The sequence below is a fragment of the Pseudomonas sp. LPH60 genome, assembly GCF_030718165.1.
Classification (GTDB): domain Bacteria; phylum Pseudomonadota; class Gammaproteobacteria; order Pseudomonadales; family Pseudomonadaceae; genus Aquipseudomonas; species Aquipseudomonas danubii.
Genome location: NZ_JAVAJH010000002.1, coordinates 54,970 through 110,166 on the forward strand (window position 1 = coordinate 54,970; position 55,197 = coordinate 110,166).

Annotated in this window: 56 protein-coding genes and 2 tRNA genes (1 of these 58 only partly in view); 18 read left to right on the forward strand and 40 right to left on the reverse strand. The window is 62.9% G+C overall.

The window, feature by feature from the left end:
• Window positions 1-156 precede the first annotated feature (156 nt).
• The 3 genes from Q8O96_RS05765 to ggt all read right to left on the reverse strand — a co-directional run bounded on the left by Q8O96_RS05765 (window position 157) and on the right by ggt (window position 3,493).
• Complete coding sequence (locus Q8O96_RS05765; protein ID WP_053153790.1) at window positions 157-474, reverse strand: DNA-binding transcriptional regulator; 318 nt, start codon at window positions 472-474, stop codon at window positions 157-159.
• Window positions 475-1,008: 534 nt separating this feature from the next.
• Entirely contained in the window at window positions 1,009-1,503 is a 495-nt protein-coding gene (locus tag Q8O96_RS05770) for a GNAT family N-acetyltransferase (RefSeq protein WP_207815948.1), read from the reverse strand.
• A gap of 154 nt (window positions 1,504-1,657) precedes the next feature.
• Window positions 1,658-3,493, reverse strand: coding sequence for a gamma-glutamyltransferase (gene ggt / locus Q8O96_RS05775; RefSeq protein WP_305948535.1), 1,836 nt, complete (start codon window positions 3,491-3,493; stop codon window positions 1,658-1,660).
• A 247-nt stretch (window positions 3,494-3,740) separates the two neighbouring features.
• On the opposite strand from ggt, the gene Q8O96_RS05780 reads away from it, so the two are divergent.
• Complete coding sequence (locus Q8O96_RS05780; protein WP_305948536.1) at window positions 3,741-4,733, forward strand: cytochrome-c peroxidase; 993 nt, start codon at window positions 3,741-3,743, stop codon at window positions 4,731-4,733.
• A 281-nt stretch (window positions 4,734-5,014) separates the two neighbouring features.
• Here Q8O96_RS05780 and Q8O96_RS05785 read toward each other — a convergent pair.
• The 6 genes from Q8O96_RS05785 to Q8O96_RS05810 form a co-directional block, all read right to left on the reverse strand.
• Window positions 5,015-5,091: transfer RNA gene (locus tag Q8O96_RS05785), tRNA-Met, on the reverse strand.
• A gap of 77 nt (window positions 5,092-5,168) precedes the next feature.
• Entirely contained in the window at window positions 5,169-6,632 is a 1,464-nt protein-coding gene (locus tag Q8O96_RS05790) for an amidase (protein WP_305948537.1), read from the reverse strand.
• Window positions 6,633-6,703: 71 nt separating this feature from the next.
• Window positions 6,704-7,738 (reverse strand): extracellular solute-binding protein, encoded by a 1,035-nt coding sequence (locus Q8O96_RS05795; RefSeq protein ID WP_115580915.1) that lies wholly within the window; start codon window positions 7,736-7,738, stop codon window positions 6,704-6,706.
• A gap of 27 nt (window positions 7,739-7,765) precedes the next feature.
• Window positions 7,766-8,575 (reverse strand): ABC transporter permease, encoded by an 810-nt coding sequence (locus Q8O96_RS05800; protein WP_305948538.1) that lies wholly within the window; start codon window positions 8,573-8,575, stop codon window positions 7,766-7,768.
• On the reverse strand, window positions 8,572-9,492 hold the full coding sequence (locus Q8O96_RS05805) for an ABC transporter permease (protein ID WP_102880929.1): 921 nt from the start codon (window positions 9,490-9,492) through the stop codon (window positions 8,572-8,574). The genes Q8O96_RS05800 and Q8O96_RS05805 overlap by 4 nt, the downstream gene beginning before the upstream one ends.
• 15 nt (window positions 9,493-9,507) lie before the next feature.
• Entirely contained in the window at window positions 9,508-10,626 is a 1,119-nt protein-coding gene (locus Q8O96_RS05810; RefSeq protein ID WP_305948539.1) for an ABC transporter ATP-binding protein, read from the reverse strand.
• A 227-nt stretch (window positions 10,627-10,853) separates the two neighbouring features.
• Here Q8O96_RS05810 and Q8O96_RS05815 point away from each other — a divergent pair, with 227 nt between their 5' ends.
• Window positions 10,854-11,771 carry a LysR substrate-binding domain-containing protein gene (locus Q8O96_RS05815; RefSeq protein WP_305948540.1) on the forward strand — a complete coding sequence of 306 codons (918 nt, stop codon included), beginning with the start codon at window positions 10,854-10,856 and terminating at the stop codon, window positions 11,769-11,771.
• 79 nt (window positions 11,772-11,850) lie between these two features.
• A complete protein-coding gene (locus tag Q8O96_RS05820) occupies window positions 11,851-13,068 on the forward strand; it encodes an MFS transporter (RefSeq protein ID WP_102860240.1) in 1,218 nt (405 codons plus the stop codon).
• Between the two features lie 96 nt (window positions 13,069-13,164).
• On the opposite strand, the gene Q8O96_RS05825 is transcribed toward Q8O96_RS05820, so the two are convergent.
• The 6 genes from Q8O96_RS05825 to Q8O96_RS05850 form a co-directional block, all read right to left on the reverse strand.
• A complete protein-coding gene (locus Q8O96_RS05825) occupies window positions 13,165-13,536 on the reverse strand; it encodes a cytochrome c family protein (RefSeq protein ID WP_305948541.1) in 372 nt (123 codons plus the stop codon).
• A gap of 59 nt (window positions 13,537-13,595) precedes the next feature.
• Window positions 13,596-15,164, reverse strand: coding sequence for an FAD-binding oxidoreductase (locus Q8O96_RS05830; RefSeq protein ID WP_305948542.1), 1,569 nt, complete (start codon window positions 15,162-15,164; stop codon window positions 13,596-13,598).
• 13 nt (window positions 15,165-15,177) lie between these two features.
• Window positions 15,178-15,867: a hypothetical protein gene (locus Q8O96_RS05835; RefSeq protein WP_305948543.1), complete on the reverse strand. Its 690-nt coding sequence runs from the start codon at window positions 15,865-15,867 to the stop codon at window positions 15,178-15,180.
• Window positions 15,868-15,877: 10 nt separating this feature from the next.
• Complete coding sequence (locus Q8O96_RS05840; protein ID WP_102860244.1) at window positions 15,878-16,213, reverse strand: cytochrome c; 336 nt, start codon at window positions 16,211-16,213, stop codon at window positions 15,878-15,880.
• 48 nt (window positions 16,214-16,261) lie between these two features.
• Window positions 16,262-17,737 (reverse strand): aldehyde dehydrogenase family protein, encoded by a 1,476-nt coding sequence (locus tag Q8O96_RS05845; RefSeq protein ID WP_305948544.1) that lies wholly within the window; start codon window positions 17,735-17,737, stop codon window positions 16,262-16,264.
• Window positions 17,738-17,830: 93 nt separating this feature from the next.
• On the reverse strand, window positions 17,831-18,058 hold the full coding sequence (locus Q8O96_RS05850) for a hypothetical protein (RefSeq protein ID WP_305948545.1): 228 nt from the start codon (window positions 18,056-18,058) through the stop codon (window positions 17,831-17,833).
• Window positions 18,059-18,258: 200 nt separating this feature from the next.
• On the opposite strand from Q8O96_RS05850, the gene Q8O96_RS05855 reads away from it, so the two are divergent.
• Window positions 18,259-20,094 carry a sigma-54-dependent Fis family transcriptional regulator gene (locus Q8O96_RS05855; protein ID WP_102860246.1) on the forward strand — a complete coding sequence of 612 codons (1,836 nt, stop codon included), beginning with the start codon at window positions 18,259-18,261 and terminating at the stop codon, window positions 20,092-20,094.
• Between the two features lie 49 nt (window positions 20,095-20,143).
• Here Q8O96_RS05855 and Q8O96_RS05860 read toward each other — a convergent pair whose 3' ends face one another.
• On the reverse strand, window positions 20,144-21,079 hold the full coding sequence (locus Q8O96_RS05860; RefSeq protein WP_250329629.1) for a transporter: 936 nt from the start codon (window positions 21,077-21,079) through the stop codon (window positions 20,144-20,146).
• Window positions 21,080-21,298: 219 nt separating this feature from the next.
• Window positions 21,299-22,189 carry a helix-turn-helix domain-containing protein gene (locus Q8O96_RS05865; RefSeq protein ID WP_102860248.1) on the reverse strand — a complete coding sequence of 297 codons (891 nt, stop codon included), beginning with the start codon at window positions 22,187-22,189 and terminating at the stop codon, window positions 21,299-21,301.
• A 191-nt stretch (window positions 22,190-22,380) separates the two neighbouring features.
• On the opposite strand from Q8O96_RS05865, the gene pobA reads away from it, so the two are divergent.
• Window positions 22,381-23,568: a 4-hydroxybenzoate 3-monooxygenase gene (gene pobA / locus Q8O96_RS05870; RefSeq protein ID WP_305948546.1), complete on the forward strand. Its 1,188-nt coding sequence runs from the start codon at window positions 22,381-22,383 to the stop codon at window positions 23,566-23,568.
• Between the two features lie 201 nt (window positions 23,569-23,769).
• Complete coding sequence (locus Q8O96_RS05875) at window positions 23,770-25,824, forward strand: TonB-dependent receptor domain-containing protein (RefSeq protein ID WP_250329626.1); 2,055 nt, start codon at window positions 23,770-23,772, stop codon at window positions 25,822-25,824.
• A 58-nt stretch (window positions 25,825-25,882) separates the two neighbouring features.
• Here the strand turns inward: Q8O96_RS05875 and ychF are convergent, their stop codons facing one another.
• The 8 genes from ychF to Q8O96_RS05915 all read right to left on the reverse strand — a co-directional run bounded on the left by ychF (window position 25,883) and on the right by Q8O96_RS05915 (window position 32,799).
• Window positions 25,883-26,983, reverse strand: a complete 1,101-nt coding sequence (gene ychF, locus Q8O96_RS05880) for a redox-regulated ATPase YchF (RefSeq protein ID WP_053153762.1) — start codon at window positions 26,981-26,983, stop codon at window positions 25,883-25,885.
• A gap of 23 nt (window positions 26,984-27,006) precedes the next feature.
• Entirely contained in the window at window positions 27,007-27,591 is a 585-nt protein-coding gene (gene pth, locus Q8O96_RS05885; protein WP_060841030.1) for an aminoacyl-tRNA hydrolase, read from the reverse strand.
• 168 nt (window positions 27,592-27,759) lie between these two features.
• Window positions 27,760-28,359, reverse strand: a complete 600-nt coding sequence (locus Q8O96_RS05890; RefSeq protein ID WP_060841029.1) for a 50S ribosomal protein L25/general stress protein Ctc — start codon at window positions 28,357-28,359, stop codon at window positions 27,760-27,762.
• A 139-nt stretch (window positions 28,360-28,498) separates the two neighbouring features.
• Window positions 28,499-29,440, reverse strand: a complete 942-nt coding sequence (locus Q8O96_RS05895) for a ribose-phosphate pyrophosphokinase (protein WP_003171603.1) — start codon at window positions 29,438-29,440, stop codon at window positions 28,499-28,501.
• A gap of 48 nt (window positions 29,441-29,488) precedes the next feature.
• Window positions 29,489-29,563: transfer RNA gene (locus tag Q8O96_RS05900), tRNA-Gln, on the reverse strand.
• 36 nt (window positions 29,564-29,599) lie between these two features.
• Window positions 29,600-30,451 (reverse strand): 4-(cytidine 5'-diphospho)-2-C-methyl-D-erythritol kinase, encoded by an 852-nt coding sequence (gene ispE / locus Q8O96_RS05905; protein ID WP_102860252.1) that lies wholly within the window; start codon window positions 30,449-30,451, stop codon window positions 29,600-29,602.
• Window position 30,452: 1 nt separating this feature from the next.
• Window positions 30,453-31,070 (reverse strand): lipoprotein insertase outer membrane protein LolB, encoded by a 618-nt coding sequence (gene lolB / locus Q8O96_RS05910; RefSeq protein WP_102860253.1) that lies wholly within the window; start codon window positions 31,068-31,070, stop codon window positions 30,453-30,455.
• Between the two features lie 4 nt (window positions 31,071-31,074).
• Complete coding sequence (locus Q8O96_RS05915; protein ID WP_305948547.1) at window positions 31,075-32,799, reverse strand: tetratricopeptide repeat protein; 1,725 nt, start codon at window positions 32,797-32,799, stop codon at window positions 31,075-31,077.
• A 325-nt stretch (window positions 32,800-33,124) separates the two neighbouring features.
• Here Q8O96_RS05915 and hemA point away from each other — a divergent pair, with 325 nt between their 5' ends.
• The 6 genes from hemA (at window position 33,125) to Q8O96_RS05945 (ending at window position 38,478) form a co-directional block, all read left to right on the forward strand.
• Complete coding sequence (gene hemA, locus Q8O96_RS05920; RefSeq protein ID WP_102880910.1) at window positions 33,125-34,399, forward strand: glutamyl-tRNA reductase; 1,275 nt, start codon at window positions 33,125-33,127, stop codon at window positions 34,397-34,399.
• Entirely contained in the window at window positions 34,399-35,481 is a 1,083-nt protein-coding gene (gene prfA, locus Q8O96_RS05925) for a peptide chain release factor 1 (RefSeq protein ID WP_102860257.1), read from the forward strand. Before hemA ends, prfA begins: the two co-directional genes overlap by 1 nt.
• Entirely contained in the window at window positions 35,482-36,312 is an 831-nt protein-coding gene (prmC, locus tag Q8O96_RS05930) for a peptide chain release factor N(5)-glutamine methyltransferase (protein WP_102860258.1), read from the forward strand.
• Window positions 36,306-37,061, forward strand: coding sequence for a molybdopterin-synthase adenylyltransferase MoeB (locus Q8O96_RS05935; protein WP_060842014.1), 756 nt, complete (start codon window positions 36,306-36,308; stop codon window positions 37,059-37,061). Before prmC ends, Q8O96_RS05935 begins: the two co-directional genes overlap by 7 nt.
• Complete coding sequence (gene murI / locus Q8O96_RS05940) at window positions 37,054-37,845, forward strand: glutamate racemase (RefSeq protein WP_115580902.1); 792 nt, start codon at window positions 37,054-37,056, stop codon at window positions 37,843-37,845. The genes Q8O96_RS05935 and murI overlap by 8 nt, the downstream gene beginning before the upstream one ends.
• Window positions 37,846-37,959: 114 nt before the next feature.
• Window positions 37,960-38,478: an acyloxyacyl hydrolase gene (locus tag Q8O96_RS05945; RefSeq protein ID WP_060844598.1), complete on the forward strand. Its 519-nt coding sequence runs from the start codon at window positions 37,960-37,962 to the stop codon at window positions 38,476-38,478.
• A gap of 8 nt (window positions 38,479-38,486) precedes the next feature.
• Here the strand turns inward: Q8O96_RS05945 and Q8O96_RS05950 are convergent, their stop codons facing one another.
• The 12 genes from Q8O96_RS05950 to Q8O96_RS06005 form a co-directional block, all read right to left on the reverse strand.
• Entirely contained in the window at window positions 38,487-38,792 is a 306-nt protein-coding gene (locus Q8O96_RS05950; RefSeq protein ID WP_102860260.1) for a YkgJ family cysteine cluster protein, read from the reverse strand.
• 54 nt (window positions 38,793-38,846) lie between these two features.
• Window positions 38,847-39,362, reverse strand: a complete 516-nt coding sequence (locus Q8O96_RS05955) for a DUF2878 domain-containing protein (protein ID WP_102860261.1) — start codon at window positions 39,360-39,362, stop codon at window positions 38,847-38,849.
• Entirely contained in the window at window positions 39,355-40,626 is a 1,272-nt protein-coding gene (locus Q8O96_RS05960; protein ID WP_102860262.1) for a cyclopropane-fatty-acyl-phospholipid synthase family protein, read from the reverse strand. The genes Q8O96_RS05955 and Q8O96_RS05960 overlap by 8 nt, the downstream gene beginning before the upstream one ends.
• Entirely contained in the window at window positions 40,613-41,428 is an 816-nt protein-coding gene (locus Q8O96_RS05965) for a DUF1365 domain-containing protein (protein ID WP_102860263.1), read from the reverse strand. Before Q8O96_RS05965 ends, Q8O96_RS05960 begins: the two co-directional genes overlap by 14 nt.
• Window positions 41,425-42,672 (reverse strand): NAD(P)/FAD-dependent oxidoreductase, encoded by a 1,248-nt coding sequence (locus Q8O96_RS05970; RefSeq protein WP_207166530.1) that lies wholly within the window; start codon window positions 42,670-42,672, stop codon window positions 41,425-41,427. The genes Q8O96_RS05965 and Q8O96_RS05970 overlap by 4 nt, the downstream gene beginning before the upstream one ends.
• Window positions 42,669-43,439, reverse strand: a complete 771-nt coding sequence (locus Q8O96_RS05975; protein ID WP_305948548.1) for an SDR family oxidoreductase — start codon at window positions 43,437-43,439, stop codon at window positions 42,669-42,671. Before Q8O96_RS05975 ends, Q8O96_RS05970 begins: the two co-directional genes overlap by 4 nt.
• A complete protein-coding gene (locus Q8O96_RS05980; RefSeq protein WP_102860266.1) occupies window positions 43,436-43,861 on the reverse strand; it encodes a nuclear transport factor 2 family protein in 426 nt (141 codons plus the stop codon). Before Q8O96_RS05980 ends, Q8O96_RS05975 begins: the two co-directional genes overlap by 4 nt.
• Window positions 43,854-45,299 (reverse strand): deoxyribodipyrimidine photo-lyase, encoded by a 1,446-nt coding sequence (gene phrB / locus Q8O96_RS05985; RefSeq protein ID WP_305948549.1) that lies wholly within the window; start codon window positions 45,297-45,299, stop codon window positions 43,854-43,856. Before phrB ends, Q8O96_RS05980 begins: the two co-directional genes overlap by 8 nt.
• Window positions 45,300-45,312: 13 nt before the next feature.
• Window positions 45,313-46,245 (reverse strand): MerR family transcriptional regulator, encoded by a 933-nt coding sequence (locus tag Q8O96_RS05990; protein ID WP_305948550.1) that lies wholly within the window; start codon window positions 46,243-46,245, stop codon window positions 45,313-45,315.
• A 3-nt stretch (window positions 46,246-46,248) separates the two neighbouring features.
• Window positions 46,249-47,199, reverse strand: coding sequence for a DUF523 and DUF1722 domain-containing protein (locus Q8O96_RS05995; RefSeq protein WP_115580898.1), 951 nt, complete (start codon window positions 47,197-47,199; stop codon window positions 46,249-46,251).
• A gap of 120 nt (window positions 47,200-47,319) precedes the next feature.
• On the reverse strand, window positions 47,320-47,535 hold the full coding sequence (locus Q8O96_RS06000; RefSeq protein WP_102860270.1) for a TIGR02450 family Trp-rich protein: 216 nt from the start codon (window positions 47,533-47,535) through the stop codon (window positions 47,320-47,322).
• On the reverse strand, window positions 47,532-48,518 hold the full coding sequence (locus tag Q8O96_RS06005) for an NAD(P)/FAD-dependent oxidoreductase (protein WP_102860271.1): 987 nt from the start codon (window positions 48,516-48,518) through the stop codon (window positions 47,532-47,534). The genes Q8O96_RS06000 and Q8O96_RS06005 overlap by 4 nt, the downstream gene beginning before the upstream one ends.
• 194 nt (window positions 48,519-48,712) lie before the next feature.
• Here Q8O96_RS06005 and Q8O96_RS06010 point away from each other — a divergent pair, with 194 nt between their 5' ends.
• Window positions 48,713-49,615 carry a TIGR01777 family oxidoreductase gene (locus tag Q8O96_RS06010; RefSeq protein ID WP_110596339.1) on the forward strand — a complete coding sequence of 301 codons (903 nt, stop codon included), beginning with the start codon at window positions 48,713-48,715 and terminating at the stop codon, window positions 49,613-49,615.
• 13 nt (window positions 49,616-49,628) lie between these two features.
• Window positions 49,629-50,654, forward strand: a complete 1,026-nt coding sequence (gene hemH / locus Q8O96_RS06015; protein WP_102860273.1) for a ferrochelatase — start codon at window positions 49,629-49,631, stop codon at window positions 50,652-50,654.
• Between the two features lie 55 nt (window positions 50,655-50,709).
• Here the strand turns inward: hemH and Q8O96_RS06020 are convergent, their stop codons facing one another.
• The gene (locus Q8O96_RS06020; RefSeq protein WP_016965962.1) at window positions 50,710-51,984 is read right to left on the reverse strand and encodes a uracil-xanthine permease family protein; all 1,275 of its coding nucleotides are present in this window, start codon (window positions 51,982-51,984) and stop codon (window positions 50,710-50,712) included.
• Between the two features lie 2 nt (window positions 51,985-51,986).
• The gene (gene upp, locus Q8O96_RS06025; RefSeq protein ID WP_011063386.1) at window positions 51,987-52,625 is read right to left on the reverse strand and encodes a uracil phosphoribosyltransferase; all 639 of its coding nucleotides are present in this window, start codon (window positions 52,623-52,625) and stop codon (window positions 51,987-51,989) included.
• Between the two features lie 165 nt (window positions 52,626-52,790).
• Between upp and Q8O96_RS06030 the strand changes: the two genes are divergently transcribed.
• From Q8O96_RS06030 to Q8O96_RS06045, 4 genes are all read left to right on the forward strand, one after another.
• On the forward strand, window positions 52,791-53,348 hold the full coding sequence (locus Q8O96_RS06030; RefSeq protein ID WP_042941423.1) for a hypoxanthine-guanine phosphoribosyltransferase: 558 nt from the start codon (window positions 52,791-52,793) through the stop codon (window positions 53,346-53,348).
• A 3-nt stretch (window positions 53,349-53,351) separates the two neighbouring features.
• A complete protein-coding gene (locus Q8O96_RS06035; RefSeq protein WP_115580896.1) occupies window positions 53,352-53,825 on the forward strand; it encodes a WbuC family cupin fold metalloprotein in 474 nt (157 codons plus the stop codon).
• Window positions 53,826-53,938: 113 nt separating this feature from the next.
• Window positions 53,939-54,424 carry a hypothetical protein gene (locus Q8O96_RS06040; protein ID WP_305948551.1) on the forward strand — a complete coding sequence of 162 codons (486 nt, stop codon included), beginning with the start codon at window positions 53,939-53,941 and terminating at the stop codon, window positions 54,422-54,424.
• Window positions 54,425-54,487: 63 nt separating this feature from the next.
• The gene (locus tag Q8O96_RS06045) at window positions 54,488-54,775 is read left to right on the forward strand and encodes a PA4642 family protein (RefSeq protein WP_102860277.1); all 288 of its coding nucleotides are present in this window, start codon (window positions 54,488-54,490) and stop codon (window positions 54,773-54,775) included.
• A gap of 67 nt (window positions 54,776-54,842) precedes the next feature.
• Here the strand turns inward: Q8O96_RS06045 and mqo are convergent, their stop codons facing one another.
• On the reverse strand, window positions 54,843-55,197 hold the final stretch of the coding sequence (gene mqo / locus Q8O96_RS06050; protein ID WP_102860278.1) for a malate dehydrogenase (quinone). 1,157 nt of this gene lie beyond the right edge of the window; 355 of the gene's 1,512 nt are visible here — the last part of the coding sequence; its start codon lies beyond the right edge, outside the window; it ends in the stop codon at window positions 54,843-54,845.

The following is a 55,197-nucleotide window of genomic DNA, read 5'->3' on the forward strand; positions in this document are numbered from 1 at the left end:
GGATAGCGAGGTGGGGAGGGTGTCGCAACGGCATTGCTGCGACTTTATGTGAACCGACCTGTAGCCGCTGCCGCAGGCTGCGAACGACCGGAACGGTCGCTGCGATCTCCCTGACGCCGAAGGCCCTTCGGTCCTTGTCGCAGCCTGCGGCAGCGGCTACAGAGGTTGTGCCAGCACCTCACGAAATACATCGGGCCTGAGCATCGCGATATGCAGCAATGAACGGGCCGCTCCGGAAGGCGAGCGCCGACCTTGCTCCCACTCTTGAAGGGTCCTTACCGACACGCCAAGCAGTTGGGCAAACTTGGGTTGTGACAACCCGGTTTTACCGCGGGCTTCGGCGGCCTTGGTGAGCGGAATGCTGTGGGTATTGCCGTGACGGCCGGCTTTGACATCGATGATCGCGTCCAGAAGCTCCTGGCCGATATTGCGCTTGGCATCACGTGCCAATAGTTCTTCTTCAGTAAGGGGCATGATTCATCTCCTTCGCGATTCTGCGCAGAACAGGCGCTGGAATGTTTTCGGTAGCGCCTTTGCCATAGATCACCAACGCAACCAGGGCTCCGCATGCGAGCTGGGTGGTATAGATGACCCGCACCGAGCCACTTTTCCACGTCCATCAATGCTCCATCTGATTTTCCTGCAACCGCCAGAACCCGGAATGACAACGCCGGACTCCGGGTCGTTGGCAAGAAACGTCATGAACGCTCCACGCTCTTCTTCGGACCAGTAATCGGGCCAGAGTCTGGAAAACAGCGGAGATTCTATGATCGTCAGCATGCGGGAGGGTTCTACGTCTTTGACGTACCTTGCGGCAATGGTGGGTGCTAGGAGATGACTCCTGAAAGATTAAGAACGTGGAGTTGCAACGCCAATGAGCGGAGTCCTGATTTCCAGTCAGCCCATTCGCTTTCTTGTGTGTGATCCATGCCTTCGATGTCACCTTTTGCATGACCTGAAACTCGGGCAACTCTGCTCAGTGCGGCTCTATGATCCAGAGCAGCTAACTCAAGCTTCCAACACCTTCGCCATCTCACTGGTCGCGGCCCAACCCAGCCCCTGATACAGCGGCTTGCCGGCCTCGGTCGCATGCAGTACGGCAAAGCCCAGCCCGCGCTGGCGGAACTCGGCCTGTGCCAGTTTCATCAGCGCCGACGCCAGGCCGCGGCGCCGGTAGGCCGGTTCGACGTAGACGTTGAGCACATAGCCGCGCTGATCCTGGGTTGGATGGGAAGGGTGGGGCGGCCAGTCGATGCTCATCAGGCCGATGCTGGCCACGCTCTGCTCGGCGTCCATCAGGGCGAAGCCGTAGTAGCGGCCGTCCTCCAGGCGTTCGCGCAACCAGGGGCGAAAGTGCTCGGTCATCACCTGCAAGGTGGAGAGGTCATTGCCCGCATCGAGAAACATCGCCTGGCGATGGCGGCAGATCAGTTCAAGGTCCTGGGGCGTTAGGCGTCGTGGGCTCAGGCCCGGAATATCAAGGTCGGCTGCAATTTTGTTCATCGTCGGTTCCTCGGTTGACAGGGAAGATGCTAGGGCAGATCCCCAGGCCGGGTCAGACACAGACCACCGCAAAATCTTGCATACAGCGCCCGTGTTCCCCGCCCACAAAAAAGGGCCAGCCTCACGGCCAGCCCTCGGGTTCATCCGATAACCCTCAATCCCCCAGCGCTTCCCCTTCGCGCCGAGGATCGGCGCCGCCGGCCCAGGAGGCCTTGCCCTGTGCATCACGCACGCGAACGATGGCCTGGGTGCCGCTGGTCATGTCGATTTCGTTCACTTCATGGCCCTGGGCTTTCAGCGCCTGTTTCAGCGCCGGGCTGAACTGGCCCTTCTCCAGTTCGGTCGGGCCGTTGCGGCAGCCAAAGTTGGGCAGGCCGACGGCGGCTTGCGGGTCGAGGTTCCAGTCGAGCATGCCCACCAGCGACTTGGCCACGTACTCGATGATCTGCGAGCCGCCCGGGGAGCCGACGCTGGCCAGCAGTTCGCCGCTGGCGCGGTCGAAGACCAGGGTCGGGGCCATGGACGAGCGCGGGCGCTTGCCCGGTTCGACGCGGTTGGCCACCTTCTGGCCGTTTTCCTCGGGGATGAAGGAGAAGTCGGTCAACTGGTTGTTGAGCATGAAGCCCTGGACCATCAGGTGCGAACCAAAGGCCGCTTCCACCGTGGTGGTCATGGACACCGCGCCGCCTAAGTCATCCACCGCCACCACTTGCGAGGTGGAGATGCGCATCGGCGAGCGATCCGGTGCATAGGCCACCTGGATGCCCTGGGGCTTGCCCGGTTCGGCCTTGCCCAGGCTGCGTTCGCCGATCAGCGCGGCGCGCCGGGCCAGGTAGTCCGGGGCGATCAGGCCGGCCACCGGCACGGGCACAAAGTCGCTATCGGCCACGTACAGGCCGCGGTCGGCGTAGGCCAGGCGCTCGGCTTCGGCGATCAGGTGCACCGCTTGCGGCGCAGGCTCAAGGCCGGCCGGCAGGTTGGTTTGCTGCGGCTTGAGGTTGGCCAGGGCATAGCGCGGGTCGCGTTGTTCCAGGGCTTGCAGGGTGCCGAGGATCTGCGCCACCGCCACGCCGCCGGAAGAGGGCGGCGGCATGCCGCACACCTGCCAGCGCTTGTAGTCGCTGCACAGCGGCGCGCGTTCCTTGGCGCGGTAGCCTTGCAGGTCGTTGAGCGACAGGCTGCCGGGGTTGGCGTGGCCCTGGACCTTGGCGACGATTTCCGCGGCCACCGGGCCTGTGTACAGGGCGTCCGGGCCTTCCTGGGCGATGCGCTTGAGCACCGCGGCCAGCTGTGGATTTTTCAGCAAGGTGCCCACGGCTTTCGGCGTGCCGTCGGCATTGAGGAAGTACGCGGCCATGTCCGGCGAGCGCGCCAGGAACGGGTCGGCGCTGATCATGGTGTGCAGCCGTGGCGAGATAGCGAAGCCTTGCTCGGCTAGGTGGATCGCCGGCTCGAACAGCTGCGCCCAGGGCAGGCGCCCGTGTTTCCGGTGGGCCATTTCCAGGGCCCGCAGTACGCCTGGGGTGCCGACCGAGCGGCCGCCGATCTGCGCCTGGGGGAAGGGCATCGGCTTGCCGTCCGCCTGTAGGAAGAGTGTCTCGGTGGCGCCTGCGGGTGCGGTTTCCCGGCCGTCATAGGTGCGCACGGCCTTGCCGTCCCAGAGCACGATCATCGCGCCGCCGCCAATCCCCGAGGACTGCGGCTCCACCAGGGTCAGCACCGCTTGCATGGCAATCGCCGCGTCGATGGCCGAGCCGCCTTGGCGCAGCATCTCGCGCCCGGCCTCGGCGGCCAGCGGGTTGGCGGCGGCCGCCATGTGTTTGTCGGCGTGCCGGGTCTGCATGTCGGTGCGGTAGCCGGAGGCGATTTCCGGAGCGGCAGGCAGGGCAGTGGAAGAGGGCGGGTTGTTACAGGCGCTGAGGCTGAGGGCGGCGGCCAGCAGGCCGAGGCTGAGGAGTCGGGGGTGACGGGGAGGGAAGATCGAGAACACGCGTTGAGCTCCGTTCACTGGGAAATGAGGTGTCGTCCATGGAGGGGAATGTACAGCAGTGGCGCCGACAGCAGGGCCGGCAGGTGGCCATGACCGTGCGCTGGGCCAGTGGCAAGGCGCTGCTCAGCGGCCCTGTACATAGGGTCGCAGGCAGGCGTGCACCCGGCCACCGATTGATCTGAGTCAGGGCGGCTGGGGGAGGTTGGGCACATGGTGCAGCAAACCATAAGCCTGATGAGAGGACGCCATGCACCGTTGTAAGTGGTTACTTGTGTTCGGATTGCTGTTGGGGGGCGAGGTGCGGGGCGAGGCACCGAGCGAGCCGATCCTGCCGGTACAACCGGCGAAGATCACCGATGTGGCCAAGGTGGAGTTGGGCAAGCAGCTGTTCTTCGACCCGCGCCTGTCCAAATCCGGTTTCATCTCCTGCAACTCCTGCCACAACCTGAGCATGGGCGGCAGCGACAACCTGCCCACCTCCATCGGCCACAACTGGCACCAGGGGCCGATCAACTCGCCCACGGTGCTCAACTCCGGCCTGAGCTTTGCGCAGTACTGGGATGGCCGCGCGGCCACGCTCCAAGAGCAGGCCAGCGGTCCGATCACCAACCCGGGGGAAATGGGCTTTACCCATGAACTGGCGGTGGAGGTGCTGCGCTCCATTCCCCAGTACCGGGCATCGTTCAAGCGCGTGTATGGCAACGATGAGATCAGCTTCGACGACGCCACCAACGCCATTGCCGCCTTCGAAGCCACCCTGGTGACGCCCAATGCGCCGTTCGACCGCTGGCTCAAGGGCGACAAGGCGGCCATCAGCTCCACCGCGCTCAAGGGCTACCAACTGTTCAAGTCCATCGGCTGCGTGGCCTGCCACAACGGCGAAGCGGTGGGCGGCGGCTCGTTCCAGAAAATGGGCATGATCGAGCCCTACGTCACCCAGAACCCGGCCCAGGGCGTGGCCGGGCTGACCGGCAAGGACGCCGACCGCATGCTGTTCAAGGTGCCGACCTTGCGCAACGTGGCGCTGACCTACCCTTACTTCCATGACGGCGCCTACTGGACGCTGGAAGAGGCGGTGGACGTGATGGCCCGGCTGCAATTGGGGCGTAAGCTGGGCACCGAGGAGGTCGGCCAGATCGTGGCCTTCCTGGAAACCCTGACCGGCGATCAACCGGACTTCAAGCTGCCGATCCTGCCGCCGTCCTCGGCGCAGACACCGCGTCCACAACCCTTCAACTGACCTGGGTGGAAAAACCGCAGCGTGCTGCGGTTTTTCATCGCTACGTCCTGCTCCTTGGCGGTATCAGTCCTGCTTGTCCCCGGTTGTGCAATTGAACCGTTGATCGATGGGGCTTTGCGAGCAGGTTTGAAATGACCGGGGGTGACAGCCGTTGGCGTTTTTATCCATCTAAAAAGGCCACTCCCTGTTCCTGCTTGAATGCAAAGGTGCCGCGTAATCTCCGGCACTTTTCTGAGCGCATAAAAAAACGGCTTACCTTGCGGTAAGCCGTTTTTAGTACTTGGTGGCTACACAGGGACTTGAACCCCGGACCCCAGCATTATGAATGCTATGCTCTAACCAACTGAGCTATGTAGCCAAGTGGCGCGCATTATTCGCTCGGAACGACGATGCGTCAAGCGTTTTTATAAAAAAATTATCTACGCTATCAACCGTTTATCCCTTCCCCCCCGAAATCAGCGGCGATGGGCAGCGCTGGAACCAGCGGCTGGCCTGTTCGTAGGCGTGTGCCAGTTGCAGGACGGCGAAGTCGGCCTGGTGCTTGCCGATTATCTGCAGGCCCATGGGCAGGCCGTCGGCGTTGAAGCCGGCCTGCACGCTGGCCACCGGGCAGCCGGACAAGGTGCCGGGAATCACCACCTCCATCCAGCGGTGATAGGTGTCCATGGCCGCGCCTTCGATGCTGCACGGCCAAGGGGTGTTCTTGTCGAAGGGGAAGACCTGGGCGCTGGGCAGCAGCAGGTAGTCGAAGCGTTCGAACAGCTTTGAAATGGCGCGGTACCAGTCGCTGCGAATCACCGAGGCGTCGAAGACCTGGCTGGCGGACAGCTTGAGGCCGTTCTCCACTTCCCAGATGGCTTCTGCCTTGAGCCGTGTGCGTTTCTGTGGGTCGGCATAGGTGCTGCCCAGGGAACCGGCGACCATCCAGTGGCGCAAGGTGCGCCAGCTGTTCCACAGGCGCTCGGGGGCGAAGTCCGGGCTGGCCGGTTCGACGCTGCAGCCCAGGCTGCGGAAATCGTCCAAGGCCTGTTCGCAGAGTGGCAGCAGGCCCTTTTCCATCGGCAGGTAACCGTTGAAGTCCCCCAGCCAACCCAGGCGCGTGCCCTTGAAGTCGCGCTCCAGTGGCGCGGCGAAGCCCTGGCCGGATTCGGCGATGGACAGCGGCGCCCGCGCATCGCCGCCGGCCTGTACTGACAGCAGCAGGGCCGCGTCGCGCACGCTGCGGGCCATGGGGCCTTCGTAGCCGAGCTGGTCGATGAACAGGTCGCTGCTGTCGTCGAACGGCACCCGGCCCTGGGACGGGCGGAAACCGAAGATGTTGTTGAAGGCCGCCGGGTTGCGCAGCGAGCCCATCATGTCGCTGCCGTCGGCCACCGGCACCAGGTGCAGGGCCAGCGCCGCGGCGGCGCCGCCACTGCTGCCGCCGGCGGTCTTGCTTGGGTCATAGGCACAGCCGGTGGCGCCGAACAGCGGGTTGTAGGTCTGCGAGCCGAGGCCGAATTCCGGGGTGTTGCTCTTGCCGATAATGATCGCCCCGGCAGCCTTTATCCGTTCCACCATGATGCCGTCGCGCTCGGGGATGAAATCCCGGTACAGCGGCGAGCCCAGGGTGGTGCGGATGCCCTGGGTCAGGGACAGGTCCTTGATCGCGTGGGGCAGGCCGTGCATCCAGCCACGGTACTGGCCGCGGGCCAGTTCGGCGTCGCGCTGCTCGGCCTGGGCCAGCAGGCTGTCGGCCGGTTGCAGGCTGACCAGGGCATTGACCAGGGGGTTGTAGCGCTCGATGTGGGCAAGGTAGGTCTGCATCACTTCCCGGCAGGAAACCTGACGCAGGCGGATACGCTCGGCGAGTTCATGGGCCTGGAGCAGGACCAGTTCGCTGGGGGGATTGGCGGTCATGGCAGGGGGCCTTTCAAACGGCTTTAGAAACGCCCCGGCATCCAGGCCGGGGCGGCAGAAGTCAACGCAGCTCAGCGCATCAGGTTGGTCCACAGGCGGTCGGCGAGGCGGATCGCGCCTTCGCCGCAGGTCTGGCTGAAGACCACCTTGGTGCCCTCGGGAATGTGCAGTTCGGGGGCATCCTTCAGCCCGGCATCGAGGAAGGGTTCGACGCCCTTGATCGGGCTCTGGTGCTTGAGGAAGTTCTGGGTCATGGCGGCGTTCTCAGGCTGGCTGAGGAAGGCGATGAAGGCCTTGGCGTTCGCCGGGTGCTTGCTGCCCTTGGGGATGACCATATTGTCCACCCAGGCCAGCACGCCTTCTTTCGGGTAGAGGTACTTCAGGCTGGGCTTCATCTCCCGGGCACGCATCGACGAACCGCCCCAGAACATCGACATGTCGATTTCCCCGGCCGCCAGGTTCTCGCGGATCGCCCCGGCCTTGGAGCTGTAGGTCTTGACGTAGGGCTTCTGCGCCTTGAGCAGGCCCAGGATCTGCTGCATCTGCTTGGGGTCTTCGCTGCACAGCGGAATGTTCAGGTACAGGCTGGCCATGTCGATCACTTCGCTCACCGAGTCGAACATGTTGATCCGCCCCTGCAGCTCCGCTGGCGGTTCGTAGAGCACCTTGTAGCTGTCGCTCGGGCCTTTGTAGCGTTCGCTGTTGAGCACCACGCTGGTGGTGCCCCAGATGAAGGGCACCGAGTAGGCGCCTTCAGGGTCCCAGGTGGGCTTTTTCAGGTTGTCGACCACGCCGGCGTAGTAGGGCTGCTGGGCCGGATCGAAGCGCTCCAGCAACTGCTCCTGGATCAGGATCGGAATGAACTGGTGGGACGGGATTGCCACGTCATAACCGGTGCCGCCCTGTTTCAGCTTGGCCAGCAGGGTTTCGTTGGAATCGTAGGAGTCCACCGTGACCTCGATGCCGGTCTGCTTCTGGAACTTGGCGAGAATCTCCGGCGAAAAGTAGCCGCTCCAGCTCACGACGTTGAGTTTCTCGGCGGCCTGCACCGCCAGTGGCAGGCTCAGCAGCAGCGAGGTTCCCAGACTTGCGATCAACTTGCTCATGGCATTTCCCCAAGGTCAGTGGACGGTTCAAGGGCGTTTCTTGCTCAACAGGTAAGAGAGGCTGACGAACAGCACCGAGACGCCGAGGATCAGCGTCGACACGGCGTTGACGTCGGGTGTCACGCCCATGCGCAACAGGCCGAAGATGAAGATCGGCAGGGTGGTGGTGCCCGCCTGGGACACCATCATCGAGATCACGAAGTTATCCAGGGAGACGATGAAAGCCAGCATCAGCCCGGAGACGATCCCCGGCATCAGCAGCGGCAGGGTCACCTTGCGAAAGGTGCGCCAGGGGCCGGCGTACAGGTCCGCGGCGGCGTGCTCCAGGGACAGGTCCATGTCGTTGAGGCGGGCGCGGATCGGCAAGTAGGCGAAGGGGATGCAGAACACCGTGTGGGCGATGATCAGGTTGCCGTAGCCCAGGGACAGCCCCAGCGTCGAGAACAGCGCCAGGGTGGCCACGCCGACGACGATTTCCGGCAGCACCAGGGGCAGCATGATGGCGCCCATGGACAGTTGCAGGCCCTTGAACTTGGCCCCGCGTGAAGTGCCCAGGGCGGCCAGGGTGGCGATGGCGGTGGCTGCCATGCTGGCGCACACGGCAATCAGCAGGCTGTTGCCCGCCGCCTGGCGCAGGGCCTGGTTGGCAAACGCCGCGCGGTACCAGTCAAGGCTGAAACCGCTCCACACCGTGGCCGACTGGTTGGCGTTGAAGGAGAACACCACCAGCACCAGGATCGGCGCATACAGGTATAGGTAGAACAGGAAACTGAAGCCGCCGAAGCCGGGAAAGTCCTGAACACCGAGGCCGTTGCGTTTGAACAGGCGGATCATCATGCACCCTCCTGAAGGGTTCGCTGGCGCTGGGCGCGCAAGGCGTAGACGGTCAGTACCAGCATCACCGCGGCCATCAGCACCAGGGACAGGGCGGCGCCGAAGGGCCAGTTACGGGCGTCGCTGAACTGCCGGAAAATCAGGTTGCCGAGCATCATCCGGGTGCCGCCCCCCAGCAGTTCCGGAGCGATCATCGCGCCCAGGCAGGGCACGAAAGTCAGGATCGCCCCGGCGAAAATCCCCGGCTTGGCGATTGGCAGCACCACTTTGCGCAAGGTGCGCCAGCGTCCGGCGTAGAGGTCCTGGGCCGCCTCCAACAGGCGGATGTCCATCTTTTCCAGGGTGGCGTAGATCGGCAGCACCACGAAGGGCGCGTAGGTGTAGACCAGCCCCAGCAGCACCGCGCCGTCGGTGTACAGCAACTGCAACGGCTCGTGGATGACCCCCAGGCCCATCAGGCTGTTGTTGATCACCCCGGTGTTGCGCAGCAGCAGAATCCAGGCGTAGGTGCGGATCAGCAGGTTGGCCCAGAACGGCACGGTGATCAGGAAGATCAGCAAGCCCCGGCGCTGCACCGGTTGCATGGCCAGCCACACCGCCACCGGAAAACCGATCAGCAGGGTGATGAGGGTGGTCAGCCCGGCGATGCCGATGGAGCGCAGGGCGATCAGCAGGTAGGAGTCGGCGAAGGCCAGGCTGTCATCCAGTTGCCGTTCGAACAGCAGGGAGGTGTAGGCGTCGCTGCTGAAGACCTGGTTCACCCCGCCGTAGGGGTTGGCTTCCATCAGCGAGTAGCCGATGACGATCAGGATCGGCACGATCAGGAACAGGCCGATGGCAATCAGCGCCGGGCTGACTCCGAGAACGCTGCGCAAGGCCTTGCGCCGTTCCAGGTGCTGGGAAATCGATGAGGCGTGCATGGCGAATCCTCGTGGTCAATCCAGCAGGACGCTGGCGCTGCCGCGTTCGAACACCAGCCCGGCGTGGCTGCCCACGTTCAGACGCGGATGGTGTTCGAGGCTGTTGGGCGCACGCACGGTGAGGCGCATGCCGTCGCCAAGGCTGACCTGGTATTGCAGGTCGGTACCCAGGTAGATCTGCGCCTCGATGCGGCACGCCAGGGCGCCTTCCACGGCGTCGCTACGCAGGTGCAGGCGCTCCGGGCGCACGGACAGGGTGACCTGCTGGCCGACTTTGACCGTGTTGCAGGGTTGCGCCGGCAGCGCCTCTCCGGCGGGACCGCCAAACCAGGCCAGGCCGGCTTCGACGCGGCTGACGGTGGCCTGGATGAAGTTGGTTTCACCGATAAAGTCGGCGACGAAGCGATTACGCGGTTGCTCGTAGATCTCCTCCGGGCGACCCACTTGCTGCACTTCGCCTTCGGAGAGCACGGCGATGCGGTCGGACAGGGTCAGGGCTTCTTCCTGGTCATGGGTGACGAAGATGAAGGTGATGCCGGTCTTGGCCTGGATCGCCTTGAGTTCTTCGCGCATGGCCTGGCGCAGCTTGAGGTCCAGGGCCGACAGCGGTTCGTCCAGCAACAGCACCTTGGGGTGGGGCGCCAGGGCCCGGGCCAGGGCGATGCGTTGCTGCTGGCCGCCGGAGAGTTGGTTGGGCTTGCGCCCGGCGAAGCGTTCCATCTGCACCAGGGCCAGCATCTCGCGCACCCGCTCGGCGATCTGCGCCTTGCTCAGCACCTGGCCCATGGGCCGCGATTCCAGGCCGAAGGCCAGGTTCTCGGCCAGGGTCATGTGGGGGAACAGCGCATAGTGCTGGAACACGGTGTTCACCGGGCGCTCGAAGGGCGGCCGCTCGGCGATGTTCTCGCCGTAGAGGAGGATCTCGCCCTGGGTCGGAAATTCGAACCCGGCGATCATCCGCAACAGGGTGGTCTTGCCGCAGCCAGAGGGGCCGAGGAGGGTGAAGAATTCGTTGTCGCGGATGTCCAGGTCGATGTGCTTCAGGGCCACCGGGCCGCTGTGTGGATCGCCGTAGACCTTGCGCACCGAGCGGATGGACACCGCCAGTGTTTGCAGCGCATGCAGGGCATTCATGCCTTACCTCCGATTCCCCCATGGGCTGTCGCGCAGGCCATGGATATTGTTTTTCTTAGGGCAGGATCGAGATGTGTTCGGATGCGTGCAAAGCCTGTTTTTACGGGCTTTGCGCGGGTTCTTATTGTTCTGCTGGGGCTGATTATCAGTGAGGGGTTGCGGGGGCGAAACATCAATTTTAACATACAAGATGTTAAATAATTTAATAGCAGAGAGCGTGCAAAACCATGGCCGAACAGCGTTTGCCACCGTTGAATGCGGTGCGGGCTTTTGATGCCGCGGCCCGCCTGGGCAGCTATGTCGAAGCCTCCAAGTCGCTGCATGTCACCCAGCCGGCCATCGGCCGCCACGTGAAGCTGCTGGAGGACTGGCTCGGGGTGCAGTTGTTCGAACGCACCTCGCGCGGGGTGGTCCTGACCCCGGCGGGGGAGAAGTACCACCGCAAGATCGCCGCTGCCCTGCAACTGATCATCGAGGCCGGGCGCGAAGCCCAGCCCAAGGCCGCCGAGCGCTGGCTGCGGATCATGGTGGTGCCGGGTTTTGCCAAGCGCTGGCTGACCCCGCGCCTGGAGGCGCTGCGCCATGTGCGGCCGGGTTTGAAGTTCGCCATCGAGCCGAACTCCACCTTCACCGAAGTCGACGCCAAGAGCGCCGACCTGGGGATCGCCTATGGCCTGGATGGGCAGTACCCCGAGTCACGGATCAGCCTGATCTGCCCTCGGGTGTTCCCGATTTGCACCCCGGCTTACCTGGCCGGCATCGAGCCGATCAAGGGCCCGGCGGATCTGGCCCGTCACGAGTTGATCCATTTCGATGACGGTGAGTGGTGGAACCTGTGGTTTGCCGCCAATGGCCTGGATATCCAGCTCAGCTCCGACCTGATCTATGTGAACAACGACCACGCCCTGTCGGTGGCCGAAAGCGGCGGCGGCATTGCCCTGGCCAATGAAGTGCTGGTGCGCGAGGAGCTCAAGGTCGGCACCCTGGTGCGGGTGCTGGAGGATCAGGTGAAGCTGGAAAGCTACCGGGTGCTGACCCCGGCCACTGAATGGTCGCAGGACGTGGAGTGGTTCATCCAATGGCTCAAGGCCGAGCTTGAAGCGGACTTCCCCGAGGCGCGGATAGTGGGGTCGTTAGCAAGCTAATGGGATGGCGTGTGCGCAGCAAAAAATGGCACATTGGCGCACCTGCCCCTGTGCACCCACCCGTTGTACGGAAAATCCTATGGCTAGCAGCAACCCTCAGACCGTCGCAACGACGGCATCTCCCGCTTCGCAAAGCAGTCCACTGGTCTTGCGCATCATCGGTGCGGTGGCCCTGGCCCACTTGATCAACGACCTGATCCAGGCGGTGCTGCCGGCGATCTACCCGATGCTCAAGGACAACTACGGCCTGACCTTCACCCAGGTCGGCCTGATCACCCTGACCTTTCAGCTCACCGCTTCCCTGCTGCAACCCTGGGTTGGTTTTTACACCGATCGACGGCCTCTGCCATTCCTGTTGCCAGCGGGCATGATCTGCACCCTGATCGGCATCTTGATGATGTCCCAGGTCGGCAGCTTTGCCCTGATCCTGCTGGCGGCTGCATTGATCGGCATTGGCTCTTCGACCTTCCACCCGGAAGCGTCGCGGGTCGCCCGGCTGGCTTCCGGCGGGCGCTATGGCCTGGCGCAGTCGAGCTTCCAGGTGGGCGGCAACGCCGGCACCGCGTTCGGCCCCTTGCTGGCCGCGGCGATCATCATTCCCTACGGCCAGGGCAATGTGGCCTGGTTCGGTCTGTTCGCGCTGTTTGCCCTGGTGGTGCTCTACGCCATCAGCCGCTGGTACGCCAACCATCTGCGCCTGCACAAGCTCAAGCAGGGCCAGGCGGCGACCCATGGTCTGTCGAGGAACCGGGTGATCAGCGCCCTGGTGGTCCTCGGGCTGCTGGTGTTCTCCAAGTATTTCTACATGGCCAGCTTCACCAGCTATTTCACCTTCTACCTGATCGAGAAATTCGACCTGTCGGTGGCCAGCTCGCAACTGCACCTGTTCCTGTTTCTCGGCGCGGTGGCGGCGGGGACCTTCTTCGGCGGGCCGATCGGCGACAAGATCGGGCGCAAGGCGGTGATCTGGTTCTCGATCCTCGGGGTGGCGCCGTTCACCCTGCTGCTGCCCCATGTCGACCTGTTCTGGACCAGCGTCCTCAGTGTGGTGATCGGCTTTATCCTGGCCTCGGCGTTCTCCGCCATCGTGGTCTACGCCCAGGAACTGGTGCCGGGCAACGTCGGCATGATCGCCGGGGTGTTCTTCGGTTTGATGTTCGGTTTCGGCGGGATCGGCGCGGCGCTGCTGGGGCACCTGGCGGACATCCATGGCATCGAGTACGTGTACTTCCTGTGCTCGTTCCTGCCGCTGTTCGGAGTGCTGGCGATCTTCCTGCCGCGCACCCGCAAAGCCTGACGCGCGGTGGTTCGACGCGTAAAAAAACGCCCGGGGCCATGCTCCGGGCGTTTTCGTTTCAGCGTAGTGCTAGTTGAGGCGTCGCTGCCTGCGGCCTCAGTGCAGGCTTTTCAGGTAGGCAATCAGGTGTTGCCGGCTCTGCGGGTCGGCCTGGCCGGGAAACATCATCTTGTTGCCCGGTACCAGGGTCGCCGGGTTGCTCAACCAGCGCTCCAGCGTGGCGTCGTTCCATTGCAGGCCTGCCTCTTGCAGGGCACTGGAATAGCTGAAGCCCTGGGCCTGGCCGCTGGCCCGGCCGAACACGCCTTGCAGGCTGGGGCCCATCAGGTGCTTGCCGTTCTCGACGCTGTGGCAGAAGCCGCATTGAGCGCTGAACAGAGTCTTGCCGAGGACCGCATCGCCGTTGGCCAGGGCCAGGGGGGCGGCCAGCAACAGGGCGTGAGCTGCGAGCAGTGGGGTGTACTTCATGGATTTTCCTGTGCTTCAAAGGGCCCCGTGGCGCCAGGCCGACGGGGCGTGTGTGCGATTTAGAAGGGGTTGGCCAGATCGATCCCGGACTTGCCCGGGGCGAGGATGTTGTTCGGGTCCAGGGCGCGCTTGATGGCGTGCTCGACCTTGCGCTTGACCGGGCCGTAGCTCTGCGCCACCCGCTCCTGGAAGGCGGTGTTGACCCGGTACACGGCATAACCGTGCTGCTCGAACACATCCAGCAGTTCGGCGAAGCAGGCGTTGGCGCGCAGGGTTTCTTCCGGGTTGCTGCGGTCGTACAGCACGTCGATAACGTGGTGCATGTCGCGCCAGCCGACGATGAATTCGCCGACATAGTCCAGGCCGTGCTTGTTGAGGACCTGCTTGGCCAGGGCCTGCTGTTTGTTGCACTCGCTGCCGCGGGCCTGGCTTACCGGGGCGAACCACATCGAGCCACCGCCGCCGCGCCAGTTGTACAGGCCGAACTCCTGCAGGTTGGGCACCCCGGACATCAGTTGCGAGCGGTACAGGAACGGTTGTGTGTTGCCCGCTTCTTCCTGGGTGACGATGCGTCCCTTGCCCAGGGCCTTGAGGGCCTGGTTGACGATCTTCCAGTTGACGTCCACTTGCTCCTGGGTGCCGTACAGCGCGGCGTAGACGTTCCAGGCACCGAGGTTCTTGTCCTTCTGGATCTGCTTGAGGATGGCCTCGGAGGTGGCCCCCGGCTCGCTGGTGTAGTCGGAGCGGCGGGTGTTGCAGGTGGCCGCTTCCCACAGCACGCCGGCGATCACCACCGAGTTGGGAATCACCTGGGCGATGCGCAGCGGGCGGATGAATTCGACGATCTCGGCAATGTCCGACTCGTTCTCGAACTTGATCTCGAACGGTTTGAACACCGGCGGCTTGGGCATCAGCCAGAAGCCCATCTTGGTGCAGATGCCGTAGTTGGCCTGGGTGAACATGCCATCCAGGGTCGGGCCGTAGCCCCACTTGAACACTTGCCAGGCGTTGTCGCCTTTGACCCCGCCCATGCCGCTGCGATAGACGTCGCCGTTGGCCAGCACCACTTCCATGCCGCACTGCATGAGGAAGTGTTCGCCGTAGGGGGTGTAGCCGACGCCGCGGTCCATGGTGTTGCCCAGGGGACCGGCGATGGCCGAGGGCGCCGAGAAGGACAGCATCAGCGGCAGGTTGTGTTCCTGGATGTAGTCGTAGAGCTGCTGGTAGGTGACCCCGGGCTCCACCAGCGCGGTGCACAATTGCGGGTCGACGTGGAGGATCTTGTTCATTTTCTTCAGGTCGAGAATCACCTGGCCGCGTTGGCCGGGGGCGGCCGAACCGTAGCCGAAGTTGCGCCCGGTGGAGATGGTCCAGACCGGGATCTTGTGTTCGTTGCAGATCTTCACCACCCCCTGCACCTGCTCGACGCTGGTGGCGGTGACCGCGGCCGAAGGCATGTGCTCGGCGGTGTCCACCGCCATCATGATCTTGCTGTAGGGCACCAGTTGGTCGTCCTTGACCAGGACGTTCTCGTCCCCCAGCAATGCTCGGAACTGGGCGATGGCTTTAGTGAAGTGGGCCGCATTCACGCCCCGGGGCAGCAGTGGCTTCTGGGTTTGCTCAGTCATGGGATCAGCTCCTTCAAGCCTCGATCGAAAACGAAACGAAATGGCCGCTCAGCGGCGTGGCCCGTGGGCTGGCCAAAGGCGCCTGGCCGAGGCGGCCGCGGGTCAGTTCGGCCAGGCTGTAGCCGAGGATGGCGGCCCATTGTTCGGCGCTGCGCGGATCGCGGGCGCGAGCGCCGGCCTGGAACGCCGGCTGTGCCAGCAGGCGTTGTTCGCTGAGGCTGAAACCGGCGCCACAGGCGTTCAGTTGCAGACCCAGTTGCAAGGCGCAGCCATGGGTGGCGGCGGTGCCCAGCAGTTGGTGGCGCGAGCTCCGGGCATCGCTGTGGTGCTGGCCGAGCCATTGCACCCGGGCCCCGGCGCTACGGGCCTGGTCCAGCACCAGGGCGGCGCTGGCGTCGTCCAGCAGGCCGATCAGGCGTTGTGGCCGGCCGCTGCCCAGGCGTTGCTGCAGCGCCTGGAGCGACGCCAGGTTGCCCTCCCAGCGCTGCACGCTGACCTGGCCAGCTACCGAGCTGGCGTTGATCCCCTGGACGAAAGCCGAGTCGGCGACGGCGGGGCTGACCAGGGCCAGGGTCGGTAGCCGTGGGCCGCTGGACGGGCCCAGCACGCTGTTGGCCAGGCCCAGGCCGGGGCCGGTCACCGCGACGCTGGCCAGGCCGCCCAGGGCCATGCCCTTGAGCAGTGAGCGACGTTCAATGTTCATGGGCGTCTCCTCAAGGTTGGGCGGCCGGGGCCGGGGCGTTGGAGATGTACTCGGCGACCTGCTGCAAGGCGTTGTCGTCGATGAACGATGCCGGGAAGGCCGGCATCGCGCGAAAGCCGTTGCGCACCACCGCGGTGATGTAGGGCGGCGGCAGTTGGCGCCCCTTGATCGGCGGGCCGACCTGCTTTTCGTGGCAGTGGCCGCAGACCTTGGCATAGACGTTTTCACCGTTTTTCCAGACGCCGTCGCCATCGGCGGCGGCCGGACCGGCCAGCACCATCAGGGGCAGGGCCAGGCACAAGGCAAGGGTCCGCTGTGCAGCGGGGCTGTTGAGGAGCGAGGACATGGCGTACTCCGTATTGTTATGGGGTGACTCGGTTGATAAGCGCCCAGCTCAGAAGGGATAGGGACGTGGTGTGTGTTGCAGGGTGATCCAGTGGTCGGTGGTGAATTCGTCGATTGCCCAGTCGCCGTTGAAACGGCCCAGACCCGAGTTCTTCTCGCCGCCAAAGGGCGCGTTGGGCTCATCGTTGACCGGCATGTCGTTGACGTGGCTCATCCCCGCATGAAGGCGCTGGGCGAACTGCACGCCACGCTCCGGGTTGGCGCTGAACACCGCGCTGGACAGGCCGTATTCACTGGCATTGGCCAGCTCCAGGGCGTGCTCGGCATCCCGCGCGCTCTGGATGCCCACCAGTGGGCCGAAGATTTCTTCGCGGGCGATTTCCATGTCGGCGTGCACGTCGCCGAACACGTGGGGCGGCAGCACATTGCCCGAAGCCGGGCCACCCACTAGCAAGGTCGCGCCTTCGGCCAGGGCCAGGCGGATCTTGTCCTGCAGGCCGGCCAGCTGTTTGCTGTTGATCACCGGGCCGACCACCGTGGCCGCCAGACTCGGGTCGCCGTAGGGCAGGGCCTTGACCCGTTCGACAAAGCGCTGGGTAAAGGCCTGCAAAACCGGCTGCTCGACGATGATGCGGTTGATCGCCATGCAGATCTGCCCCTGATGCAGGAACTTGCCCACCACCGCGGCGTTCACCGCCTGCTCCAGGTCGGCATCGGCCAGGACCACGAACGGGCTGTTGCCCCCCAGCTCCAGGGCCACGTGCTTGAGGTGCTCACCGCCACTGGCGATACGCCCGATGTTGCGACCGACCTGGGTCGAGCCGGTAAAGGAAATGAACGCCGGGACCGGGTGCTCGACAAAGGCATCGCCGATTTCCGCCCCGGCGCCGACCACCACGCTGAGCACCCCGGCGGGCAGCCCGGCTTCCTCGAAGATCCGCGCCAGCAGCAGGCCGCCGGTCACCGGGGTGTCGCTGGCCGGCTTGACCACCACCGCGTTGCCCAGGGCCAGCGCCGGGGCCAGGGAGCGGGCGCTCAGGTGCAGGGGGAAGTTCCACGGGCTGATCACCCCGATCACCCCCAGCGGCTTGCGGTAGACGCGGCTTTCCTTGCCGGGAATGTTGGAGGCGACGATCCGCCCGTGCACCCGGCTGGGCAGGCTGGCGGCCTCGACGATGATGGCGCGGGCCGCGCCCCATTCGATCTGCGCCTTGATCCGCGTGCTGCCGGATTCGCGGATCAGCCAACCGATGATTTCTTCACGGCGTTCATCGAAGATCCGCGCGGCGTTGAGCAATACCTCGCTGCGTTGCGCCGGGCTGCTGGCGGCCCATTGGCCCTGGGTCTGGCGGGCCTTGGCATAGGCCTGATCCAGGTCCTGGCGGTTGGCCAGGCTGATCTGCAGCAGGCATTGCCCGGTGAACGGGTCGTAGACGGGTAGCTCCCGGCCGCTGCTGCCGGCTCGCCAGTCTGCGGCGATGGGTTGCAGTTCCAGGTGTTGATAGGCAGGTCGAGTCGCAGTCATGGGGTTCTCTCTGGTTCGTGGCCATGGCTCGGCTGTCAGCAATCAAGCCGATGGCGCGTGAGGGTAGGGATGGGGGCCCGCTACGGCGGCGTTTCAGCCGAGGCGGGCAAGGTTGCGCAAGGAGCGCTCGTCCAGGGCAGAGGGGTAGGGCAGAGGAGGCGCAAGGCGGGCGGAAGGCATGGCAAGGTCACCTGTTGTGTTGTTATGGATGAGCATCTGCCTGTGCATAACAACTATCGTGCCACGCGCTTTTTTTTGAAAAATATCTTTTAAAAACAATTGGTTATTTGTTTGTTTCGGATTCTTGAGCGAGCCCGCCACGCGGCATCAGGCGCGGGCTGCGGAAATTTATGCAGAGAAGTCGCGAGGTTGTCGAAAGCTCGGCACTCTGTGGGCGCTCGTGGAAACTGTGCGGTTATCGGCCAGAACTTGCGCAGCACCGACGGCGACGGGGGATGGCGATTGACCCGGAAAAGCGCCGGGGCATACTGCAAGGCCCCTGAACTGCCTGTTGATTGCCCATGACCCGTTCTCCTTCCAGCCAGCCCGGCCGTCCTGCGGATGAAGATTTCCTCAAGCAGATGCTGGGGCGGCACAAGCGCTTGATCGTCGATCGCGCCAGCCAGTTCGAGGCCAGCGGCCTGCCTTCGGCCGAGCAACTGGCCGAGACCGTGGCCTTTGCGCCCCAGGACGGCAGCATCTGGCTGTGCGGGCAGCGGATGATGCTGATGCAGGGTTCGGCGTTCGGCTCCATCCGGCGCGAATTGATCGAAGCCCTGGGCTTGGACAAAGCCCGTGGCCTGATCACCCGCATCGGCTGGCAGGCCGGCGCCCGGGACGCGGCCCAGGTCAGCGAGCAGTGGCCGGACGGCGACCACGCCAGCCTTTACAGCGCCGGGCCGCGTCTGCACATGCTCGAAGGCATGGTCAATGTCGAGGTGGTGCGCTTCGAGATCGACTCCAGCATCGGGCATTTCTATTCGGAGTTTCTGTGGCACAACTCGCTGGAGGATGACGAGCATATCGCCGCCTATGGCCTGGGCGGCGAGCCGGCATGCTGGATGGAGATCGGCTATGCCAGCGGCTACGCTTCGTCGCTGTTGGGGCGGCTGGTGGTGTTTCGCGAGCTGGAGTGCCGCTCGATGGGCCAGCCGGCCTGCCGGATTGTCGGCAAACCGGCCCAGCAGTGGGACGACATCGATATCGACCTGATGTACCTCGACCCCGGGGATTTTCTCAGCCGCAGTGCCTATGCCACAGGCCAGGAGACTCAGGTCGCCGAGCTGCCGGTACCGTTGGGCGAGGGGCAACGAGTGGGCATCTCGGCGGCGTTCGTGGCCGCCAGCCAGTTGTTGCAGCGGGTGGCGCCGACCCAGGCCACGGTGTTGCTGACCGGGGAGTCGGGGGTAGGCAAGGAGTTGTTCGCGCGCCATCTGCACCAGGCCAGCGCCCGCCGGCACAAGCCTCTGGTGGCGCTGAACTGCGCGACCCTGCCGGAAAACCTGGTGGAGGCCGAACTGTTCGGGGTGGAGCGGGGGGCCTTTACCGGTGCCGATCGTTCGCGGCCCGGACGTTTTGAGCGGGCCCATGGCGGCACCCTGTTCCTCGATGAGATCGCCACCCTCAGCCTCTCGGCCCAGAGCAAGATCCTGCGTGCCTTGCAGGAAGGCGAGATCGAGCGGGTGGGCGGTACTGAGCCGATGCAGGTGGATGTGCGGGTCATTGCCGCGACCAACCTCGACCTGCGGCGCGAGGTGGAAGCCGGACGCTTTCGTGAGGACCTGTTCTATCGGCTGAATGTGTTTCCCATTCACCTGCCGCCCCTGCGTGAGCGACGCGAAGACATTCCGCTGTTGATGAGTTACTTCCTGCACCGCTTCAGCCAGCGTCACGGCCGTCAGTTGGCGGGTTTCAGCACGCGGCTGGTGAATGCGCTGCTGACCTACCGCTTCCCGGGCAATATCCGCGAGTTGCAGAACCTGATCGAGCGTGGCGTGATCGCCGCCAGCGACGGTGAAGTCATGGACGTGGTGCATCTGAGCGAGGCGGGGACGTCGCTGGCGGGCGCCGCCATCGGCCTCAACGCCGACGGCCGTCTGTCGCCAGCGGCGCTACGGGAGGCGGCCCAGCCCGAGGCCCCGGCCCGGGCAGATGAAGCCCCGGTCGACGAGCCGGAACTGGCCAGCCTGCACGCGTTTCTCACCGGGCGGGCGCCGGCCCTGGGCACTTCGCTGGAAGAGATCGAACGGCGCCTGGTGCGTCTGGCCCTGGAGCGCTCCGGGGGCAATATCACCGCGGCGGCGCAGATGCTCGGCATGAGCCGGGCCCAGGTCAGCTATCGCCTCAAGGGCCGTTGAGCGGGCCCTCTCCTGCGCTTGGGCACGAGTGGGCCCGCCCCTCGGCGGTTCAGAGTGCGCTGGTGAATTTCAGCCAGTAGGTCTGGCCTTCAGCGCGATTGCGCACCGCCGATTCATCCTGCCATTTGGCGCTCAGCGACCAGCCCTGTTTGCTGCTGAACTGCACTGCCGGACCGATGGAGAACGAGCGGCCGCGATGGCCGTCGCTGGCCTGCACCTGGGCCGCGGCGGCGCAATCGGTGACGTTGCACTTGTCGTCGCTGATCTGCTGATAGGCGTGCCCGCCGACGCCGATCACCCAGCCATTGCCCACGCCCCAGCCGAGGCTGTAGTCGGCGTGCAGCTCGCGCCCGGACTGATAGTGGGTGGCGCGGTTTTCGAAGTTGTAGTCGTGCATCAGGCGCACGTCGGCGTTGAACCCCTGCGGGTCGGTGTAGGTCATGGCATACACCGCCTGCACGGTGTAGTAGTGGTTACCCAGGTTGATCAGGTCGTTCTTGTCGTATTCGCCGCCGCTGGGCAGGACGAAATCGATCCCGAGGGCACTGTGGAATTTGTCGCTGTGATGAAAGCCCAGTACCGGGCCGAGGTGGGCGTCGCCGATGCCGCGCTTGTGATCGTGGGGGCCGTTCTGGATGTTCAGGCGCATGTCGTTCAGCGGCAGCAGGGCGTGGAAACCGAGTTGCGCCCCCAGCAGCTGTTGCTCGGTGACCCAGACAAAGCGTGGCACCACGCTGGTGACCCGCAAATCGATGCGGGCGCTACGGCGGCCGGCATCGTCCCGCAGGCTGTCGGCCAGGTAGTTGCCGACGAAGACCTGGGCGTAGGTGCCGGGCGGCGGCAGGATGCCCATGCCGTAGAGTTCGATGCCCATGGGCCAGGAGGAAACGCCGCCCTCGCTGGCCTGGAGCCAGGGGGCGTGGGCGGTCAGCAGCAGGCTTGAAGTGAGTGCAAGGGCGCGCAGGCGCGAGGAGGTCGGGTGCATGAGAAGGTCTGCCTTATTGTTATGGGGGGCGCTGGCAGGAGGTGGCTCCTGGCGCGCCGGCTGAGCTTCTCAACTAGCGTGCCAAACCTTTTATTCGAAAATTTTCTTTTTGAATCAATAAGATGGATATGTGACGTGGCCCGCAAGACCGCCGCTCCGGGCAGCGCGTGGCGAGATTTGTTAAGAGAAATCGGCTACCTGCACAAAACTCGTGGCGCCTCAGGGGCTGTTGGCGTCTTGCCCGGCACTCTGGCGGAAGGCGTTGGGCGACTGGCCGCTGAGGCGCTTGAAGAAGCGTGAGAAGTAGGTGGGGTCGCTGAACCCCAGGTTGTCCGACAGCTGGCTGATGCTGATGTTGGTGTAGATCAGGCCGCGCTTGGCTTCCAGCATCAGGCGCTGGTGCAGGATCTGCAGTGCGCTCTGCCCGGCCAGCTCCCGGCACAGGGTGTTGAGGTGCACGCTGGACAGGCCGATGCGGTGGGCCAGGGATTCCACCGTGGGGTGTTGCTGATAGTGGCGCTCCACCAGCTTGATGAAGTGCCCCAACAGTTGCTGATTGCGCTCGCCGCGATTGCTCGGCGGGGTGTTCTGCTGGCCGCGGCGACTGATCCACACCACCAGCACGTTGACCAGCGAGTGCAGCAACAAATCGCGAGCGGCGGCGCTGCCTTCGTATTCATCCATCAGCGCCTTGAACAGGGTGTTGAGGCTGTGGCGGTCGCGGCCCACGGGGTAGCAGCCGGCGCTGGCCAGCACCGCCAGCGGCGCACCCAGTTGCGCTTCCAGCTGGGCTACCAGGGGCGCGCCCAGGGTCAGCACGTAACCCTGAATGTTTTCCGAGAACTGAAAGCCGTGGACCATCAGCGGCGGCACCACCTGGATCGTCGCCTCGCGCACGTCCTGGCGCCGTCCCTCGACCTCCACCAGGGCCTGGCCGCGTTGCACGTAGAGCAGTTGGTAGAGGTCGGCATGACGGTGTGGCTTGATCTCCCAGTGGTGCAGGCTGCTGCGCTTGGGGATGGATTCGCAGTGCAGCAGGTCCGGAGTCGGCCAGGCCTGGTTTTCCCCATAGAGCTTGAATACCGGGATGCTGGAGCGGCTGGCTTTCATCGGACGCGACCTTGGCAAGGGCTTGGCTGGAATGCTCGATAATCGAACGTTGTTTTCAAAAGTGCATTTTTAGCGTGGCTTATCACCATTTTTCCGCGTTTCTGTCGGCAAAAATGCAGGGGTACAACAATAACCATAAATTCCAGTCTGCGCCTGTCGGCCCACTGGAATGCCCTAATGAGACGACAATAATGAAAACTCAGGTTGCGATTATCGGTGCCGGACCTTCCGGCCTGCTGCTGGGCCAACTGCTGCACAAGGCCGGCATCGACACAGTGATTGTCGAGCGCCAGACCCCGGAATACGTACTCGGCCGCATCCGCGCCGGGGTGCTGGAACAGGGCACGGTGGACATGTTGCGCGAGGCTGGAGTGGCGCAGCGCATGGACGCCGAAGGCCTGGTCCACGAAGGGGTGGAACTGTTGATGGGCGGCAAGCGCGTGCGCATCGACCTCAAGGCCCTGACCGGGGGCAAGACGGTGATGGTCTACGGCCAGACCGAAGTCACCCGTGACCTGATGCAAGCCCGCGCGGCCAGCGGGGCACCGATCATCTACTCGGCGGACCAGGTGCAGCCCCACGACATGAAGGGCGCACAGCCCTACCTCACCTATGAAAAGGACGGCCAGCAGCACCGCATCGATTGCGACTACATCGCCGGTTGCGACGGTTTTCATGGCGTGGCGCGCAAGAGCATTCCCGAGGCGGTGCTGACCCACTACGAGCGCGAGTACCCCTTCGGCTGGCTGGGCCTGCTGTCCGATACCCCGCCGGTCAACCACGAACTGATCTATGGCCAGCATGAGCGTGGTTTTGTGCTGTGCAGCCAGCGCTCCCTGACTCGCAGCCGCTACTACCTGCAAGTGCCGCTGAGCGACCAGGTCGAGGACTGGCCCGACGAGCGCTTCTGGAACGAGCTCAAGGCCCGTCTGCCGGCGCAGGTGGCGGCGGATCTGGTCACCGGGCCGGCGCTGGAGAAAAGCATCGCGCCGCTGCGCAGCTATGTGGTCGAGCCCATGCAGTACGGCAAGCTGTTCCTGGTGGGGGACGCTGCGCACATTGTGCCGCCCACCGGGGCCAAGGGCCTGAATCTTGCGGCTTCAGACGTATGTTACCTGTACCGGATCCTGGTCAAGGTGTACCGCGAGGGGCGCAGCGATCTGTTGGAAAAATACTCCGAGCTAGCCTTGCGCCGGGTGTGGAAGGGCGAGCGTTTCAGCTGGTTCATGACCAACCTGCTGCACGATTTCGGCGAGCACCAGGACGCCTGGGAGCACAAGATGCAGCAGGCCGACCGCGAGTATTTCCTCAACTCCCACGCGGGACTGGTGAACATTGCCGAGAACTATGTGGGCCTGCCTTACGAAGACATCTGCTGAGCCTTCGGCATTGGAAGCATTGGCCCTGGAACCGCTCGCGAACGGGGGTGGTTACGGGGCCGTGTTTGCACATGGCATGGGCCGAAAGGTGTCTTTCGAGAAATATTCCTATTTATAAATGATATTTATTAGCATTACACTTCGATCCCCTCTCCCTTGATGCACCACCAAGGTGCATTGAATCGACAAGGATCGTTTGTCATGAAAGTCAGCTCCTGCCTGTTCCATTCGCTTCTGCTCAGCGCCGGTGTCGGCCTGCTGCCACCGCTGGCGCAGGCCGGCGCGACGCCAGAAGAGACCAAGCCGGCGCCGTTGGAACTGGACACCGCGTTTGTCACCGCTACCGGCGGCGCCACGGACCTCAAGGATGCCCCAGCCAGCGTCAGCGTCATCACCCGTGAGGAAATCGAGCGCCAGCCGGTCTACGACCTCAACACCCTGTTGCGTCGGGTGCCGGGGGTGACCGGTGGTTTCGGCCCGGTGGGCGAGCAGTCGAAGATCAAGCTGCGGGGCCTGGACGACAAGTACACGCTGATTCTGGTGGACGGCAAGCGCGTCGGTAGCTCCGCGGACCTGAGTTATCGTCGTGACCTGGCGCGTCAGGACTTGAACTGGATCTCGCCGAACATGATCGAGCGCATCGAGATCGTCCGTGGACCGATGTCGTCGCTCTACGGCTCGGACGCCATGGGCGGGGTGATCAACATTATCACCCGCAAGGTCTCACGGACCTGGACCGGTTCGGCCAGCACCCACATCACCGTGCCCAAGGACTCCGATCGCGGCCAGACCACTCAGTACAGCGCGAATGCCTCGGGGCCGTTGACCGAGTCCCTGGGATTGCGCCTGGGGGCCAACGTCACGCGTCGGGCAGCGGATGAAGTCGAGGCGCGGCGCGATGCCCAAGGTGATTTCATGTACGACGACGGTGCAGGCGGTTCCAAGAATCAGAGCGTAAATGCGCTGCTGGACTGGCAGATCAACGAAGAACAGAGCTTGTCCTTCGAGGCGGTGCATGGCGTTGAGCGTTCCTGGGCATCAAAGAAAACCTTTGGTGATTGGGGCGATACCGTTGGTGTTTCCTTTGGTCCCAGCCGACTGACTCGCGATAGCTACATCCTGTCCCACACCGGTGACTGGAGCTTTGGTACCACGAAGCTCGATGCCTACCTGAACAAGTACCGCAACGACCTTGATACAGGCAAAGCCAACTCCGAAGAGAAGATCGTCGAGGGCAGTCTCAATCTGCCCTTCGAACTGCTGGTGGATCAGCGCCTGACGCTGGGTGGGCAATGGAAGCGCGAGGAGCTGACCAACACCAATACCCTCGGCACCGTACCGGTGGATTACCAAGGTACGCCGGTTAGCGGCTCGACCTTGAAGGGCGATTATTCGGCGGCCTTTATCGAGGATGAACTGTTCCTGCTGGACAACCTGTCCCTGACCCTGGGCAACCGTTTCGACCACAGCGACAAGTACGGCAACCACAACAGTCCACGGGCTTATGTGGTCTATCACCCGCACCCGGACTGGACCGTGCGTGGGGGTGTTTCCAAGGGCTTTCGTGCGCCGAGCCTGAAGGAAGGCAGTGCGGGTGCGGCGACCGAGTCCGGAGGCCGTGGTTGTGGTTCGTTGCGTCCGTTGGGTTATGTCACCGGCAGTTGCTGGATGGCCGGCAATCCGAACCTGATGCCGGAAACCAGCACCAACAAGGAAATCGGCCTGTCCTTCGATCATGACGGCTGGGAAGCGGGCCTGACCTACTTCCACACCGACTTCACCGACAAGATCGAATACGGCCCGCTGGGCCAGTACCAGGGCCGCTGGTGGACCATGCTGGAAAACGTCGACAAGGCCCGCACCCGTGGTTGGGAAGGCACCGCCCGGGTGCCGCTGGGTGATTCGCTGACGTGGCGCACCAACGCCACCTACATGCTGGAAAGCCGGAACCTGAGCACGGGTGAAGATCTGATCAGCTCACCCAAACTGTCGGCATTCAGCGCGTTGGACTGGCAGATCAATGACCGTTTGAGCACCGAACTGTCGGCGCAGCACGTCGGCAAGCAGCGGGGCCTGGGCAATGATTTCGTGCAGTCCTACACCACCTATGACCTGACGGCGAACCTGGCGTTGACCAAATGGCTGACGTTGAACGGTGGGGTACAGAACCTGATGGACAAGGACCTGCGGGACGGATCGACCAACTTCTATGTGCCCGGACGGGCATTCTTCGCGGGGGCGACCACCTATTTCTAGGGGCGCTGGATAGAGCGGGGGAGGTCAGCCCCATTGCGCGGCAATGGGGCTGAAGGGGTTACACGTTGAAGCGGAAGTGCATCACGTCGCCGTCCTTGACGATGTATTCCTTGCCTTCCAGGCGCCATTTACCGGCTTCCTTGGCACCGGCTTCACCCTTGAACTGAATGAAGTCGTTGTAGGCGATGACCTCGGCACGGATGAAGCCTTTTTCGAAGTCGGTGTGGATCACGGCGGCCGCTTGAGGCGCGGTGGCGCCGACACGCACGGTCCAGGCGCGAACCTCCTTCACACCCGCAGTGAAGTAGGTCTGCAGGTTGAGCATTTCGTAGCCGGCGCGGATCACCCGGTTCAGGCCAGGTTCTTCCAGGCCCAGGGCCTCGAGGAACATGTCCTTTTCTTCGCCGTCTTCGAGCTCGGCGATTTCCGCTTCGATCTTGTTGCACACCGGCACCACGATCGCGCCTTCTTCTTCGGCGATGGCCTTGACCACGTCCAGCAGCGGGTTGTTCTCGAAGCCGTCTTCGGCAACGTTGGCGATGTACATCACCGGCTTGGTGGTCAGCAGGTGGAAGCCGCGGATGATCAGCTTCTCATCGCTGCTCATGTCCTTCATCAGGCTACGGGCCGGCTTGCCTTCGGTGAAGTGGGCGATCAACTGCTCCAGCAGGGCTTTCTGGGCCACGGCATCCTTGTCACCGCCCTTGGCGTTGCGGGCGACTTTCTGCAGCTGTTTTTCGCAGCTGTCGAGGTCGGCAAAGATCAGTTCCAGATCGATGATTTCGATGTCGCGCTTGGGGTCGACGCTGTTGGACACGTGGATCACGTTGTCGTCTTCGAAGCAGCGGACCACGTGGGCAATGGCATCGGTTTCGCGGATGTTGGCCAGGAACTTGTTACCCAGGCCTTCACCTTTCGAGGCACCGGCCACCAGGCCGGCGATGTCGACGAACTCCATGGTGGTCGGCAGCACGCGCTCCGGCACGACGATCGCCGCCAGGGCGTCCAGGCGCGGGTCGGGCATCGGCACGATACCGCTGTTGGGCTCGATGGTGCAGAAGGGGAAGTTCTCGGCCGCGATCCCGGACTTGGTCAGGGCGTTGAACAGGGTGGACTTGCCGACGTTAGGCAGGCCGACGATGCCGCAATTGAATCCCATGGTGTATTCCCCGAGGAGTAGAGTCAGGCCTTCTGGCTGTGCAGGTTTTTCATCGCGCGGTTCCATTCACCGGCGAAGATATCCGGCAGCACGCCGAGGGCAAAATCGATGCTGGCATCGAGTTTTTCCTGTTCGGCGCGTGGCGCACGACCCAGGACAAAGTTTGAAACCATACTGGCAACACCTGGGTGGCCGATGCCGAGCCGCAGGCGGTGAAAGGTATTCTGATTGCCGAGCTGCGCGATGATGTCCCGCAGTCCGTTGTGCCCGCCATGCCCGCCGCCGGTCTTGAGCTTGGCGACGCCGGGAGGCAAGTCGAGTTCGTCGTGGGCCACCAGGATTTCTTCCGGCTTGATGCGGAAGAAGCCGGCAAGCGCCGCCACGGCCTGGCCGCTGCGGTTCATGTAGGTGGTGGGAATCAACAGACGAATGTCCTGACCCTGGTGACTGAAGCGCCCGGTCAGGCCGAAATATTTGCGATCGGCGACAAGGTTGACACCTTGTTTCTCGGCGATGCGCTCAACAAAAAGGGCCCCTGCGTTATGCCGGGTCTGTTCGTATTCGGCGCCTGGATTACCCAGGCCAACGATCAGTTTGATGGCAGTCACGATAGGGGCCCTTCTTTGGAGTGGTGGATAACATCGCCGCAACCGGTGCTACGGCGAAAGGGGACGACAAAAGCTTGGTTGCCTTGCGGCAAACTTCGCGTTCTCGCCCGCTTTCTCGCTACGTTCCAGTCCGCGATGTGTTCCGCTCAACTCCGGCGTCAGAGTGAATTACTCTGCTGCGCCTTCTTCTTTCTCAGAAGCAACACGTGGTGCGTAGACGTTGGCTACTGCCAGGTCGTTGCCGTGTGCCAGAGCAACAAACTCAACGCCTTTAGGAGCGGTGAGGTTGGACAGGTGGATCACGGTGCCGATGTCGGTCTCGGTCATGTCGACTTCGATGAACTCAGGCAGGTCTTTTGGCAGGCAGGAAACTTCGATCTCGGTGGTAGCGCGGAAGATCTCGCCGCCTTTCTTGATCGGTGCAGCTTCGTTGATCAGGTGCACTGGAACCATGGCGGTCAGTTTCTGACCAGCAACTACGCGAACGAAGTCAGCGTGCAGCACGTGGCCTTTGGCCGGGTGACGTTGCAGGGCCTTGATCACGACGTTCTGCTTGGTGCCACCCACGTTCAGTTCGATGATGTGGCTGTAGGCAGCTTCGTTTTCCAGCAGCTTGGCCACTTCTTTGGCCAGCATGCTGATGGATTCAGGGGCTTTGTCGCCACCGTAAACTACAGCTGGAACCAGGCTTGCGAGACGACGCAGGCGGCGGCTCGCACCTTTCCCCAGGTCGGAACGCAGTTCAGCATTCAGAGTAAAATCGTTCATGTTGTATCTCCAAAATAACCACACTCGCCCCAGCGTTTGCGACCAGCGCTAAAGGCGATATGGGCAAAAAAGCCCCGTCCCAACAGAGGTTGGGACGGGGCGCTTTTCGTCATCGGGATGTTTTGCCAGGGACTAGCCCTTAGCGGAACATCGCGCTGATCGATTCTTCATTGCTGATGCGGCGGACCGCCTCGGCAACTACCGGTGCGATATCCAGTTGGCGGATACGCGCACAGGCTTGTGCTGCAGCGGACAGCGGGATGGTGTTGGTCACCACCAGTTCGTCCAGCACGGAATTTTCAATGTTTTCGATGGCTCGACCCGACAGCACAGGGTGTGTGCAGTAGGCAAAGACCTTGGCTGCGCCATGCTCTTTCAGGGCCTTGGCCGCGTGGCACAGAGTGCCGGCGGTATCGACCATGTCATCGACCAGAATGCAGGTGCGTCCTTCGACGTCGCCGATGATATGCATCACTTCGGAGTGATTGGCTTTCTCACGACGCTTGTCGATGATCCCGAGATCCACGCCCAGGGACTTGGCCACGGCACGTGCACGCACGACGCCGCCAATGTCCGGGGACACGATCATCAGGTTTTCGAAACGCTGGTCTTCGATGTCATCCACCAGAACCGGGGAGCCGTAGATGTTATCTACCGGGATATCGAAGAAACCCTGAATCTGGTCAGCATGCAGATCAACCGTGAGGACACGGTCGATGCCGACTACGGTGAGCATGTCAGCCACGACTTTCGCGCTGATAGCCACACGTGCGGAACGCGGACGGCGATCCTGACGGGCATAACCAAAATAAGGAATAACAGCAGTGATACGAGTCGCTGAGGAGCGGCGGAAGGCATCAGCCATCACGACGAGTTCCATCAGGTTGTCGTTGGTCGGAGCGCAAGTCGGCTGAATAATGAAGACGTCTTTACCGCGGACATTTTCATTGATCTCGGCAGTAATTTCGCCGTCGGAGAATTTTCCAACAGAGATGTCACCGAGAGGGATATGCAGCTGACGTACTACACGCCGAGCCAGATCGGGGTTAGCGTTCCCCGTAAAGACCATCATCTTGGACACGCGCAGTACCTGAAGGCTGAGGGTATACCTGGATGAGTATAAGGAAAATGGCAGGGGCGGCTGGATTCGAACCAACGCATGGCAGGATCAAAACCTGCTGCCTTACCGCTTGGCGACGCCCCTGTATCTGTTGCTTCGAGTACCTGATACTCGATTCCTTTAGAGCAGACCTTGCAGCTTGCGATGCAACATCGAAACGTTGCTTCCTTTTGCCACAAACCCTGTAAGGGTCTCTGTAAGAAGGGCCGAGACTTTATCAGCTTCAGCTTTGCTTGGGAAGCCCCCAAACACACAACTTCCAGTTCCAGTCAGTTTTGCTTCGGTAAATTTACCTAGCAAATTCAATGCGTTACGTACTTCTGGATAACGCCTTGCGACTACCGGAAGGCAGTCATTTCTGCTGTTTCCCTTGGGAACGGGGCGCACTTTAATGGGCGGAGTGTCACGTGTCAACAGCGGATCGGAAAAAATTTCTGCTGTACTTACAGACACTTGCGGAACCAGCACCAGGTACCAGGGTTCTTCGGGGTATTCGGGGGTGAGTTTTTCACCCACGCCCTCAGCGAACGCAGCGTGCCCGCGTACGAAAACTGGAACGTCAGCCCCCAGGGTCAGCCCCAATGCAGCCAGTCGATCTTCATCCCAGCCCAGTTGCCAGAGATGATTGAGGCCCAGCAGGGTAGTGGCGGCATTGGAACTGCCGCCGCCGATGCCGCCGCCCATGGGCAGGATCTTGTCGATCCAGATATCGATGCCCTGGGTGCAGCCGGACTGTTCCTGGAGTTTTTTCGCCGCCTTGACGATCAGATTGCTGTCGTGAGGCACGCCGTCGAACTCGGTGTGCAGGCGAATCTCTGCGTCATCGCGGAGAGCGAAGGTGATTTCATCGCCATAGTCGAGAAATTGAAACAGCGTCTGCAACTCGTGGTAGCCGTCTTCACGGCGACCCAGAATGTGCAGCATCAGATTAAGTTTGGCTGGGGAGGGCAGGGTCAGCTTTTCCATGGACATGTCATTGCCCCAGCTTGCGTGGCAGCCATTCCTTGATCACCAGGGTGACGTCAAGGTTGCTGCCATGCAGTTTGATGCGCTCGGGAAGCCAGTAGCCGTTCTGTTCGGAGTAATTGCTGTATTCCACTTGCCAGCCATCCTGTTCCAGGCTCGCCAGGTGGCTGTCGCCATCCAGGGTCAGGCGGCTTTTGCTGTCTGGGGCAGGCAGACCGCGAACCCACCAGGCCAGGTGGGAGACCGGCAGTTTCCAGCCCATTTGCTCTTCGAGCAGAGTTTCCGGGCTGGCCGCTTCGTAACGACCCTGATTGGCCACTTCCAGGCTGACCTGGCCGGGGCGGCCGGTCAGGCGTGCAGCACCACGACCCAGCGGACCGGACAGGCGAATGTCGTAATAGTCCTGGCGTTGCAGCCAGAACAGCGTGCCGCTGCCGGAGTCCTTGGGCGCGCGAATACCGATTTTGCCGTTGATCTGCCAGCCATCGAGGCCGGTCAACTGGTCCTTGTGCTGACGCCATTGGGCAGGGTTGCCCTGGCCCTGGACTGACTCGCGGGCGCCAAAACCGGCACAGCCGGCAAGCAGGGCGATAAGGCTGAAAACAATTACGTGGCGCAAAAACATAGTCTTAAAGAGTCTCTGATCCGGTCAGGCGTTTGATGGTGTCGCGCAATACGGGGCTATCGGGCTGATCCTTGATGAACTTGCTCCAGATCTGTTTGGCCTCGCGCTGCTTGCCGTTGTTCCACAGCACTTCGCCCAGATGCGCCGCAACTTCCTGGTCGGGGAAGCGCTCAAGGGCCTGGCGCAGCAGGCGCTCGGCCTCGTCGAGGTTGCCCAGGCGGAAGTTTACCCAGCCCAGGCTGTCCAGCACCGCCGGGTCTTCCGGGGTCAGTTGGTGGGCTTGCTCGATCAGTGCCTTGGCCTCGGTGTAGCGGGTCGTGCGGTCCGACAAGGTGTAGCCCAGGGCATTCAAGGCCATGGCGTTATCCGGCTCGCGCTGGATGATCAGGCGCAGGTCTTTTTCCAGCTGTGCCAGGTCATTGCGTTTTTCCGCCTGCATGGCACGGGTATAGAGCAGGTTCACGTCATCGGGATACTGTTGCAGCGCCTGCTGAATAACGTTCCAGGCGCGATCGCCCTGATTGTTTGCCGACAGGGTTTCGACTTCGACCAGATACAGCTGGATGGCGTAGTCGGGCTGGGCATCACGGGCTGCCACCAGGCGCTTTTGCGCCTCGTCGGTACGGCCGTTGTTCATCAGGATATCGGCCTGACGCAGTTGCGCTGGCAGGTAATCGTTACCCGGTCCGACTTGGGCGTATTCGATCAGGGCCCCTTGCGGATCATTGAGTTCTTCGGCGATTCGTCCCAGGTTCAGGTGTGCGGAGTCTTCGTGGCTTTCCCGGGCGATCAGGTCTTCCAGGTAACCCTTGGCCTCTTCCCAGGCCTTGGCCTCCAGGCACACCAGCGCCAGTGAATAGCGCAGTTCATCGTCTTCCGGGTACTGCTGGACCAGGCTGGAGAACTGGGTCTTGGCGTCCTCCATGCGGTCCTGTTCCACCAACATGCGGGCGTAGGTCAGGCGCAGACGCTTGTCGTCCGGGTATTTGCGGATGCTTTTTTCCAGCAGCGGCAGGGCTTCCTTGCCGCGGTTCAGGCTCTGCAGCAGACGGGCGCGCAACAGCAGCGGCGCCACCTCGCCGTCTTCCGGCGGATTCTGCTCCAGCAAGCTCAGGGCATCCTTGGCGTCGCCATCCTGCTGCATCAACAGGGCCTTGCCGAAGATCAGTTGACTGTTGTGCGGGTGCTTTTGCAGCAGGCTATCGAAGCTTTTCATCAGGCCATTGCGGGTGTCCTGGTCGGTATCGGCAGCCGACAGCGCAAGAAAGTCGAAATGGGTGTCGCCCTTGCCCTGCAGAACTTTCTCCATATAGAGCATGGAGTCGTCATAACGACCGGCGCGGGCCAGTTGGATAGCGGCAGCCCGTTGTGCTTCCAGATCGTCTGGAGCGTTCTTGGCCCAGATCAGCGAAGTGTCCAGGGCTGCCTGGTCGGCTCCCAGGTACTCGGCAATGCGAAAGGCGCGCTCGGAGATGCCCGGATCCTGGGTGTTGATGGCCTGGGTCACGTAGTTGTCCAGGGCAATGTCGAAACGATTGCGCTGGCCCGCCAGTTCAGCGCTCAGCAGGCTGAAGATGGTGTCTTCGCTGAACGATGAATAGACCTTGGGCTTTTCAGGGGCTGGGGTGCTGTCTTCCACCGGCGACGTAGCGTCCGATGAAACGGGGGCCAATGACTGGCAACCACTGAGGAAGACAAAGGCGAGGAGCAACGCGGAAGATCTATTCATATAGGAAGAGGGCGACTAACCTGCGGTCGGATCATCATGACACAAGCCTTCGGTCAAACATAACCGAGACTCAACGGGATGCCAGAACAGAGGCAGTCTATTAGTTTCTGCGCGAAAACTGCCTGCGCTTCGATCATGCTGCGTTGAAAACAGGCTCGGAATGCTCATTTAGGCCCCTAAACTCCGCTTCCTCGCCTGTTTTCGCCTTGCCTGATCTTCGCTCGGCGAGTTTTGGCACAAAACTAGGACAATAGTCGGCGGTAGTTGTTCTGCGTCGGTCGAAGTAGGACAATTGCCGGCTTCTCGACATCATCAGCGACCTTGAATGGCCTTCCTTGCACTCGGTATTAACCACAAGACTGCTTCTGTAGACGTCCGCGAGCGCGTGGCCTTTACCCCTGAGCAGTTGGTTGAGGCCTTGCAGCAGCTCTGCCGACTCACCGACAGCCGCGAAGCTGCGATCCTCTCCACCTGCAATCGCAGTGAGCTCTATGTAGAACAGGATCATCTTTCTGCGGATGTGGTGCTGCGCTGGCTGGCGGAATATCACCACCTGAGCCTAGACGAGCTTCGTGCCAGTGCCTATGTGCATGAAGATGATGCGGCAGTTCGTCACATGATGCGGGTGGCGTCGGGGCTGGATTCGCTGGTGCTGGGCGAGCCGCAGATTCTCGGGCAGATGAAGTCCGCCTACGCTGTGGCCCGTGAGGCCGGCACTGTCGGCCCGCTGCTGGGTCGGCTGTTCCAGGCTACCTTCAGCGCCGCCAAGCAAGTACGCACCGATACCGCCATTGGCGAGAACCCGGTGTCCGTGGCCTTTGCTGCGGTGAGCCTGGCGAAACAGATTTTCAGCGATCTGCAGCGCAGTCAGGCGTTGCTGATCGGTGCCGGCGAGACCATTACCCTGGTGGCCCGCCATCTGCACGACCTTGGGGTCAAGCGCATCGTCGTGGCCAACCGCACCCTGGAGCGGGCCAGCCTCCTGGCCGAGCAGTTCGGCGCCCACGCCGTGCTGTTGTCGGATATTCCCCAGGAACTGGTGCACAGCGATATCGTTATCAGTTCCACCGCCAGCCAGTTGCCGATCCTTGGCAAGGGGGCGGTGGAAAGCGCGCTGAAGCTGCGCAAGCACAAGCCGATTTTCATGGTGGATATCGCTGTTCCCCGGGATATCGAACCTGAAGTCGGCGAATTGGACGACGTTTACCTCTATACCGTCGATGACCTGCACGAAGTGGTCGCGGAAAACCTCAAGAGCCGTCAGGGCGCGGCCCAGGCAGCCGAGGAGCTGGTGAACATCGGCGCCGAGGATTTCATGGTGCGCCTGCGTGAGTTGGCGGCGGTGGACGTGCTCAAGGCCTATCGTCAGCAGAGCGAGCGCCTGCGTGATGAAGAACTGCAGAAGGCTCTGCGCCTGCTGAGCAATGGCTCCAGCGCCGAGGATGTACTGGCCCAACTGGCCCGTGGCCTGACCAACAAACTGCTGCACGCGCCGAGCGTACAGCTGAAAAAGCTGTCCGCCGAAGGCCGCCTCGATGCGTTGGCCATGGCTCAAGAACTCTTTGCCCTCGGTGAGGGCTCATCGGATAAAACCCCGTAATGAAAGCGTCACTGCTCAGTAAGCTGGACATTCTCCAGGATCGTTTCGAGGAACTGACCGCCTTGCTCGGCGATGCTGAGGTCATTTCCGATCAGGCCAAGTTCCGCGCCTATTCCAAGGAATACGCGGAAGTCGAGCCGATCGTCGCCTCCTACAAACAGGTGCTCAAGGTCCAGGCCGATCTCGAAGGTGCCCAGGCGCTGCTCAAGGACAATGACCCGGACCTGCGGGAAATGGCCGCCGAGGAAGTGCGCGAGGCCAAGGAGCAATTGGCCGAGCTGGAAAGCGCCTTGCAACGCATGTTGCTGCCCAAGGACCCCAACGACGGGCGCAACGTGTTCCTGGAAATCCGCGCCGGCACCGGCGGTGACGAAGCGGCGATCTTTTCCGGCGACCTGTTCCGCATGTATTCGCGCTACGCCGAGCGGCGTGGCTGGCGGCTGGAGATCCTCTCGGAAAACGAGGGTGAGCACGGCGGCTATAAAGAAGTCATTGCCCGGGTCGAAGGCGAGAACGTCTACGGCAAGCTCAAGTTCGAGTCCGGCGCGCACCGTGTGCAGCGCGTGCCGGCCACCGAATCACAGGGTCGCATCCACACCTCTGCGTGCACCGTGGCGGTGCTGCCCGAGCCGGACGAACAGGAAGCCATCGAGATCAACCCGGCGGATCTGCGCATCGATACCTACCGCTCTTCGGGCGCCGGCGGCCAGCACGTGAACAAGACCGACTCGGCGATCCGCATCACCCACATTCCCTCGGGCATCGTGGTGGAGTGCCAGGAAGAGCGTTCCCAGCACAAGAACCGGGCCCGGGCCATGTCCTGGCTGTCGGCCAAGCTCAACGACCAGCAGACCAGCGCCGCGGCCAATGCCATCGCCAGCGAGCGCAAGCTGCTGGTGGGCTCGGGGGATCGCTCCGAGCGCATCCGCACCTACAACTTCCCCCAGGGCCGGGTCACCGATCACCGGATCAACCTGACCCTGTATTCCCTGGACGAAATCCTCGCCGGAGGCGTCGAGGCCGTGATTGAACCGCTGCTGGCTGAGTATCAGGCCGATCAACTTGCGGCATTGGGTGAGTAAATGACCATCATCGCCAGCCTGCTGCGCGCAGCTCAATTACCCGATTCGCCGACGCCGCGCCTGGATGCCGAACTGCTCCTGGCAGCGGCCCTGGGCAAGCCGCGGAGTTTTCTCCATACCTGGCCAGAGCGCATCGTGCCCAGCGAGGCGGTGTTGCTGTTCACTGAATACCTGCAACGGCGCCGTTCCGGCGAGCCGGTGGCCTACATCCTCGGGCAACAGGGCTTCTGGAAGCTGGATCTGGAAGTGGCACCGCACACCCTGATTCCGCGCCCCGACACGGAGCTGCTGGTGGAGGCGGCGTTGGAACTGTTGCCAGCGACCCCGGCCAAGGTCCTCGACCTAGGCACCGGTAGCGGCGCGATCGCCCTGGCCCTGGCCAGCGAGCGTCCGGCCTGGAAGGTCACTGCCGTGGATCGGGTGCTGGAAGCCGTGGCCCTGGCCGAGCGCAACCGCCAGCGCCTGCAACTGGACAACGTCACCGTGCTCAGCAGCCACTGGTTCAGCGCGGTCGAGTCCCAGCGCTTCCACTTGATCGTCAGTAATCCCCCCTACATCGCCGAGGCCGATCCTCATCTGGCGGCCGGCGATGTGCGTTTCGAACCCGAAAGCGCCCTGGTGGCGGGCAAGGACGGTCTGGACGACCTGCGCCTGATCGTCGACCAGGCCCCGCAGCACCTGGAAGCCGGTGGCTGGCTGATGCTCGAGCATGGCTACGATCAGGCTGGCGCGGTGCGCGAATTGTTGACAGCCCGGGGGTTCATCGAAGTCCACAGCCGCATCGACCTGGGTGGTCATGAACGCATCAGCCTCGGGTGCCTGCCGTGCTGACCGATCAGGAGCTGTTGCGCTATAGCCGGCAGATTCTGTTGCAGCACGTCGACATCGATGGCCAGTTGCGCCTCAAGCAGAGCCGGGTACTGATTGTCGGCCTCGGTGGCCTTGGTGCCCCGGCGGCGCTGTACCTGGCGGCGGCCGGGGTCGGCGAGCTGCACCTGGCCGACTTCGACAGCGTGGACCTGACCAACCTGCAGCGCCAGATCATCCACGACAGCCAGAGTGTCGGGGTCAGCAAGGTGGATTCGGCCATCAGCCGGCTGTCCGCCCTCAACCCGGAAATCCGCCTGGTGCCCCATCGCCAGGCGCTGGACGTCGACAGCCTGGCCGCCGCCGTGGCCGCGGTGGACCTGGTGCTTGATTGCTCCGACAACTTCAGTACCCGCGAGGCGGTGAACGCCGCGTGCGTGGCGGCTGGCAAGCCCCTGGTCAGTGGCGCGGCGATTCGCTTGGAAGGGCAGTTGTCGGTGTTCGACCCGCGCCGTCCGGAAAGCCCTTGCTACCACTGCCTGTACGGACATGGCAGCGAAGCCGAGCTGACCTGCAGTGAAGCCGGGGTACTTGGCCCGCTGGTGGGCACCGTGGGCAGCCTGCAGGCGCTGGAAGCCCTGAAGCTGCTGGCCGGGTTTGGCGAGCCTCTGGTGGGTCGACTGTTATTGATCGATGCCCTGGGTACGCGCTTTCGTGAGCTGCGGGTCAAGCGTGATCCCGGTTGCAGCGTTTGCGGAGTTCAGCATGAGTGAAGCGCCCGTTGCGGTGTTCGATTCCGGTGTTGGCGGTCTGTCGGTACTGGCGGAAATACAGCGCCTGCTGCCCAACGAATCACTGCTGTACTTTGGCGATTGCGGGCATATTCCCTACGGCGAAAAGACCCCGGAGTTCATTCGCCAGCGTTGTGCCCTGATGGCGCGCTACTTCCGCGAACAGGGCGCCAAGGCCCTGGTCCTGGCCTGCAACACCGCCACCGTGGCCGGAGTGGCCGATCTGCGCCGCGATTACCCGGACTGGCCCATCGTCGGCATGGAGCCTGCGGTCAAGCCCGCCGCGGCGGCGACACGCAGCGGGGTGGTCGGGGTGCTGGCCACCACCGGCACCTTGCAGAGTGCCAAGTTCGCTGCCCTGCTCGATCGCTTCGCCGCGGATGTGAAGGTGGTCACCCAGCCCTGTCCCGGCCTGGTGGAAATGATCGAAAACGGCGACCTCGACAGCAGCGCCCTACGGCAACTGTTGCAGGGTTATGTCGAACCGCTGCTGGTGGCCGGCTGCGACACCATCATCCTGGGGTGCACCCACTATCCGTTTCTCAAGCCGGTGCTGCTGCAGATGCTGCCGGCCCACATCAGCCTGATCGACACGGGCGGCGCCGTTGCCCGGCAGTTGCAACGCCTCTTGGACGAGGGCGAGCTACGGGCCCGGGGCCCGGCCCGGGAGACTCGTTTCTGGACCAGCGGCGACGTCCCGCACTTTGTCCAGGTGTTGCCGCTTTTGTGGAAAGGTCCTGCGAGCGTTCAGCGTTTCGAGTTGTGAAAAAACCTGAAAAACCCTCGACCGTAGCTGAACTTCCGAGCGCGCGCGGGCTTCTATAACTTTTCCAGAAGGTTGTACAAGACCATAGGTAACCGTTGAAAAAGGACGTTCCTGATGAAGCGACTGTTGTGTTTGGCCGCGCTGGCGGCCGGGTTGTTGGGGCACAGTTTTTCCGCGCAGGCAGCCGGAGTCGAGTTCTCCGTGGGACAAACCGGCGATTCGACCCAGACCTACCGCCTGGGTATGCAATGGGATTGGGACAAGAGCTGGCTGCAGAGTGATGTCGGTCGCCTGACCGGGTACTGGAGCGGCGCCTACACCTATTGGGATGGCGACAAGAAATCGAGCAATCACAGCCTGTCGTTCTCGCCGGTGCTGGTCTATGAGTTCGCCGGGGCCAGCGTCAAGCCTTACATCGAGGCGGGGATCGGGGTGGCGGCCTTTGCCCACACCGAGGTCGAAGACAACAAGCTCGGCTCATCCTTCCAGTTCGAAGACCGCATCGGTTTCGGCCTGCGTTTCGCCGGCGGGCATGAAGTCGGGATCCGCGCCACCCATTACTCCAACGCCGGGATTCAAACCCCCAACGACGGTATCGAAAGCTACGCGCTGCATTACACGATGCCGCTCTGAGACCGGTATCAGCGATACGCCGTGGCGATTCCCCGGCGTTCGCTCAGGCAATCGGCCTCTCCCAGCTCGAACTCGCGACAGATCAGTGGCCGCAGCTCATAGATGCTGCAGCGCATGCTGTCGCGGTCCAGGGCCGCGCACCAGCCGTCGTCCAGACGGCGCATGACCTCGCCGCCCCAGTCGTCGGTGTCGATGAAGCGTTCGGGCACCCCGGTGTCGGTGATCAGCATCACTTCCAGCTGGCAGCAGCAGGCGGCGCAGGTCGAGCAACTGATGGCCGGTTCGGGGATGGGGGTAACGGGGATGTTAGTCATAGGCGCGCAGTGTAAGGCAGTGGGCCAGGGCTGTGTGAGAGCCCTGACGGACGCTCAGTCCTGAGGGGCCGGTTGCGGTGCTTCTTCAGTAGGACGCGCAAGCACGTGAAACAGCGGTAGCAGTACTCCCCAGAGCAGGCCCAGCCCCAGCATGGTCGGCCACAGGCCATAGGCAAAGGTCACTCCGGCCAAGCGGCCGCCGGCGTAATAGGACAGTGGTCCGCACAGCGCCCCGAGCACACTGGCCAACCACCAGGGACGTGCCGTCCATGCCAGGCAGTGGCGCAGGGTGGTGCCCAGCAAGATCCAGAGCAGCATCAGCCATAGGGGAATCAGCAGGCTTACTTGCTGGAACTGAAACACCCCCAGCCAGTGCAGGAAGCTGTCCAGCGTGATGCCGATCAGGGCGACGCCGACAATCATCCGACTTTCTCCGGCCCAACTGCCGATCCAGCGAAAATGCGCCAGCAGGATCGCCACCCCCAGCAGCAGCCAGGCGCTGTCGCCAGACAGCACGCAGATGAACCAGCCCAGCTGGAACAGCAGGGCGTTGGCCAGTTGCTTACGCATCGAAACGGCCCAGCAAAGGTTGTGGCACTGCCGAGGGTTTGGCCAGGAGCATCTGCGCGGTGCCGATGCTGCGCTCCAGGAAGCCGCCTTCGCAGTAGCACAGGTAGAACTCCCACAGGCGCAGGAAGTACGCGTCATAGCCCAGCTCGCTCAGGCGGCCGTGGGCGCGGCGGAAGTTCTCGTGCCACAGGCGCAGGGTGCGGGCGTAGTGCAGGCCGAAATCCTCCATGTGCAGCAGGTTCATGTCGGTGTCGCGGCTGACCACTTCGAGCATCTTGTGCACGCTGGGCAGGGCGCCGCCGGGGAAGATGTAGCGCTGGATGAAGTCCACGCCGTTCTTCGCCTGTTCATAGCGCTGGTCACGGATGGTGATGGCTTGCAGCAGCATCAGGCCGTTGCTTTTGAGCAACTTCGCGCACTGCTGGAAGTAGGTGGGCAGGAAGCGGTGGCCCACGGCTTCGATCATTTCGATGGACACCAGCTTGTCGTAATGCCCGTCCAGGTCGCGATAGTCCTCCAGCAACAGGGTCACCCGGTCCTGCAGGCCGGCGGCGTCGATGCGCTGGCGGGTATAGGCGAACTGTTCCTTGGACAAGGTGGTGGTGGTCACGCGGCACCCGTAGTTCTGCGCCGCATACAGCGCCATGCTGCCCCAGCCGGTGCCGATCTCCAGCAGGTGATCCTCGGGCTTGAGCGCGAGTTTCTGGCAGATGCGCTCCAGTTTGTTCAACTGGGCCTGCTCCAGGCTGTCGTCCTCGCTGCGAAATTGCGCGGCCGAATACATCATCGTGGGGTCGAGAAACTGCTCGAACAGCTCATTGCCGAGGTCGTAATGGGCGGCGATGTTCTTCTGCGAGCCCTTGCGCGTGTTGCGATTGAGCCAGTGCAGGCCGCGTACCAACGGCCGGCCGAGTCGCGCCAGGCCGCCTTCCATGGCATCCAGCACGTCCAGGTTGCTGACGAAGACGCGGATCACCGCCGTCAGGTCCGGGGTGCTCCAGTAGCCGTGGATGAACGCTTCGCCGGCACCTATCGAGCCGCTGCTGGCCACCAGGCCCCAGGCGCTGCTGTCGTGGATATGGATCTCACCCACCAAGGCTGCCGTGCGGTCGCCGAAGACCAGGCGCTCGGCGTTTTCGATGACCAGCAGTTGGCCGTGCTTGAGGTGCGCCAATTGCCGCAGCACGCCGCGACGCAACAGGTTGGCGGTCAGGCTGTGGGTGCTGAACAGGGTAGTTCTGGCCGATACGCTAGAGGATTTCATGGCGGCGATCCTTGGGTTGTACAGCGGCTGTGCGATAGGCGCCGTCGGCGGCCTCATGGGGAAAGAAGGTGATGCCCTTGGCGGTCAGGCGCAGGGCCTGCCAGTAGATGGCCAGGCAGGTCTTGGCGGTCATCCATGGAAAACTGCGCAGGTACTGGTGCAGGCTGCGGCGATCCAGGGCTTGGCGCTGCAGGCTGAGGGTGGCGTCGAATACCTTCAGATCGCCCTGCCAGTCGGCCATGTGCACCCCGAGCCGCTCGGCTGGTGGGCTGAAGCTCATGCGGTACTCAAGGTCCCGGGGCAGGAACGGTGACACGTGAAAGGCCTTGGCCACGGCGAAGTGCTGGTGCTCGGGCGCCGAGGCACTGTCTGGGCGGGCTGGCAGTACATAGTGGTAGCGCTCGCGCCAGGGGGTGTTGGTGACCTCGCAGAGAATCGCCGCCAGTTGCCCGTCGGCCTCGAAGCAGTAGAAGAAACTCACCGGATTGAACGCCAGGCCCCAGCTGCGCACCTGGGTCAACAGGCGCACCGCGCCGCCCGGCACATGGCCGATGGCCGCGGCCACTTGCTGGCGTACCGCGTCGATCAGGCGCATGCCCTGGCCGGTGAAGTCTTTCAGGTAATCGCTTTCGCGGAAGGCGAAGGGGGCGAAACGGCTGCGGCCCGCCAGGGGCGAGAGTCCCAGCACCGATTCCTGCTCGTCCAGGTCCAGGTACAAGAGGCCGATCCGATAGCGGAAGGCATGGCCCTTGGGGGCAAAGCGCCGGTGGCTGATCCAGCCGCTGTAAAGGGCACTGTTCACAGTTGTTCACCAAAGGCCTGGGCCACGCGCAAGGCGCTGACCACGCCGTCTTCGTGGAAGCCGTTGGCCCAGTAGGCGCCGCAGTAGAAGCTGTGCTGGGCGCCTTGCAGTTCATTCCAGCGGCCCTGGGCCGCCACCGCATCGAGGCTGTATTGCGGGTGGGCGTAAGTGAAGCGGGCCAGGATCTGCGTCGGATCGATGGCTGCGGTCTGGTTGAGGCTGACGCAGAAGGTGGTGTCGCTCTTCAGGCCTTGCAGGATGTTCATGTCGTAGGTCACGGCGGCGGCTTTCTCGCCGCTGGCGTCCAGGCGGTAGTTCCAGCTGGCCCAGGCCAGGCGCCGGCGGGGCAGCAGCCGGGTGTCGGTGTGCAGCACCACGTCGTTGTCGGCGTAGGGCAGGGCCTGGAGAATCTCTCGCTCGGCCTGGCTGGGGCTGGCCAGCAGTTGCAGGGCCTGGTCGCTGTGGCAGGCGAACACCACCTTGTCGAAGCGCTCGCTGCCGGCGGCGCTGTGGATCAGCACGCCAGCCTCGTCGCGCTCGACTCGTTGCACCGGGCAGTTGAGGCGGATGTGCTGGCGGAACGGGGCGGTCAGCGGTTCGATGTAGCGGCTTGAGCCACCTTCGATCACGCACCACTGCGGACGGTTATTCACCGACAGCAAGCCATGGTTCTTGAAGAAGCGCACAAAGAACTGCAGGGGAAAGCCCAACATCTGCACCCGTGACATCGACCAGATCGCCGAGCCCATGGGCACGATGTAGTGCTGGATGAAACGCTCGCCGTAGCCCTGGCTTTTCAGGTAGTCGCCGAGTGTGGTGTCGGCGGCGATCCGCTGTTGCTGCAAATCGAGCAGCGACGCTTTGTTAAAGCGCAGGATGTCCCGCAGCATGCCCCAGAACCCGGGCGATAGCAGATTGCGTCGCTGGGCGAACAGACTGTTGAGGTTGTTGCCGTTGTATTCCAGGCCCGAGGCGGGATCGCACACCGAGAAACTCATCTCGGTGGGTTTGAACTTGACCCCGATCTGTCCCAGCAGGCGGATGAAGTTGGGGTAAGTCCAGTCGTTGAAGACGATGAAACCGGTGTCCACAGACTGGGTCTCGCCGTTCAGGCTGACATCCACGGTGTGGGTGTGGCCGCCGATCCAGCTGCCGGCCTCATAAACCCGAATGTCATGGCGACGGTTCAGGACGTAGGCGCAGGTCAGGCCGGCAATGCCGCTACCGATAATGGCGATTTTCACGATGCACTCCCTGTGCGGGCCAGGCGTTTGGCGATGGCCAGTTGCAGGCGGCCGGGCAGCCAGGACAGCAGCTTGAGGCCAAAGATGAACGGGGCGGGGAAAGCGATCTCCAGATCCCGGTGTGACAGGCGTTTGTGGATATGCCGCGCAGCCTTGGCGGCGGGCCAGCTCATGGGCATGGCAAAGTCATTGCGCGCGGTGAGCGGGGTATCGACGAAGCCGGGACTGACCACGGTGACGTCAATGCCCTCGGCGGCCAGGTCGATGCGCAAGGATTGCAGCAGATAACGCAAGGCTGCCTTGGAAGCGCCATAGGCGCCGGCCCGAGGCAGCGGCAGGTAGGTCACGGAGCTGGCCACCCCTACCAGATGCGGGCGATTGCCGGCGCGCAACAGCGGTAGAGCAGCCTCGATGCAATAGCTGGCGGACAGCAGGTTGCTGCTCAGCACGCGCTCGATCAGCGTCGCGTCAAATTGCTGCACCTCGATGTATTCACAGGTCCCGGCATTGAGGATCGCGGTGTCCAGTGCGCCCCAGGCCTGGGCGATACGCTTGCCGATCTCGCGCACCTGCAGGGCGTCGGTAAGATCGCCGGGCACCACCAGCACCCGGCCCGGATAACGCAGGGCCAGCGCTTCCAGGGGCTCGCGCGAGCGAGCGCTGACGGCCACTTGGGCGCCAGTCTTGAGCAGTTCTTCGGCCAGCGCCGCACCGATGCCGCTGCTGGCGCCGGTGAGCCAGATCCGCCGTGGCATTACAGGGTTCATCCGAGCCTCCTTTTCAACCAGGCAATCACCGCACCTAGTAGCGGCAGATGTTCATAGAGCAAGGCACCGGCGTCGAAATAGTCCCGATGACGGTAGACCTTGCCGTCGCGCCAGTGCAGGTGCGAGCAGCCGGGGACCCGGATCATCTGGCCGCCCTTGAGGCGCGGGTGGCGGTAGCTCATGGTCCAGCGCAGATAGCCTTGGCCTTCGGTGCAGGTGTCGACACCGTGGAATTCGAAACGCAGTTCGCTGACGTTGGCGTACAGCTCTGCAAAGTAATGCCGCAAGCGTGGCAGACCATTGACCTCGTGCAGCGGGTCGGTGAACTGGATGTCCTCGCTGTAGAGCTGGTCCAGGCGTTGCAGGCTGTGCTTGTCGAGGCTGGCGAAATCCCGGGCGAAGCGATCGAGGAAGTCACTCATGGGCGCCTCCCGCATCCTGGCGCGAAGGCAGCGCCTTGAACGCCGCCAATGCCCGGTCCCGGGACATCGACAGGTTGACCATAGGCGCCGGGTAATCGGCGACAGCGAACAGGCCGCCCATGGCTCCGGGGTTGTGGATATCTTTTTTGTTCAACCCCGCCAGTTGTGGCAGCCAGTGCTTGATGAAGCGTCCTTCGGCGTCGAAGCGTTCCGACTGGCTTACAGGGTTGAAGATGCGGAAGTAGGGCGCGGCGTCGGTGCCGGTGGAGGAGCTCCACTGCCAGCCGCCATTGTTCGCTGCCAGGTCGCCGTCGATCAGGTGGCGCATGAAGAAACGCTCGCCCTCGCGCCAGTCGATCAACAGATTCTTGGTCAGGAACATGGCCACCACCATCCGCAGGCGATTGTGCATCCAGCCGGTTTCCAGCAGTTGGCGCATGGCGGCGTCGATGATCGGCAGGCCGGTGCGGCCTTCCTGCCAGGCGGCGAGTTCCTCTGGGGCGTCGCGCCAGGCCACCGCTTCGGTTTCCGGGCGAAAGGCACGGTGCCGGGAAACCCGTGGGTAGCCCACCAGGATGTGTTTGTAGAACTCGCGCCACAGCAGTTCGTTGATCCAGGTGACGGCCCCGGGATTACCGCTTTCGAACTCTCCCTGGTTACAGCGCAAGGCAGCGTGCAGGCACTGGCGGGGCGAGATCACCCCGGCGGCGAGGTAGGGTGAAAGCTGACTGGTGCCGGGCTTGGCCGGGAAGTCGCGTTCGCTCTGGTAGTAGTCGATCTGCTCGTCGGTGAACTGTTGTAGACGGCCCAGGGCTTGATCTTCACCTGCCGGCCACAGGTCACGCAGTGACTGGCTGGGGCGTGGGAAGCCATCGATATGGCGGGGTACAGGATCGGCTTGGATCGACAGCGGCGATTGTGCCTTGGGGCTGGCGACCAGGGCTGGCAGCGCGCTGTGTAAGCGGCTGTAGCAGACCTTGCGGAACTGGCTGAACACCTGGAAGTAGCCGCCGCTCTGGGTCAGCACGCTGCCGGGCTGGAACAGTAACTGATCGAGGTAACCCTGGACGCTGATGTCGGCTTCTTCCAGGACCCTGGTCACGGCGGCATCGCGGCGGCTCTCGTGAATGCCGTACTCCTGGTTGAAGTGCAGCATGCGTACCTGCAGTTGCCGGCACAGTTGCAGCAGGACGTGGGGCGCCTGGTCCCAGGTGGCTGCGCTGCGAATCAGCAGAGGAATGTTCAGCCGGCCCAGGGCAGTGCTCAGGTGCTGCAGGTTGCGCAGCCAGAAGTCGACCTTGCAGGGGGCATCGTCATGGACTTGCCATTGTTCCGGGCTCAGCAGGTACACGGCCACGGTGGGGCCACGCTGGGTGGCGGCGCAGAGGGCGGTGTTGTCATGTAGGCGCAGGTCGCTGCGCAGCCAGATCAATTGCATGCTGATTCCCGGTTCAAAAGAGTCCTCGCTCAAGCAGCGCCTGGCAGGCCGAGATCGGGTCCTGGGCCAGGTACAGATCAGCGATTTCAGTGATACATACGGACCAGTCGTCGGGGTGGATGCACACCGCGGGTCCGGCGATGATTTTTTTGCAGGCAATGCCGTTGAGCAGCCTGGGCAACAGCGCAGGATTGAGCGCCTTGCTGGAATACAGCAGCAGGCCGCGGGCTTGCAGGCGTTCGATGGCCAGGGCCAGTTCGGCGCCGGGCAGCGGCCAGTCGAAGACCTCCACCGGGCAATCGGCGCTGCTGGCCAGCCAGGCGGTCAGCCACAGATGGGGTTCCAGGGCCAGGTCCGACTGGTTGACCAGCAGCAGCGGTGGGCCCTGCAGTTGTCGGTTGTTGTGGTAGATCCGCGCGCCCAGCTTGCTGCGCAGCCAGGAGTAGAAAAACACCTGTTCCATCTGGCTGCCGAACTGGCCCTGCCAGTGTTGCTCCAGCTCCGCCAGCAGCGGCATCAGCAGGTGTTCGCACAGCGTGCGGGGTGGGTACAGCGCCATGGCCTGGTTGAAAGTGTCGTCGACCTTGCGCTCGGCCAATTGGCTGATGGCCAGGCTCAGGGTCTGACGCAGGCGCTGCCAGTCATTCTCGGCCGGTGCGCTGGCGGTGGGGGCACTGTCCAGCAGGTGCTTGACCTGGCTGACCGCGACCCCGCGATTGAGCCAGGTAAGGATGGTCTGGATCTCTAGCACCTGATCCTGGGAATACAGGCGATGACCCTTGGGCGTACGCAAGGGCACGATCAATCCGTAGCGGCGCTCCCAGGCCCGCAGGGTGACGGCGTTGACCCCGGTCTGGCGCGCCACTTCGCGAATCGGCAGCCAACCCTGGTCCAGGGCGCGGCGGTACTGGGCGCTGTTGTCGGCTTCTTGAGCGGGTTTTTTCATGGCTCAGATCGCGTTGCGCAGGCTGAGGTTTTCCGGGTGTGGCTGCAGGTACAGCTGCTGGGCGATGTAGGGATCGGGGTGCTGGCGAAAGTGGTGCTTGAGCAGGGTCAGCGGCACGACTAGAGGCACGATGCCGTGGCGGTACTGGCCGATCACGTGTTGCACTTCCTGCTTGTCTTCGGCGCTGATGGACTGCTTGAGATAGCCGCTCAGGTGCTGCAGCACATTGCTGTGGGTGCCCCGGGTCGCGCATTTGCTCAAGGCCGCCATCAGTTCGCTGAAATAGCGCGGGCCGATCAGGTTCGGATCGCCCTTGCCCATGCTGCCCAGCAGATTGCCCAGGGTCTTGTACTGCACGGGATGGTGAGCCATCAGCAGGTATTTGCAGCGCGAGTGGAAGTCGGTGAGGGCGCGGCGGGTCAGGCCTTGCTTGAGCAGTGCCTGCCAGTCGCGATAGACGTAGACCCGGGTCAGGAAGTTTTCCCGCAGGACCGGGTCGTTCAGGCGTCCGGCTTCTTCCACCGGCAGATCGGGGTGCTGTGCGCAGAATGCCTGGGCGTAGATGCCCCGGCCGCCGTTTCTATGGGGAATGCCATTGGCCTGGTACACCTTGACCCGCTCCAGACCACAGGATGGCGAGTTCTGCATGAAGATGTAGCCACAGATGTCATCTACCTGGGCCGCCATGCGCTCGCCGTATTCCGCCAGGGGCAAGGTGACATCCAGGCTGGCGTCCACGGTGCCTACGGCCCGAGGTTGCTCAGGGTCCCCGACCAGCCGAATAGGTTCGCGGGGGGTGCCCATGCCGATCGCGACTTCCGGGCACAGGGGCACGAAGTCAAAGTATTCGCTGAGTACTCGGCTGCACAGGCGAGACTCCTTGTGCCCACCGTTGTAGCGGACCTCGACGCCCATCAGGCAGGCGCTGATGGCAATTTTCGGCTTGGCGGACATGATGCAACCTCCGGGGTTTACCTGTACAAAAACGAAGCGTTGTACAACTTGTCTTCATCATAGAATTAAAGTTGTACAAGTCAATTTATTTGTACAGGTATTGCCCGGCAGGTTGTCGAATTACTGCCAGCCCATTCGCCAGTCGCTGTCGTTGAGCAGGGTTTGCCAGCTCAGGCGCTGGCTGCGTCGGGTGAGTACGGCTTGCAGTTCGATGTCCAGCACGGTGCCTTCTTCGTCGCAGAAAAGCTCAGTGACCAGAAAGTGTTTCTCGCGGTGTTGCGGGTGGGCTGCTGTCCATTTCGACAGCAGCAGTTTGCGCGGGTTGAGTCGATTCACTGCAGGCTCTCGTGCAAACGGCGTGCGGCTTCCTGGCCACTGAGCCAAGCGCCTTCGACCCGGCCGGACAGGCACCAGTCGCCACATACGTACAGCCCCAGGTCGGCATCGGCCAGGGCACCCCATTCATGGCTGGCGGCCGGTCTGGCGTAGAGCCAGCGATGGGCCAGGCTAAAGGTTGGGGCGGGCATGACGCTGTGCAGCAATTCGGCGAAGGCCCCATGCAATTGCTCGATCACGGCCTCTTTGCTGAGGTCGATGTGTTGCCGGCTCCAGGCACTGGTGGCGTGCAGTATCCAGGTGTCGAGATGGCTGTCGCGTCCGGGCTTGCTGCGGTTGCGGGCCAGCCAGTCCAGCGGGCTGTCCTGGACGAAGCAGCCTTCCATGGGGGTTTCCAGGGGCGTATCGAAGGCCAGTGCGACAGCCCAGGTCGGGTCCATTTTCACCCCGGCGGCGACTCCGGCGAGCTTCGGTGCGGCGGCCAGCAAAGCGGTGGCTTGCGGTGCCGGCGTGGCGATCACTACGTGGCTGAAGGGGCCGTGGGTAAAGCCTTCGGCGTCCTGCAGGTGCCAGTGTTGTTCGCCACGGAAGACTTCAGTGATGCGGCAGGCGAAGTGCACTTCGAGGTCGCCGATCAGGGCGCGGGTGATGGCGCTCATGCGTGGCGTGCCGACCCAGCGGGTCTGTTCATCGGGAGAAGGGCTGAGCTGTCCGCCGTGGGAGTTGTAGAGTTGCGGCGCCCATTCGGCGACCCAGCCCTTGGCTTGCCAGCGCTGGACTTCGGTAACGAAACGGCGGTCGCGAGCGGTAAAATACTGGGCCCCCAGATCCAGGCTGCCGGCATCGCTGCGTTTGCTCGACATGCGCCCACCGCTGCCGCGGCTCTTGTCGAAGAGTTGGACGCTGTGCCCGGCATCTCGAAGTGCCTGGGCGGCGGAGAGTCCGGCGATGCCGGTACCAATGATTGCGATGGGTACTGTCATAGGGGCCTCGTTTACCAGTCTGTACAGATTACGCCGCTACTAAAACCTGTACAATATTGTTTTTTGGTATAGCTTTCGGCGTCATCGGTTGTGCAAGTTGTCTATCGTTAAGTCACAGCCTGTCCGATTGAAAAGATCCCTGCCTATAAAAATAGACTAGTGATTCGGGTAAAACGCCACGCGAGGAAGATGTCATGCATATATTGCTGACCGGCGGTACTGGTTTGATCGGGCGTGCGCTGTGTCGTTACTGGCAGGCCCAGGGTCACCAATTGAGTGTATGGACGCGCCATCCCGAAAAAGTGGCCGCTCTGTGCGGTCCCCAAGTGCGGGCCATCAGAACTTTGCAAGAGCTGGACCAGGCGCCGCTGGATGCGGTAATCAATCTGGCCGGAGCCCCGATTGCCGATCGGCCCTGGACCCACAAGCGCAAGGCGCTGCTGTGGAGCAGCCGTATTGCCCTCACCGAAACCCTGCTGGCCTGGCTCGAAACTCGCGAGCATAAACCGCGGGTGTTGGTTTCTGGCTCGGCAGTAGGTTGGTATGGCGACGGTGGCGAGCGGGAGCTGAGCGAGGATTCACCTCCGGTCAGCGAGGATTTTGCCAGCCAGTTGTGCATTGCCTGGGAAGAAACCGCTCAGCGGGCCGAGGCCTTGGGCGTGCGCGTCGTGCTGGTGCGCACCGGTTTGGTGCTGTCGTCCGAGGGCGGCTTTTTGTCGCGCCTGCTGCTGCCGTTCAAGCTGGGGCTGGGCGGGCCGATCGGTAACGGTCGGCAATGGATGCCGTGGATTCATATCGATGACCAAATCGCCCTGATTGATTTTCTTGTGCATCAGGATGAGGCACGGGGTCCTTATAATGCCTGCGCGCCGAAGCCGGTGCGCAACCGCGAGTTCGCCAAGAGCCTGGGGCGGGTACTGCGCCGGCCGGCGTTGATACCGCTGCCGGCCTTTGTCTTGCGCCTGGCGCTGGGTGAGCTGTCGTTGCTGTTACTGGGCGGCCAGCGTGCCGTTCCCGCGCGTTTGCTGGAGACGGGATTCACTTTCCAGTTCACTGATTTGTCCGCGGCCCTGGACGATGTGTCCAGCCGCCTTTGAAATAGGACGTTGCATGACCGATCACGCGTTGCTCCTGGTCAATCTCGGTTCGCCGGCCTCCACTTCGGTGGCGGATGTGCGCAGCTACCTCAACCAATTTCTCATGGACCCTTATGTCATCGACCTGCCATGGCCGGTGCGGCGCTTGCTGGTGTCGCTGATCCTGATCAAGCGCCCGGAGCAGTCCGCCCACGCCTATGCATCGATCTGGTGGGAGGACGGTTCGCCGTTGGTGGTGCTCAGCCGTCGCTTGCAACAGGTGATGAGCGAGCAGTGGAAACAGGGGCCGGTGGAGCTGGCAATGCGTTATGGCCAGCCTTCGATCGAGTCGGCGCTGCTCAAGTTGGTGGCCCAGGGGCAGAAGAAAATCACCCTGGCACCGCTCTATCCACAGTTCGCCGACAGTACCGTGACCACGGTGATCGAAGAGGCCAAGCGTGTGGTGCGCGAGCACAAGCTGGATGTGCAGTTCAGCGTGCTGCAACCCTTCTACGATCAGCCGGAGTACATCGAGGCCCTGGCGGCCAGCGCCAGACCCTACCTGGCCCAGGAGCATGATCATCTGCTACTGAGCTTTCACGGTCTGCCGGAGCGGCACCTGACCAAACTGGACCCGACCGGCCAGCATTGTTTCAAGGATGCCGACTGTTGCCGCAACGCCTCTGCGCAGGTGCTGGCCACCTGTTACCGCGCTCAGTGCATGCGGACAGCCTCGGCCCTGGCCGAGCATCTGGGGTTGGCGCAAGGCTCCTGGTCGGTGTCGTTCCAGTCGCGTCTGGGACGGGCCAAATGGATCGAGCCCTACACCGAGGCACGGCTTGATGAGTTGGCCAAGCAGGGGGTGAAGAAGGTCATGGTGATGTGCCCGGCTTTTGTTGCCGATTGCATCGAGACCCTGGAGGAAATTGGTGATCGCGGCCGTGAGCAGTTCCGCGAAGCCGGAGGTGAGGATCTAGTGTTGATCCCGTGCCTGAATGACGACCCGCAATGGGCGCAGGCCTTGAACACCTTGTGCGCCAGGGCGCCGTTGGCGTTGTAAACAGCTTCGCCGGCAAGCCAGCTCCTGCGGAGCGGACTTGCCGGCGAACGCGTCTTCAGATCAGAGGCTCGTCGGCCTTCTTGTTCTTCCAGCCGTCATTACCCGGCAGCACCAGATTCAGCACGATGGCGACGATGGCGCACAGGGCGATGCCCTTGAGGCCGAAGTCGTCCGGACCGGTACCGGTTCCTACCAGTACGCCGCCGATGCCGAACACCAGGGTCACCGAAACGATCACCAGGTTACGGGCTTCACCCAGATCGATCTTGTGACGGATCAGGGTGTTCATACCCACCGCTGCAATCGAACCGAACAGCAGGCAGAGAATCCCGCCCATGACTGGTACCGGGATGCTTTGCAGCAGCGCGCCGAACTTGCCGATAAAGGCCAGGGTGATGGCGAAGACCGCCGCCCAGGTCATGATTTTCGGGTTGTAGTTCTTGGTCAGCATCACCGCGCCAGTCACTTCGGCATAGGTGGTGTTGGGCGGACCGCCGAACAGGCCGGCAGCAGTGGTGGCGATGCCGTCACCGAACAGGGTGCGATGCAGGCCGGGCTTCTTCAGGTAGTCGCGACCGGTCACGCTGCCGACGGCAATCACCCCGCCGATGTGTTCAATGGCCGGCGCCAGGGCCACCGGGACAATGAACAGGATCGCTTGCCAGTTGAACTCCGGGGCGGTGAAGTGCGGCAGTGCCAGCCAGGGCGCGGCGGCGATCTTCGCGGTGTCCACCACGCCGAAGTAGAAGGACAGGGCAAAGCCCACCAGCACCCCGGAAATAATCGGCACCAGGCGGAAGATGCCTTTGCCGAACACCGCGACAATCAGCGTGGTGAGCAGCGCCGGCATCGAGATCATCATCGCCGTCTGGTAATGAATCAGCTCACTGCCGTCGCCAGCCTTGCCCATGGCCATGTTGGCGGCGATCGGGGCCATGGCCAGGCCGATGGAGATGATCACCGGGCCGATGACCACGGGTGGCAGCAGGCGGTCGATGAAACCGGTGCCCTTGATCTTCACCGCCAGGCCCAGAAAGGTGTAGACGAAGCCTGCCGCCATCACCCCGCCCATGGTCGCCGCAAGGCCGAACTGGCCCTTGGCGAGAATGATCGGAGTGATGAAGGCAAAGCTTGACGCCAGGAAGACCGGCACCTGGCGGCCGGTCACTACCTGGAACAACAGAGTCCCGAGACCCGCCGTGAACAGCGCCACGTTCGGGTCAAGACCGGTAATCAGCGGCATCAACACCAGGGCGCCAAAGGCCACGAAGAGCATCTGCGCGCCAGACAGTACCTGGCGCCAGAGCGGATCGTTGAACTCATCCTGCATGATCAGGAGTCCTTCTGCTTGGTGCCGAAGATCTTGTCACCGGCATCACCCAGGCCTGGAATGATGTAGCCATGCTCGTTGAGCTTCTGATCGATGGAAGCGGTGTAGATGGTCACATCCGGGTGCGCCTGCTCGACGGCGGCGATGCCTTCGGGGGCGGCCACCAGGACCATGGCTCGGATGTCACGGCAGCCGGCTTTTTTCAGCAGGTCGATGGTGGCAACCATGGAACTGCCGGTGGCCAGCATCGGGTCAATGATCATCGCCAGACGTTCGTCGATTTCCGGAACCAGTTTTTCCAGGTAGGTGTGGGCCTGCAGGGTTTCTTCGTTGCGGGCCACGCCCACGGCGCTGACCTTGGCGCCCGGAATCAGGCTCAGCACGCCTTCGAGCATGCCGATACCGGCGCGCAAGATCGGCACCACGGTAATCTTCTTGCCGGCGATTTTCTCGACCTGGACAGGGCCGCACCAGCCTGGAATTTCATAGCTTTCCAGGGGCAGGTCTTTGGTGGCTTCGTACGTCAGCAGGGCACCGACTTCCTGAGCGAGCTCGCGAAAGTTCTTCGTGCTAATGTCTGCGCGGCGCATAAGGCCAAGTTTGTGTCGGATCAGCGGATGGCGGATCTCACGGATGGGCATAGGGAAAGGCTCCGGCGGCGGGCAAAAAAAACGGCCTAGATTAATCTATCCGGGGTTGTTGTCCTATAGACATAAAGTACGTTAGTCCAGAAACGCTTGATCTGATCGGGCCGGATGCGTACCTTTGCCCGCTTTTCCGAAACTGCCACCCCCTTGGAGAGCGCCATGTCCGCTGATCTCGAGCATATCCGTCAAATCATGCGCGAGGCTGACTGCCTGTACACCGAAGCTGAAGTCGAGGCGGCCATCGCCCGGGTCGGTGCACAAATCACTGAAGAACTGGCTGAGCGCAATCCGGTGGTGTTCTGCGTCATGAACGGCGGCCTGATCTTCGCTGGCAAGCTGCTGACCCACCTGCAGTTCCCCCTGGAAGCCTCCTACCTGCACGCCACGCGCTATCGCAACGAAACCAGCGGCGGTGAGCTGTTCTGGAAGTCCAAGCCGGAAGTCTCCTTTATCGACCGTGACGTGCTGATCATCGACGACATTCTCGATGAGGGGCACACCCTGGGCGCCATCATCGACTTCTGCAAACATGCCGGTGCCCGTGCGGTGCACACCGCGGTGCTGATCGACAAGGAGCACGATCGCAAGGCCCGTCCGGACCTGAAGGCCGATTACATGGGCCTGCCTTGCGTCGACCGTTACGTTTTCGGCTACGGCATGGACTACAAGGGCTACTGGCGTAACGCCGCCGGCATCTATGCCGTGAAGGGGATGTAAGACATGAGCGTGCCGAGCTTTCTCGATCAAGCCTTGTTCAGCGACCTGGCTGAGAAGGCGGCGGCCAATCCCCGTGGTCGTCAGCACCACAACTTCCACGCCATGGAAGAGCCTTGCCATCGCATGGCGGTGGCGCTGCAACCCTCGACCTATGTTCCCCCGCACCGGCACCTGAGCGCCGACAAGGCCGAGACCCTGTTGGTGCTCAAGGGGCGGTTGGGCGTGCTGATCTTCGATGAGGCGGGCCAGGTCCAGGGCAAGCGCGTCTTGCAGGCCGGTGGTGACTGCATCGGTGTCGATCTGCCGGCCGGGGTGTTCCATGGCTTGGTGGTGCTTGAAGCCGACAGCCTGATGTTCGAATGCAAGGCCGGTCCTTATCGTCCGGTGAGTGACGGCGAGCTGGCCGCTTGGGCGCCCCGGGAAGGTGAGCCCGGGGTCGCCGAATACCAGGCCTGGATGCGTGCGCAATTCGACTGATTGTGTTCCCCCGTTTGTCGTATCCGCAGCCTGCGGCAGGCGCCTCAGACTGCGGTGCAGGATTTGCGGCAAAAACCCATGCTAGAGTGCTCAGCCCTTGATTGGAGCCTGTCATGAGCATGTTGATTCGCACTAGCGCGGCCCTTCTTCTGAGCTTGAGCCTGCCCCTGGCAGCCGCTCCGGCGCCTCTGCACGGGCAATTCTTGCCGCCTGACGACCTGACCCTGCGCGACTCGGTCCCTGAACAGCAGCAGCTGTTGCAGGTGACCGAGTATTCCGTGGTGATCGGCAGCCAGCGCCAATCCAATCAGCAGCCGATTCCGGTGACATCGCCGGTGTGGGTGCGCCTCAAGGGCAAGCCGCTGAACAAGGGGGCCACCATCAGCCAGGTACTGGTGAATTTCGACGGTGAAAGCAAAAGCCTGAAAAAGCCCCAGTACGACGCCAAGTCCAGGACCTTGACCCTGTATTACCCCCTGGCCCAGTACCGGGCAGTGATGGACCTGCTGCGTAACGACACGGTGTATTGCCAGTTTCTCAGTTATGCCAATGGTCATATCTGGGCTGACTTGCACACCGGCAGCGTGCGTCCGCGTTGAGGCCCGAGGCGGGCTGAGGGTAAACTGCCCGCCCCGTGAAATGTCTGCGAGCTGGAGTCGGCGATGCGTAAAGATAAGAAACAAGTGATTGGTGACGAGATTAGCGACGAGCAGATCAAGTTGTTCCTCGATTTCGAGCCGGTCGACGCCACTTCGCCGTCCCTGCACAAACTGATCAAGGCCTACCGTGGCCTGCGCATCGACGATTTCGAGCGCTTCCTGACCTTCTTCGTAGCAGCCGGTCTGGATCTGGATGGCAAGGATGAGCACGGCCAGACCTTCGTTGATCTGATCAAGGATCAGCGCAACGCCGCCGACTACATCGAGCTGATGGACAACGCCCGCGGCTGACCCGTTCGGAAGGCATAAAAAAACGCCCCGTCCTTTGCAGGCCGGGGCGTTTTTTATGGGCGTCAGATCAGGCGCAGCTTTCGGTTTCCTTGCTGGGCTCGACCAGTTCCAGGCTCAGGTTATTTTCGCTGTTGATCTTGTGATACAGCGCTGCGTCGGTTTCCAGGGCCTTCTCCCGCGCCGGGAAAATTTCCTTGAGCTTGGTAGCCCATTCGCCGCTGGCCTTGGCCGGGAAGCAGCGTTCGATCAGTTCCAGCATGATCGACACGGTCACCGATGCACCTGGCGAAGCGCCGAGCAGGGCGGCCAGAGAACCGTCCTTGGCCGCCACCAGCTCGGTACCGAACTGCAGGATGCCGCCTTTCTTCGGGTCTTTCTTGATGATCTGCACCCGTTGCCCAGCCACTTCCAGGCGCCAGTCT

Excerpts from the sequence above, each read along its gene's own strand:
- Q8O96_RS05810 (WP_305948539.1), bottom strand. The coding sequence starts at position 10,626 with ATGAATGCCCTGCATGCGCTGCAAACACTGGCGGTGTCCATCCGCTCG.
- Q8O96_RS05875 (WP_250329626.1), top strand. The coding sequence starts at position 23,770 with ATGAAAGTCAGCTCCTGCCTGTTCCATTCGCTTCTGCTCAGCGCCGGT.
- pobA (WP_305948546.1), top strand. The coding sequence starts at position 22,381 with ATGAAAACTCAGGTTGCGATTATCGGTGCCGGACCTTCCGGCCTGCTG.
- hemH (WP_102860273.1), top strand. The coding sequence starts at position 49,629 with ATGACCGATCACGCGTTGCTCCTGGTCAATCTCGGTTCGCCGGCCTCC.
- Q8O96_RS05950 (WP_102860260.1), bottom strand. The coding sequence starts at position 38,792 with ATGACTAACATCCCCGTTACCCCCATCCCCGAACCGGCCATCAGTTGC.
- Q8O96_RS05960 (WP_102860262.1), bottom strand. The coding sequence starts at position 40,626 with ATGAAATCCTCTAGCGTATCGGCCAGAACTACCCTGTTCAGCACCCAC.
- Q8O96_RS05945 (WP_060844598.1), top strand. The coding sequence starts at position 37,960 with ATGAAGCGACTGTTGTGTTTGGCCGCGCTGGCGGCCGGGTTGTTGGGG.
- Q8O96_RS05830 (WP_305948542.1), bottom strand. The coding sequence starts at position 15,164 with ATGACTGAGCAAACCCAGAAGCCACTGCTGCCCCGGGGCGTGAATGCG.
- Q8O96_RS05915 (WP_305948547.1), bottom strand. The coding sequence starts at position 32,799 with ATGAATAGATCTTCCGCGTTGCTCCTCGCCTTTGTCTTCCTCAGTGGT.
- Q8O96_RS05955 (WP_102860261.1), bottom strand. The coding sequence starts at position 39,362 with ATGCGTAAGCAACTGGCCAACGCCCTGCTGTTCCAGCTGGGCTGGTTC.
- Q8O96_RS06010 (WP_110596339.1), top strand. The coding sequence starts at position 48,713 with ATGCATATATTGCTGACCGGCGGTACTGGTTTGATCGGGCGTGCGCTG.
- Q8O96_RS05845 (WP_305948544.1), bottom strand. The coding sequence starts at position 17,737 with ATGACTGCGACTCGACCTGCCTATCAACACCTGGAACTGCAACCCATC.
- Q8O96_RS05780 (WP_305948536.1), top strand. The coding sequence starts at position 3,741 with ATGCACCGTTGTAAGTGGTTACTTGTGTTCGGATTGCTGTTGGGGGGC.
- Q8O96_RS05975 (WP_305948548.1), bottom strand. The coding sequence starts at position 43,439 with ATGAACCCTGTAATGCCACGGCGGATCTGGCTCACCGGCGCCAGCAGC.
- Q8O96_RS05990 (WP_305948550.1), bottom strand. The coding sequence starts at position 46,245 with ATGAAAAAACCCGCTCAAGAAGCCGACAACAGCGCCCAGTACCGCCGC.
- Q8O96_RS06040 (WP_305948551.1), top strand. The coding sequence starts at position 53,939 with ATGAGCATGTTGATTCGCACTAGCGCGGCCCTTCTTCTGAGCTTGAGC.
- Q8O96_RS05790 (WP_305948537.1), bottom strand. The coding sequence starts at position 6,632 with ATGACCGCCAATCCCCCCAGCGAACTGGTCCTGCTCCAGGCCCATGAA.
- Q8O96_RS05855 (WP_102860246.1), top strand. The coding sequence starts at position 18,259 with ATGACCCGTTCTCCTTCCAGCCAGCCCGGCCGTCCTGCGGATGAAGAT.
- Q8O96_RS05860 (WP_250329629.1), bottom strand. The coding sequence starts at position 21,079 with ATGCACCCGACCTCCTCGCGCCTGCGCGCCCTTGCACTCACTTCAAGC.
- Q8O96_RS06035 (WP_115580896.1), top strand. The coding sequence starts at position 53,352 with ATGAGCGTGCCGAGCTTTCTCGATCAAGCCTTGTTCAGCGACCTGGCT.
- Q8O96_RS05835 (WP_305948543.1), bottom strand. The coding sequence starts at position 15,867 with ATGAACATTGAACGTCGCTCACTGCTCAAGGGCATGGCCCTGGGCGGC.
- prfA (WP_102860257.1), top strand. The coding sequence starts at position 34,399 with ATGAAAGCGTCACTGCTCAGTAAGCTGGACATTCTCCAGGATCGTTTC.
- lolB (WP_102860253.1), bottom strand. The coding sequence starts at position 31,070 with ATGTTTTTGCGCCACGTAATTGTTTTCAGCCTTATCGCCCTGCTTGCC.
- Q8O96_RS05995 (WP_115580898.1), bottom strand. The coding sequence starts at position 47,199 with ATGTCCGCCAAGCCGAAAATTGCCATCAGCGCCTGCCTGATGGGCGTC.
- Q8O96_RS05890 (WP_060841029.1), bottom strand. The coding sequence starts at position 28,359 with ATGAACGATTTTACTCTGAATGCTGAACTGCGTTCCGACCTGGGGAAA.
- Q8O96_RS05865 (WP_102860248.1), bottom strand. The coding sequence starts at position 22,189 with ATGAAAGCCAGCCGCTCCAGCATCCCGGTATTCAAGCTCTATGGGGAA.
- ispE (WP_102860252.1), bottom strand. The coding sequence starts at position 30,451 with ATGTCCATGGAAAAGCTGACCCTGCCCTCCCCAGCCAAACTTAATCTG.
- Q8O96_RS06030 (WP_042941423.1), top strand. The coding sequence starts at position 52,791 with ATGTCCGCTGATCTCGAGCATATCCGTCAAATCATGCGCGAGGCTGAC.
- Q8O96_RS05800 (WP_305948538.1), bottom strand. The coding sequence starts at position 8,575 with ATGATGATCCGCCTGTTCAAACGCAACGGCCTCGGTGTTCAGGACTTT.
- hemA (WP_102880910.1), top strand. The coding sequence starts at position 33,125 with ATGGCCTTCCTTGCACTCGGTATTAACCACAAGACTGCTTCTGTAGAC.
- Q8O96_RS05815 (WP_305948540.1), top strand. The coding sequence starts at position 10,854 with ATGGCCGAACAGCGTTTGCCACCGTTGAATGCGGTGCGGGCTTTTGAT.
- Q8O96_RS06020 (WP_016965962.1), bottom strand. The coding sequence starts at position 51,984 with ATGCAGGATGAGTTCAACGATCCGCTCTGGCGCCAGGTACTGTCTGGC.
- Q8O96_RS05765 (WP_053153790.1), bottom strand. The coding sequence starts at position 474 with ATGCCCCTTACTGAAGAAGAACTATTGGCACGTGATGCCAAGCGCAAT.
- Q8O96_RS06005 (WP_102860271.1), bottom strand. The coding sequence starts at position 48,518 with ATGACAGTACCCATCGCAATCATTGGTACCGGCATCGCCGGACTCTCC.
- phrB (WP_305948549.1), bottom strand. The coding sequence starts at position 45,299 with ATGCAATTGATCTGGCTGCGCAGCGACCTGCGCCTACATGACAACACC.
- Q8O96_RS06045 (WP_102860277.1), top strand. The coding sequence starts at position 54,488 with ATGCGTAAAGATAAGAAACAAGTGATTGGTGACGAGATTAGCGACGAG.
- prmC (WP_102860258.1), top strand. The coding sequence starts at position 35,482 with ATGACCATCATCGCCAGCCTGCTGCGCGCAGCTCAATTACCCGATTCG.
- Q8O96_RS05805 (WP_102880929.1), bottom strand. The coding sequence starts at position 9,492 with ATGCACGCCTCATCGATTTCCCAGCACCTGGAACGGCGCAAGGCCTTG.
- upp (WP_011063386.1), bottom strand. The coding sequence starts at position 52,625 with ATGCCCATCCGTGAGATCCGCCATCCGCTGATCCGACACAAACTTGGC.
- Q8O96_RS05795 (WP_115580915.1), bottom strand. The coding sequence starts at position 7,738 with ATGAGCAAGTTGATCGCAAGTCTGGGAACCTCGCTGCTGCTGAGCCTG.
- Q8O96_RS05825 (WP_305948541.1), bottom strand. The coding sequence starts at position 13,536 with ATGAAGTACACCCCACTGCTCGCAGCTCACGCCCTGTTGCTGGCCGCC.
- Q8O96_RS05820 (WP_102860240.1), top strand. The coding sequence starts at position 11,851 with ATGGCTAGCAGCAACCCTCAGACCGTCGCAACGACGGCATCTCCCGCT.
- Q8O96_RS05980 (WP_102860266.1), bottom strand. The coding sequence starts at position 43,861 with ATGAGTGACTTCCTCGATCGCTTCGCCCGGGATTTCGCCAGCCTCGAC.
- ychF (WP_053153762.1), bottom strand. The coding sequence starts at position 26,983 with ATGGGATTCAATTGCGGCATCGTCGGCCTGCCTAACGTCGGCAAGTCC.
- Q8O96_RS05840 (WP_102860244.1), bottom strand. The coding sequence starts at position 16,213 with ATGTCCTCGCTCCTCAACAGCCCCGCTGCACAGCGGACCCTTGCCTTG.
- murI (WP_115580902.1), top strand. The coding sequence starts at position 37,054 with ATGAGTGAAGCGCCCGTTGCGGTGTTCGATTCCGGTGTTGGCGGTCTG.
- Q8O96_RS05770 (WP_207815948.1), bottom strand. The coding sequence starts at position 1,503 with ATGAACAAAATTGCAGCCGACCTTGATATTCCGGGCCTGAGCCCACGA.